The organism is Evansella sp. AB-rgal1 (assembly GCF_041820985.1).
Lineage (GTDB): Bacteria > Bacillota > Bacilli > Bacillales > Salisediminibacteriaceae > Evansella.
Window position 1 is genome coordinate 1 of record NZ_JBGUAU010000039.1, and the last position, 48,253, is coordinate 48,253.

The following is a 48,253-nucleotide window of genomic DNA, read 5'->3' on the forward strand; positions in this document are numbered from 1 at the left end:
GAACTTTTGTTCAGGGACCAGGCCTGTGAACATTTCTTGAACATTTATGCTTTTTGGCAAACACCCTCTGAATTCTCTGTATATTTTCTATCTTGCATGAAATGTGGTCGGAAATGGCATGATAAGAAGAAATTACGTAGAGAAGTTACACTTCTATTGGGAGAAAGGGTGATTGGCCATATGTCCAAGACAAGATGGAAAGGTTTCGTTCTTGTCTTACTTATTATTAGTTCTGTTATGAATCCAATGCAGAACATAACAGCTCAGGAGATACAATCAAATCAATCTACGGAAGTGTTTTATCCAGCTAGACCATCCCTTCCTAATGAAGAGGATGAGCCAGCAATATTTATCATTGAAGCGAGAGAAGATAAAGACATAAAGGAAGTACTGGCTGATGTTCAAGGTGCAATTCCGACCATAAAAGTAAGAAAAGTTTTTAAATCACTATATAATGGTTTTTCAGCAGAAGTAAGCAGAAAAGACGCTGGAATGCTAAATAACCTTGAAAGTATTAACAGAGTTGATGAGATTGCCTATTACCAACCATCACTAGATGAAAGTGTTCCATTTATTGGTGGTGAAGAAATTCGCCAATTGTTAGATGAAGATGGAGAACACCTTACAGGAAAAGGTGTAAAAGTAGCCGTAATTGATACAGGTATTGATTACAATCATCCTGATTTAAAAGGAAGTTATCAAGGGGGCTATGATGTCATCGACGAGGACGATGACCCGATGGAAACACAACAAGAACAGGGGATGCCGACACTACACGGAACTCATGTTGCGGGCATAATTGCTGCTAACGGAAGACTCCAAGGAGTTGCTCCTGAGGCAGAAATCTATGCATATCGAACACTAGGTCCTGCTGGAATGGGTACGACAGAGCAAGTTATCTCGGCCATTGAAAAAGCAGTTGAGGATGGAGTAGACATTCTTAACTTGTCTTTAGGTAATACAGTAAATGGACCTGACTGGCCTACAAGTGTAGCTTTGGATAAGGCTGTGGAAAAAGGTGTTATTGCTGTAACCTCAAATGGTAACAGTGGACCTAACCTGTGGACAGTAGGTTCACCAGGTACATCTTCTAAAGCTATTTCTGTAGGGGCATCCACACCACCAATGAGAGTTCCTTATTTAACAACAGGGCCTAACGATGAGAATGAAATTCCGATTCAACCTATGCAACGGGCAAAAGATTGGATATTAAAAAGAGCATATCCACTAGAGTTCGTAGGTTTAGGTAAAGAAGAAGACTATTATCAAAAAAATGTTCAAGGAAAAATCATATTAGCAGAACGAGGACAGATAAGTTTTACATTAAAAGCGAAAGCCGCGCAAAAAGCAGGGGCAGAGGCACTAATTGTATATAATCATACAGATGGCGACTTTGCTGGTATGCTAGAAGAGCAAACCGATTTTCCAGTAGTGAGTGTTTCGAAGGAAGTAGGAGAATCGTTAAAGAAAGACCTTAAAAAAAGGGACATATTCATAAGAACCATTTATAGGGAAGAAGAAGACTTTATGGCACCGTTTAGTTCACGAGGTCCCGTGACACATACATGGGATATAAAGCCTGACATTGTCGCGCCAGGTGTTGCTATTGACAGTACGGTACCAAAAGGATATTTAGATCTAAATGGAACAAGCATGGCTGCCCCACACGTAGCGGGAGCAGCAGCCCTTCTTAAGCAGAAGCATCCAGATTGGGGTCCGGATCAAATAAAAGCAGCATTAATGAATACAGCTAAACCAATCAAGGACAAAGAAGGGGTACTTTATCCACCTCATGTACAAGGGACAGGTAGAATTCAATTAATAGATGCACTAAATTCAAAAACTCTCGTATACCCCGGGTCTCTTACTTTTGGGAAATGGTTAAAGTCAGATAGCCGTTTGGAGAAAACAGTAGAAATTACCATTGAAAATCATTCGGATGTAAGAAAACGATATACAGTAGAACCACCATTTCAGGTTCCTGATGGAATACAATGGAAGGTACCATTTTCTTTATATGTATCTCCTGGAGATAAGAAAACGGTTCCTGTAACGATGGATGTGTTTCCTTCCTTATTCACAGAAGGGATTTATCATGACAATATAAAGGTGAAAAGTTTTGATGAGACGATTGAGATCCCTTATATGTTTTTTGTAGAAGAACCAGACTATCCAAGGATGATGGCGTTTATGTTTGAACAAACCGCAGAGCCTGACACATTCCATTATGAAGTGTATCTTCCAGGTGGAGCAGATGCATTTGGCATCGCATTATATGACCCTGACACCTTTCAATTTATTGACTTTATTGATGTTCAAAAAGACATTGAAAGAGGGATGTTTGAGCAGGACATAAAAGTGGAAGGAATACAACCAGGAATATATAAAGCACTAATTTTTGCAGAAAAAGAAGGACATGAAGATACAGAAGAAAGAGACATTTACATCGGTTCATGGGAAGACTTTGATTAACTAGATCCTCGAAGATATTCTCTCTATAAAGAATGGAGGCTGGGACATAACGAAAGTGTAACATTGAAAATACGAACGATAGGTAACCTTAGCGGAGTATATTTCTGCAGCGAATAGGATACCAAGAATCATTTCGTTCGGATTTCTCTTTGCTGAAAACACTTTTGACCCAGTCTCTGTTTTCATACAGAATAGGTGTATAGCCAGAATGTAAATAGTGTTGATAGGTAGGAAAGAGCCGTAGTGTACAAATTTTTCACTAAAACTACGTTAAAAATGCTGCTTATAATATTTGTAATATTCGAACTTTATTTTTTCTTTAAAAAGTATAGGACACTGCCTATTTTTTATGTATAATAGGAAATGTGTCTGTTATGTGAAAAATGTAGCAAAACTCTGTGAACAAGAAAGCGCTTAACCCTGGTGAATGGCATAAATTTCATGTTGATCAATTCCTAGTAGTAATTGACAGGAACTAAGCTGTATTGGTACGATTACATAGGATATTACGCATGTAAACATAATTCGCTTATAAACCCTAGTAAGGGTGGGAAACCAATGTCTCAGCCACCTAAAATACCCCAAATAGCAAAAATGGTCGGTTTAATGTCTACTATTAGCTCCTATTTTGTTGGCTCCATTCTTCTAGGAGTGTTTGGAGGTAGTTGGTTAGACAATAAATGTAACACAAATGGATTATTTCTTGTCCTAGGTGCAATAGTAGGGATGGGGGCAGCGATTACTGGGATATACTTTGCTGTGCGTAAATTTATGGGAGAAGAATCTTAATGATGGAATTTCATGCAATAGCTAAAAGGTATACCTTTGTAACGATAGGGATTATTCTAGTATTTCTTATATTAGCATTAGTCTTACCAAATAGAACATTCTATATGGGGGTTACATTTGGTGCTAGTTTTAGTTTGTTAAACTTAGTAAATACATATATTCAAGTGAAGAAAATAGGAGAAGTTCTAGAAGGAGAAAAAAAACCTAGTCTTCTTATATTTGGTACGTTAACAAGGATTATTGCTGCTGTAGCTGCTGTAGCCATTGCTTTGCAATTTCCTGAATATTTACAAGTCGAAGGTGTCATTATAGGTTTAGCAATAACCTATTTCATTATATTAATTGAACCTATGTTTCACATTAAAAAATTGAATCAATGACGTACATGAAGAATTGTGTACAACCCTAGAGATGCAAAGAAAAGAGGTGAAAATGGTTGGATAATAAAAAACCAGTAATAGAGCTTTTTGATAACCCGTATTTGAAGGTAGATCTCACAGGAATATTTATGACCACTGTTGTCATGTTAATAGTATTCTTGATTCTCTTCTTCTTGTCGAGGAAAATAAGAATGTATCCGACAGGTGCACAGAATGTAGTAGAATGGTTAGTTCAATTTGTGAAGAACGTTATTAGTTCCTCTATGGATTGGAAGCAAGGGAAGCACTTTGTTGTTCTAGGTGTTACATTAATCTGCTATGTATTCGTAGCAAATATGATAGGTGTTCCGTTTGAACTTGCGACAAAAACCGAGCACTACGTATACTGGCACTCACCAACAGCTGACCCGCTTCTCACAATCTCTTTAGCTGCCTTTATTATCATATTAACGCATTATTATGGTTTAAAACTGAAAGGGCCAAAAGAATATGGGAAGGATTATTTCCGCCCAGTACCATTCTTGTTCCCATTTAAAATTATTGAGGATTTCTCCAATACCCTCACATTAGGAATGCGTCTATATGCTAACGTTTTTGCTAAAGAATTAATTATGGTAATGTTAGTTAAACTTGGAGTAAGTAGTCTTGCATGGGGTATATTCGCATTTATACCACTCGTTCTGTTCCAAGCATTTGGATCATTTATCGGTACACTTCAAGCCTTCATTTTCTGTATGCTGACAATGGTTTACATGTCACATAAAGTTAACGAAGAACATTAAAGTCATACGATTAATAAAAAATCGTATCACTTAACAAAGCTTTTATCACTCTTGGTAATTTTGCTCTTATTTTTTTTAGAGCGTTACAAATAAAACAAATAATGAATGGGACTTAAAGGAGGATATTTATCATGGAATTTCTTTCAGTAGCAATAGTTGCAAGTATCGCTGCAGTAGCAGGTGCATTTGGTGTAGCAATCGTAGTACGTAGTGTAGTTCAAGGTGTAACTCGTCAACCAGAAATGAGAGGGCCACTTCAAACACTTTTATTCATTGGTGCTCCATTAGTAGAGGCGATTCCTATCTTTGCAATCGTTATTGCCTTCATGTTATTAGGTAATCTATAAGTAACACATGAAATGATATTATGGCGGAGAACGTTACATACTTAATCTTCGCCATTCCTTTTATGTAAAAAATCGATACATGTCCTTCTAGGAAAATATATTTTTTGAATAGCATGTACTCGTTCTTACCACATTTTAATGTGTTTTTCTTATTATTACTGTTATGAAGGGGGCGAAATCGTTGTTTGAGTTACATGATATTGCATGGATAAATGCAGGTTATCAGCTATTAGCATTTTTGGTTCTCATGTTGATACTTAAAAAGTTTGCGCTTGGACCTATCATTAATATGATGGAAAAGCGTGAAGTTCATATCGCTGATCAAATTAAATCTGCAGAAAGTAACCGTAAAGAAGCAGAAAAATATTTAGCGGAGCAACGGGAAGCCATTCAAGATGCCCGTCGTGAAGCAAAAGAAATAGTTGAAAATACGAAGAAATTTAGTGAGCAACAAGCAGAAGAAATCCTTGCAACTGCGAGAAAAGAAGCGGAACGCTTAAAAGAAACTGCCGTTGCGGAAATAAATCAAGAAAAAGAACAAGCTATCTCCGCTCTTCGTGAGCAAGTTTCTACCTTGTCTATCCTTGTGGCATCCAAAGTGATTGAAAGAGAGTTGGATGAAAAGGAACAAGAAAAGCTCATCCAAGAAACTCTTAGAGAAGTGGGCGAAGAGCTATGAGAAGACATCCAGTAGGTTTTCGATATGCGAGCGCACTATTTGAACATGCACAGGAAAACTACCTATTAGATTCAATAGAACAAGAACTAAGTGATGTTTCACAAGTATTTCAAGCTACGAACCTTCTTGACGAAGTGTTTAATCATCCTAAGATGACATCTGAGGAGAAGAAGAAAATTGTTAGAGAAAGCTTTTCGTCGAAAGTAAGTGATGTTGTAGTTAATCTTCTACTACTCTTAATTGATAATAGAAGAGAATCCGTATTCTTCTCCATTGTGGAGGATTATAAAAAGTTAGCGAACGAAGCAAAAGGAATTGCAGAAGCTACAGTTTACACTGCAAAGGCCTTATCAGATGATGAAAAGGAAGCTGTTGCCCAAGTCTTTTCGATAAAGACTGGTAAACAAAAACTTCTCATCAATAATATCGTAGACAAAGAAATCATTGGCGGATTAAAAGTGAGAGTCGGAGATAGTGTCTATGATGGAACTGTTGCAAGTCAATTAGAACGCATACAAAAGCGTATGATATATGGGAACGTTAGCAGATAGGGGTGAACGTAATGAGCATCAGAGCCGATGAGATCAGCTCTTTAATAAAAAAACAGATTGAAGGATATCAATCTGAAATTGAAGTGAACGATGTTGGAACCGTCATCCGCGTAGGGGATGGAATTGCCGTTGCTCACGGTCTCGAAAACGTTATGGCTGGTGAGCTTTTAGAATTTTCTAACGGTGTTATGGGTATGGCACAAAACCTTGAAGAAAACACTGTTGGTATTATTATTCTTGGTCCTTACACAGACATTCGTGAAGGAGACGAAGTTCGTCGAACTGGCCGTATCATGGAGGTTCCAGTAGGTGAACAATTACTAGGACGTGTAGTTAACTCATTAGGTCAGCCATTAGATGGTCAAGGTCCAATTGAGACAACAAAAACTCGTCCTATTGAAGCGCCAGCACCAGGAGTAATGGATCGTAAATCAGTACACGAGCCATTACAAACAGGGATTAAATCTATTGATGCTTTAATTCCAATTGGTCGTGGTCAACGTGAGTTAATTATCGGTGACCGTCAAACTGGTAAAACAGCGATCGCTATTGATACAATTATTAATCAAAAAGATCAAGATATGGTTTGTATTTATGTAGCAATCGGACAAAAAGAATCAACTGTGGCAGGCGTAGTAGAAACATTACGTCAACACGGTGCATTAGATTATACAATTGTTGTTACAGCAAGCGCATCTCAACCAGCACCGTTATTATTCCTAGCGCCATATGCTGGGGTAACTATGGGTGAGGAGTTCATGTATAACGGAAAGCACGTTCTTGTTATTTATGATGACTTAACAAAACAGGCATCTGCATACCGTGAGCTTTCGTTATTACTTCGTCGTCCTCCAGGTCGTGAAGCATATCCAGGGGATGTATTCTACTTACACTCCCGTTTATTAGAGCGTGCTGCAAAGCTTAGTGATGCGAAAGGTGCTGGTTCCTTAACAGCATTACCATTCATTGAGACACAAGCAGGGGATATTTCAGCATATATTCCAACAAACGTTATTTCCATCACAGATGGACAAATTTTCTTACAATCTAACTTATTCTTCTCGGGTATTCGCCCTGCCATTGATGCAGGTCTTTCAGTATCCCGTGTAGGTGGTTCTGCACAAATCAAAGCAATGAAAAAAGTAGCAGGTACGTTACGTCTAGATTTAGCTTCGTATCGTGAACTAGAAGCATTCGCTCAATTTGGTTCGGATTTAGATAAAGCGACACAAGCGAAACTAAACCGTGGTGCCCGTACTGTAGAAGTATTAAAACAAGGTTTACACCAACCACTTGCTGTAGAAAAACAAGTTATTATTCTTTTTGCTTTAACGAAAGGTTTATTAGATGACATTAAAGTAGATGAAATTCAACGCTTTGAAGCAGAATTATTTAGCTTCCTAGAACATAATAACCGTGAACTTCTTGATGAAATCAAGAACACTGGTAACCTTCCTGATGAAGGTGAAATGAGAAAAGCGATTGAAACTTTCAAACAAACATTTACGGAAGCATAAAAGATAGAAATGACGAATGAAAATATAAAAGGTTGGGGAAAAGGTAGTATGAATTAATTCTCCTCCCTTTTAGAAGTTCGTTAATAAAGGTGGTGAACAACGGTGGCATCATTAAGAGATATAAAATCAAGAATCGGATCGACGAAGAAAACAAAACAAATTACGAAGGCGATGCAAATGGTTTCTGCAGCGAAACTAAATCGCGCACAATCAAAAGCAACTTCCTTCGTACCATATACTGAAAAAATTCGTGAGGTTGTAGCAAGTATTGCGTCTGGTACTGAAACGAATGTCACTCACCCAATGCTCGAAGCTCGGAGTGAGGTAAAAAAGACGGCATATATTATTATCACCTCGGATCGTGGATTATGTGGTGCTTATAACGCAGGGCTACTTCGTAAAACGATGCAAATTATTAATGAACGACACGAATCTCCGAATGAGTACGGAATCATTGTAATGGGTCGTATAGGTCGTGATTTTTTCAAAAAACGCGGTATGCCTATATATCAAGAAATCATCGGATTACAAGATCAGCCTGAATATGCAGAAATCAAAAACATAGCTTCTACAACGATTGATATGTTTACCGACGGCATATTCGATGAGATTTATGTTCACTATAACCACTTCGTGAGTGCCATTAGTCAACAAGTTCAAGAAACAAAGCTTTTGCCACTAAATGAGTTTTCATCCGATAATGAAGAAGACACTGGGAACAACTTAGAGTATATTTATGAGCCAAATGCAGAAGTGATTTTAGAACAATTGCTACCACACTACGCAGAGAGTCTTATTTACGGAGCATTACTCGACGCAAAAGCAAGTGAATTCGGAGCTCGTATGACAGCGATGAGTGCTGCAACGGATAACGCATCATCGAGAATTGATGAATTAACGTTAGTATATAACCGTGCAAGACAAGCGGCCATCACACAAGAGATTAATGAAATTGTTGGTGGAGCTTCCGCACTTAATTAGAATAAGGCTTGTAAAAATAAGGCAAGAATTTTTACAACCTAACAAGAATTGTGTCATTTAGGAAGTAAGGAGGAAAGAAGATGAATAAAGGAAGCGTCACTCAAGTAATGGGTCCGGTTGTAGACATTCGTTTTAACCGTGGTGAATTACCTGAGATCTATAACGCATTAACTGTACAAAAACAAGCCCAATCTTCAGGTGAAGTTGACGTGAACCTTACGTTGGAAGTAGCTCTCCACTTAGGAGATGATACTGTTCGAACGATCGCTATGTCCTCTACTGACGGCCTTGTAAGAGGAATGGAAGTAGTAGATACAGGAAGCCCGATTTCTGTACCTGTAGGAGACGATACACTTGGTCGTGTTTTCAACGTATTAGGTGAGAATATTGACTTAGACGCGCCACTTTCAGCAGGAGTTAAGCGTGATCCTATACACCGTCAAGCTCCAGTGTATGAAGAATTATCTACTGAAACGGAAATTCTTGAAACTGGAATAAAAGTAGTAGACTTATTAGCACCATATATTAAAGGTGGAAAAATCGGTCTATTTGGTGGTGCGGGTGTAGGTAAAACCGTATTAATTCAGGAATTAATCAACAACATCGCGCAAGAGCACGGTGGTATCTCTGTATTCGCTGGTGTTGGTGAGCGTACTCGTGAAGGAAACGACCTTTACTTTGAGATGAAAGATTCAGGCGTTATCAATAAAACAGCAATGGTTTTCGGTCAAATGAATGAGCCTCCTGGAGCACGTATGCGTGTTGCCTTAACTGGTTTAACAATGGCTGAACACTTCCGTGATGAAAAAGGTGCAGACGTACTTCTTTTCATCGATAATATTTTCCGTTTCACACAAGCAGGTGGCGAGGTATCTGCCCTTTTAGGACGTATGCCTTCAGCCGTAGGTTACCAACCTACATTAGCTACGGAAATGGGTCAACTTCAAGAGCGTATTACATCGACGAAAAAAGGTTCGGTTACGTCAATCCAAGCGATTTACGTACCAGCCGATGACTATACTGACCCAGCACCAGCAACAACGTTTGCTCACTTAGATGCAACTACAAACTTAGAGCGTAAACTTTCTGAGATGGGTATTTACCCTGCGGTGGATCCATTAGCTTCAACTTCACGCGCATTATCTCCAGAAATCGTAGGAGAAGAGCACTATTCCATTGCTCGTCAAGTACAGCAAACACTTCAAAAATATAAAGAACTTCAAGATATCATCGCCATCTTAGGGATGGATGAGTTATCAGAAGAAGATAAACTTACTGTACACCGTGCCCGTCGTATTCAGTTCTTCCTTTCTCAAAACTTCCACGTGGCGGAGCAATTTACGGGTCAACCAGGTTCTTATGTACCGGTAAAAGAAACAATTCAAGGATTTAAAGAAATCATCGAAGGTAAGTACGATGATCTTCCTGAAGATGCTTTCCGTCTCGTTGGTAGGATTGAAGAAGTTGTAGAGAAAGCGAAGCAAATGCAATAAGAAGCGTCTAGTGGTTAGTGAATAGTGGTTAGGAATATATTGAGGATATAGCTTTACAGCTTGTAAATACCTTCAAACCCCTAACCAACTAACACCTAACCAACTATGTTAAGCTTCGTTTAAGGAGGGTGAACCGTGAAGACGATGCAAGCAAATGTCGTCACTCCTGATGGCAGCGTATTCGAAGCACAAGTAGAAATGGTTAGCGTGAAAACTACGGAGGGTGAATTGGGGATATTACCTATGCACTTACCTTTAGTTACGCCCCTTACTATCGGTGCAGTACGAATTAAAAAGGATTCTAAGGTTCAGCTCATTGCTGTCAGTGGCGGTTTTATGGAAGTTCGCCCTGACGAAGTTAACATTCTAGCTGAATCAGCTGAGTTACCGTCAGACATTGATATATCCAGAGCACGTGCTGCAAAAGAACGTGCTGAGCGTCGCCTAGAGCAAGCGAAAAAAGATCACGTTGATTTCCGCCGTGCTGAGCTTGCCCTAAAACGTGCTATTAACCGTATCGATGTAGCAGGTGGAGGCGGAAGATAATATAACTACGGCCAGCTAAAATGTTGCCGCAGGAATCTAATTAGATATATAAACTATTGATTACCACCGTTCGGAGAAGCATCTCTGGACGGTTTTTTTATGTTTTGGTGGGGGAAGGACCAAGGTTTAATGCTAGGGGATGTTGGGGGGATATCACATAAAAAAAGTGACTAGGTCATCTGGTAGTGCCTACGAAAAGACCAGGTTAAACCCATGAGCATGCGAGAGAATGAGAGAGGTTTTGACTAGGTCATCTGGTAGGCACTACCATGGTAGCGCCTACGAAAAGCCCAGGTTAAATCCGTGAGCATGCGAGAGCAAGAGTGAGATTTCGACTAGGTCATCTGGTAGGCACTACCGTGGTAGCGCGTACGAAAAGCCCAGGTTAAATCCGAGAGCAAACGAGAGAATGAAAGAGATTTTGACTAGGTCATCTGGTAGGCACTACCATGGTAGCGCCTACGAAGAGACCAGGTTAAATCCGTGAGTAAACGTGAGAAAGAGAGAGGTTTTGACTAGGTCATCTGGTAGGCACTACCGAGGTAGCGCCTACAAAAAGACCAGGTTAAATCCGTGAGTAAACGAGAGAAAGAGAGAGATTTTGACTAGGTCATCTGGTAGGCACTACCGAGGTAGCGCCTACAAAAAGACCAGGTTAAATCCGTGAGCATGCGAGAGCATGAGGGAGATTTTGACTAGGTCATCTGGTAGGTACTACCGTGGTAGCGCCTACGAAAAGACCAGGTTAAATCCGTGAGTAAACGAGAGAAAGAGAGAGATTTTGACTAGGTCATCTGGTAGGCACTACCGTGGTAGCGCCTACGAAAAGACCAGGTTAAATCCGTGAGTAAACGTGAGAAAGAGAGAGATTTTGACTAGGTCATCTGGTAGGCACTACCGTGGTAGCGCCTACCAAAAGACCAGGTTAAATCCGTGAGTAAACGAGAGAAAGAGAGAGATTTTGACTAGGTCATTTGGTAGGCACTACCGATGTAGCGCCTACGAAAAGACCAGGTTAAATCCGTGAGTAAACGTGAGAAAGAGAGAGATTTTGACTAGGTCATCTGGTAGGCACTACCGAGGTAGCGCCTATACCTCCTCAACTAACAATATATAGGGTAGATTACTTATTACACCAATCAATAAATTGCTGCTTTTGATTAATTTCTGTACCATGGAATTTGTTAAGAATAGTAGAAATGTTTAAATATTGTGGAAGTTGGTCAAGATTTTTTGGTGAGTAAAACTTGGCACTACTCCAATGATACAAAGATGCATTTTTGACAAGTTTTGCTTCAATAGGATTAAAGTGTATATACCTTGTTAAATTAAGTTTACCTCGTTCATTTGTTACTGGTAAAGCAGTATATCTGTTTTCAAACACTCTGCCTTTATAATTATATTGGTGATTGAAATACCTAGCATAATACTTATTAATGTATTCCATTATTCTAGGGATCGAATTATCTTCAGAGAAAATATGAAGGTGATAGTGGTTTTTCATGAGGCAATATGAACAAAGGTAAAATGAATACTTACTATGTGCTTTCTGGAGCAGGGATAAGAAATATTCGTAGTCTTCATTACGTTTGAATAAAGGTTCTTTTCGTATTCCGCGATTTAATACGTGATAATGTGTATCAGGCATCCATATTCTTTTCTTGTAGCCCATAATTTTGATCACTTCCTTTTGAGGATTAGGTTTGTGAAATAAAGGGGATTGTTGAGGTATCATTATGAAATTAGTATACAAGATAATAACACAAGACTCTATTAATCTTTGTCTTCATTTTAGATTACGAAATATGAATCAACTTCACCTTCCTAGTATTTAAAGAAACTACAAATAGAAATCAAAACAACTTCTCCTAATTATAATAAAGAATATTCTATTTTGATCACTTCCTTTTGAGGATTAGGTTTGAGAGTAAAGGGGATTGTTGAGGTGTCATTATGAAAATAGTATACAAGATTTTAACACAAGATTCTATTAATTTTTGTCTACATTTTAAATTACGAAATAGGAATCATCTACATCTTCCTAGTGTTTAATGAAACTACAATTTGAAACCTAAACAACTTTTCCTAATTATAAAAAAGAATATGCTATTTTTTTCACAAAAAATAAAAGAAATATTTGTGAAATTGGAAACATTTTATTAAAATTAGTATATGGATGCATAATTCTAGGTTTTTGCGAATGAAATGTACTATATGGACTTGTTTTTTTCACTCGCGCAATAAAAAGTCCTTATTCCTATTTATGCATGAACCATATAAGACTTTGAAACATACCTACATAAAAAAGGGAGGAATGTTTATTGCCCCAAACTTAATAAGGATAAAGTGAAACACCTCAGCACGTTATTATTGAAAAATATCTTTTATTTCAAAACTCAGTTAAATGTCTGACAGCATTTGAAAAACTATCTCCATCAAAAACAATCAAATCTTATTAAGATTACTGATCCTGCCATCTTGTATTATTTAAGTTATCGTTAAAAAAGCGACTCAAATAAACACATTCACCAAAAAATATTTCAAAATCTATCATCATAAACAATAAATTAATTCCGAACTATCTAGGTAACAATTAAAAGAAATATTTTATAAAAAATCAATTCATCATCTTTATATGGTAACTTTAATTTACATTTTGAACAAAAATGTTTGTCAACTGAACTGTTATATCGAAAATGAAGAATCTGTTATAGTCCAGTTGATGGAATATCCTTCTAGGTGAGCAAAAACAAAGCTCTGTTTTTCCAATAAAATATAAGGATTATTACCACGTATATTTACTGGTTATTTAGGATAAAATCTACCAAAAATTAAACAGTCCTAATTTTTAACAGAAACACATGTAGAAGATTATAAAGTTTAACAATTCTGAATTTGTAATAACTCTAATTAAGCGGAGCTTTATAGAAAGCAGCAAAGCCTATCGTACCAACGTTCTTGAGAAAAGAATTTTAGTAAACAATATTATTAACTTAGTAAACGTATCAAATTGAGAATTCAGAATAATATAGACATTAATTTCAACGCTTTGTTATAATTTTAGTGGGTACAGTATTAAAACAGATTTACTAAATGGAGGGGAGTGAATATATGGGGCTGGGAGTCTATTTTGACAACTATATTTATGTGTTATTGTTTATGCTTTTAGGTGTTGCACTTCCAGTGGCGGCGCTTACATTCGGTCGTTTTGTTCGACCAAGTAACCCGTACGCCAAAAAACTAACAACGTATGAAAGTGGAATTGAACCAACCGGAGATGCTCAAGTAAGATATCACGTTGCTTACTATATCGTAGCACTCGAGTTCGTCATCTTTGACGTTGAAACCGTTTTCTTATACCCTTGGGCTGTTGCACTAGGAGAGCTCGGTTGGGTAGGTCTTAACACAGGATTGATCTTTATAGGGATACTGGGATTAGGACTTGCATATTCTTGGAAAAAGAAGGTGCTAGAATGGAACTAAAAGGATTTCGAGATACGGAACAATATGATCCTCGTGTCCTCGAGGACGTAAAGCGTAGTGTATTTTTTACAAAGGTCGAACAACTAAAGGCATGGTCACGTACTACGTCACTTTGGCCATTAAGTTTCGGTCTCGCTTGCTGTGCAATTGAAATGATGGGTACAGGTGCAGCAAGATATGACTTTGACCGTTTCGGTGTAATCTTCCGTGCTTCCCCACGTCACTCTGACGTAATGATTGTAGCAGGAACAGTTACATCAAAAATGGCACCAGTTCTTCGTACTCTATACGATCAAATGCCAGAACCAAGGTACGTTATTTCAATGGGATCCTGTGCTACATGTGGTGGACCTTATAAAGAGGCCTACAGTGTGGTGAATGGAGTTGACAAAGTTGTGCCTGTGGATGTTTATGTACCAGGCTGTCCTCCAACGCCTCCAGCCTTATTGGACGGTGTTGAACTGCTTCGTGAAAAGATTCGTCGTGAAGCAAAAGGAGAGAAGGTGGGTCAAGAATGAGTCAAGAGCTCTTAAATACGATAGTTGAAAAAGTAAATAAAACTGTTGGAAAAGAAGTTCTATTTTTCAAACCTGCTGAGGATGAGGAACAAACAGAGGAAAAAGAAGAAGTAGAAGAAACAGCAAAGCTTAATTTTGGCAAGCCTATGATTATCTTAGATTCCGGAGATTGGAATCTTACGCTTGCAAAAATGCTGCGAGATGACTCTGATTTAGGCTTTGATTTCCTCTCTTGTGTAACAGGTGTTGACTATGATGAACATATGGAAGTTATTTATAACCTCTACAATTCAGAAAAAATTTATTATCTATATGTAAAAGTAAAAACACCAAGGGAGAAAGCTTCTGTAGTATCTGTGGAATCTGTTTGGAAGTCTGCAGATTATATGGAACGAGAAATTTATGATCTACTCGGAATTGATTTCCCTGGTCATTGGAACTTAAAGCGTATCTTGCTACAAGACGAGTGGGAAGGTCATCCTCTCAGAAAAGACTATGTAACAGATAAAAAAGCGCTAGGATTGGATTAGGGGGGTGCTGAACGGATGTCAATAAAAACGGAAACGATGACATTAAACATGGGTCCACAACACCCTAGTACACACGGCGTTTTTCGTTTGCTCGTGGAAGTAGATGGGGAGACGATTACAAAAGCGGAGCCAATCATGGGGTATTTACATCGTGGATCGGAGAAACTTGCAGAACGCTTTCTTTATACACAGTTTATTCCGTATACAGATAGACTCGATTATATGAATGCGATGACGAACAACTACGTATACTGTTCCGCAATTGAGAGATTACTCGAATGGGAAGTTCCGGAGCGAGCAGAATACTTACGAGTTATCGTGATGGAGCTAAACAGAATCGCTAGTCACCTTGTTTGGTGGGGAACGTATTTGTTAGATATTGGAGCATTAAGTCCTTTCTTATATGCATTCCGTGATCGTGACCACTGTCTTGACTTATTAAATGAAATCAGTGGTGCTCGAATGACCTTTAACTATGTCCGTATTGGCGGAGTGAAGTGGGATGCTCCAGAGGGATGGGTTGATCGAGTGAAAGAAAAGGTGAAAGTGCTTCGTGAAAATATTAACGAGTACGATACCCTTGTAACTGGAAATGAAATCTTCCAATCTCGAACGATCGGTGTTGGAAAACTATCAAAAGAACAAATATTAGATTGGGGAATATCTGGCCCTCTTGCACGTGCGAGCGGTTTGAAGATGGATGTAAGAAAAGATGAGCCTTACTCTGTTTACGATCGATTTGATTTCGATATACCTACTCGTGAAGAAGGGGATGTGTATGCCCGCTATAAAGTAAGAATTGATGAGCTTTATGAATCATTAAAAATCATTGAGCAAGCTTGTGAGCAAATTCCAGATGGAGATATCATCACGAAAAAAGGACAACGAATCATGATGATTAAACCACCTGCAGGGGAAGCATACACAAGAGCGGAAGCATCCAAAGGAGAAATTGGTGTTTATGCGATTAGTAACGGAAAAAATAAGCCGTACCGTATAAAGTTACGACGACCTTCCTTTGTAAACGTAGCAATACTTCAAGATTTATTAGTAGGACAAAATATTCAAAACCTCGTTGCGATATTCGGAAGTCTTGACATCGTATTAGGGGAGGTGGATGCATAATGGACACACTTATGATGTTTCTTTATGCAGTTGCCGTTTTAGGAGCACTCTTAGGTGCCGTTACATACGCTATTCTCTTTGAGCGTAAAGTTATCGGATATATGCAAATTCGTAATGGTCCAAACCGTCACGGTCCATGGGGGTTGTTCCAAACAATCGCAGACGTTACGAAGCTTTTAATGAAGGAAGACATCATTCCTACAGCAGCAGATAAAAAAATATTTGTGCTTGCTCCAGTTATTGCATTCGCACCAGCTTTTACTGTTTTTGCTGTTATTTCTTGGAGTGATACTATCTATGCAGCTGACCTAAACATTGGAGTTCTTTATTTCTTAGGGGTTTCTTCCATGACAATGTTAGGTGTGTTAATGGGTGGTTGGAGTTCCAACAATAAGTATTCCCTATTAGGTGCGATTCGTGGGGTTGCACAAATGATAAGTTATGAACTTCCACTTGTTTTATCTGTATTGGGGATTGTTATTTTAGTAGGTTCTTTGAATTTAAGGGATATAGTTTACTTCCAAGCTGAGATCGGATTATGGTTTATTATTCCGCAGTTCCTAGCATTTGTCATCTATATCATCTCTGCAATTGCGGAGTTGAACCGTTCACCATTTGACTTGCCAGAGGCAGAATCAGAGCTTGTTTCAGGTTACCATACGGAATATACTGGTTTTCGCTATGCCTTCTTCATGCTAGCGGAGTACACATACGCAATTGCAATTTCGGCATTTGCTACAACCTTATTCTTAGGTGGTTGGTTAGGACCAGCCTTTTTACCAGGAGTTGCATGGTTCCTATTGAAAATGTGTTTGTTCATGTTCTTATGGTTCTGGCTGCGGGCTACGTTGCCACGTGCAAGAGTAGATCATTTGATGCAGTTTGGTTGGAAGGTGCTCATCCCGTTAGCGTTACTGAACATTGTAATAACAGCGATAATTAAAGTGTGGATGGGGTGGTAGAATGTTTCGATTATTAAAAGGCTTCGGCGTAACATTTAATTATTTTAGGAAGAAAAAAATCACCATCCAATACCCTGATGAAAAAGTAGTAATGCCAGAACGCTTCCGGGGTATTCATCGTTTTTTTCCTGACAAATGTATTGTTTGTAATTTATGTGTTACCGCTTGCCCGACCGATGTTATTACGTTGACGGGGAAAAAATCAGAAGAAAATCCAAAAAAGAAAATCATCGATACGTATAATATTGATTTCCAAGGCTGTATTTTGTGTGATTTCTGTACGGAGGTATGTCCAACAGATGCCATCGTTATGACAGCTCGTTATAACAACTTAAGTTCTTTTAACCGTTCCGAACAATTTAAAGACATTAAGTGGCTCACGGACAATCATGTCTATGGACATTACGAAGAATCAGATCCTGTACCAGAAATGGGAGAAAGAGGTGAACGTAAGTGAATACGCAAATGATCTTCTTTCTCGTCTTTGCAATCATTGCCATTGCATGTGCAGTCCTCGTTATGAAGCTTAGCCGTATTTCACACCGAGTAGTTGCTATGGCGTTCAGTTTCTTTGCAGTAGCAGGTCTCTATTTTCTTTTAGGTGCAGAGTTCATTGGGATCATTCAAATCATCGTCTATGCTGGGGCAGTTACCATATTATTTATATTCGGTATGATGATGACAGAGCATCGTAATGTTACGTTTGGTAGTCATCCTAGAAAAGCCCATAGGGTTCTAAGCTTTTTGGGAGTTGGTACGTTGTTAGGTGTCTTGCTTTATGGAATTCTAAATATGGACCTAGCAACAAAGGAACCAACCATTTACGAAAAAGGCACAGCACATGAAATAGGTCTAGAACTATATGGAAACTACGTTGTTCCATTAATAGGAATGGGCTTCTTGCTTACAGCTGCCCTTATCGGAGCTATCGTTATAGCACGAAAGGAGGCGAAATAATATGGTTTCCATTAATCTATATTTAGCTCTTGCTGCCATATTGTTTTGTATCGGACTATACGGGGTGTTAACGAGACGACATTTAGTTATCGTACTTGCCTCTGTTGAGCTAATGCTAAACGCAGTAAATATCAATCTAGTAGCTTTTTCAAGTATTGGCCCAGTTGTAAATATAACAGGTCAGGTGTTTACACTGTTTGTCATCTCTGTTGCAGCCGCAGAAGTAGCGGTGGGATTGGCAATACTTATTGCTCTCTATCGTAACAAAGGGTCTATTGATGTGATAAAACATGACTTGTTACGTTGGTAGAAAAAGAGAAGCTAACAGACATGATATGTTATCGTAATATCTCAAAGCAAAACAGCAAAGGAAGAGAGAATCGATCTTCTTGCTGCACAAGATTAATAGAGGAAAAGGTGATGGTATGATACAAAATGCCTGGTTAATCCCGGTTTTTCCGCTAATCGCCTTCATCATCCTGTTATTCGTAGGAAGATTTCTTAAAGAAAAGGCGTCCTACGTTGGAATAACAGCCTTGGCCCTATCGTTCATTCTATCGGTATTGGTGTTATTTGAACGAATTGGTGGAGAAACTAGCACATACGTAATAGACTGGATTACGTTCGGTAGCAGCACAATCACAATGGGGTATGAAGTAACTCCATTGAATGCAATGATGCTGATCGTGGTAACCGTTGTAAGTTTATTAGTACACGTATTTTCAAAAGAGTATATGCATGAAGATGATAGAATCCATGTTTTCTATTCTTACTTAGGACTTTTCTCATTTTCTATGCTTGGATTGGTGTTATCACCAAATATTTTACAATTATTTATTTTCTGGGAGTTAGTTGGACTTTGTTCGTTCCTACTCGTAGGTTTCTGGTACTTTAAGCCTGAGGCTGCAGCAGCGGCGAAAAAAGCATTTTTAACTACTCGTATCGGTGACGTTGGTTTACTTATTGGTCTTGTACTTCTATTTAATGCAACTGGAAGCTTTGAATACGGAGCCATTTTCTCTGCAGTAGAAGCTGGACTTGTTAATGACACAATGATCACAGTTATCGCAATCTGTATTTTCCTTGGAGCTGTTGGTAAATCCGCTCAGTTCCCGCTTCATGTGTGGTTGCCTGATGCGATGGAAGGTCCAACGCCAGTATCTGCGTTAATCCATGCTGCTACAATGGTAGCTGCTGGGGTGTACTTAGTTGGTGTAATGTATCCATTATTCCTAGCATCAAGTACTGCGATGACAGTGGTAGCATACACAGGTGCCATAACTGCCATTTTTGCAGCAACAATTGCGCTAGTAAATACAGATATAAAACGTATTTTAGCATATTCAACCATAAGTCAGCTCGGATTTATGATGCTAGCATTAGGAACAGGTGGTTATGTGGCAGGTTTGTTCCACCTCATGACACACGCGTTCTTTAAAGCTCTTCTATTCTTAGGAGCAGGTAGTGTTATCTATGCAGTACATCACCGTCAAGATATAAGAGAAATGGGTGGCCTTTGGAGCAGAATGAAAGTCACTTCCATTACCTTTTTGATCGGTGCATTAGCGATTGCAGGGATTCCGCCATTAGCTGGTTTCTGGAGTAAAGAGGGAGTATTAGCAGCTGCTTGGGAAGGCGGAGATATCTTCCTGTTTACCATTGCAGTGATCACGGCATTTATGACAGCCTTCTATATGTTCCGATTATTCTTTACAGCCTTCACTGGGAAATTCCGTGGAGATCACGAACCACATGAGAATAAGAAGCTTATGACTGTACCTTTATCTGTGTTAGCGTTCTTAGCTATTGTAGCAGGTCTTATTAATACACCATTTGGTCTTGGTCTGGAAAACTTCTTATTACAAGATGTAAATGTTGGCTACCAAGCACACGGAGAGCTTTGGTTAGCAGTTTTATCTATTGCTATAGCAGTAGGGGGTATTGCATTAGCTTGGGCGATGTACTACAAAGGAGCCATCGCGAAGGATACTTTCACTAGCAAGTTTCCTGGAGTACACAAGCTTCTTCTTAATAAATATTATATGGATGAACTTTACGCTAAGGTATTTGTTCAGCCTACGGTCGCTATCGGACGATTCTTTTGGGAATTGGATCGGAATATTGTCGATGGTATCGTAAATTTTGTTGGAGCAACCACTCGTATAACTGGTCGTAGCTTTGCAAAGCGACATGATGGTCAGCTTCAAACATATGGCTTAGTTTCGATCATCGGAGGACTTGTTGTAGTTGCAATTGCCTTCGTCATAAGGGGGTATTTCGGATGATCCCAAACTTATTAACTCTACTTATTTTCTTACCTTTAGTCGGAGCGTTGTTCATCTTGGTTACTCCAAAGGAATATACGAATGCGATTCGGTCTTTAGCAATTGGAACATCGAGTGTTGCGCTTATTCTTTCACTTGTTATCTGGGGGCAATTTGATCGTTCTATATCAGAAATGCAGTTCTTGCATTCTGTACCTTGGTTTGACTTTAATATCGTTCAAATTAACTATTCTGTTGGAATTGACGGATTATCAATGCCGCTTCTTGTTTTAACAACAATCGTAACAACATTGGCGTTATTTGCATCATTGACTATTACGAGCAGGGTAAAAGAATTTTACATTTGGTCGCTTCTCTTGCTCACAGGAATGTTAGGGGTATTCGTATCCTTAGATATGTTCCTTTTCTTCCTATTCTTTGAGTTAACGCTCATTCCAATGTTCTTCATCATTGGGATATGGGGTGGAAAAGAGAAATATTATGCAGCATTTAAATTCTTAGTTTACACAGGGTTAGGTAGTGCGATCATGTTCATCACCTTTATCGTGATCTTCTACTTAGGAGCACAGGCATCGAACTTCTATTACTTAACATTTAACATGTTGGATCTAGCGTACATTTTCGCAAACCCTGATAATCCAGAGGTATTAACTTCCGGTGTAAGGGCAGCGGTATTCTTGTCACTATTTGTTGCTTTCGCGATAAAACTACCAGTTTTCCCATTCCATACGTGGCTTCCAAATGCACACGTAGAGGCACCAACTGCAGCGAGTATGATTTTAGCAGGGGTGTTACTAAAAATGGGTGGTTACGGTTTAATTCGTATTGGTGTAGGGATCTTACCGGATCAGGCAGCACGCTTTGCAATGCTGATCGCTATTTTAGGGGTAATCAACATCGTTTACGGTGCATTACTCGCTCTTGTACAAACGGACTTAAAACGACTAGTTGCATTCTCAAGTATTAGTCACATGGGGATTGTATTACTAGGTATTGCATCCTTTACTGCATCAGGTATGCAAGGGGCAATCTTCCAACTTGTATCACATGGTTTCATTTCTGCATTACTGTTCTTTATGGTCGGAGCTATTTATGAGCGTACGAAAACAAGAACGATTTCGGAGCTTGGTGGATTATCTAAATCCGTACCTATTCTTGCAGGTTTCATGCTTGCCGCAGCAATGGCGTCGGTAGGATTACCAGGACTTTCTGGATTTGTGAGTGAGTTGCTTGCATTTATCGGAATCTTTGGAGCTGATGCGTCGATTCTTCCAGGCGCAAAAGTACTAGGTGTTATCGCAGGTTTAGGTATTATTTTAACAGCTGCATATTTATTATGGGCAATGCAGCGTACTACGTTCGGTCAGTTAGATGAAAAGTACAAAGGGTTATCGGATGCTCGTCCATTGGAGTACATCCCTATGATTGGGCTGTTAGCATTTAGTATTCTCATCGGGGTATATCCGAATATCTTAAGCGACGTTATTAACATTACAGTGATCGACATCTTGTCGAAGATAGGGGGTTAAAGACAATGTATTCAGCTTTTAATGCGGACTGGTCTTTAATGACTCCGGAAATCGTTTTAGCAGCCCTAGCTTTAGTAATTTTCACGCTTGACTTTATGACTGGGATTAAAGGGAAAAAACCGTTCCTTGGACGTCTAAGTATCATCACGTTAATAATAACAGCCGTTCTTGTATTCTTAACAAACAGAACAGGTGGTTCAATAGCAGATGTTTTTGTTGTAGATCCGTTTTCCATGGTATTTAAGCTAATCATTCTCTTTTCTGTCATCATCGTCATTGCCATTAGCTTATATTATCTAGATAAACATGAAGATATTTATCAAGGAGAGTTCTACTCCTTATTGCTCTTTGCTACATTGGGGGCAATGCTCATGGTTTCGTCTGCTGACTTAATTACGTTATTCATCGGACTTGAGTTATTGAGTATTTCCTCCTACTGTTTAGCAGGTTTTAAAAAGCACAATCGAAAATCTACAGAATCAGCTATTAAGTATATCGTCCTAGGTGGAACAGCATCTGCGTTTATTTTATATGGGATGTCCTTCCTTTACGGTTTAACTGGTTCTACTAGCTTAGTTGTAATAGGTCAAAACATTAATACACTATTTGTAGATTTCCCAGTAATAATCAGCGTTAGCTTTCTCTTTATGCTCGTTGGTTTTGGTTTTAAGATTTCCATTGTTCCTTTCCACATGTGGGCACCAGATGTGTACGAAGGTTCACCAACACCAGTTACGGCATTTTTAACAGCTGTTTCAAAAATCGCTGGTTTTGCCTTAGTTCTTCGATTGTTCTATGTAGGAATATTCGGATTTGGTGAAAGAGGTTCTTTACTACCAGATAGTTTATATCATGAATTTTTCATTGTATTAGCGATCATTGCAGCATTGACGATGATCATAGGTAACTTAATCGCCCTTACTCAGCAAAATGTAAAGCGATTAATGGCATACTCAGGTATTGCTCAAGCAGGTTACTTATTCGTTCCAATCGCTGCAACACTTGCACCGTATTTTTCCATGACAATCATAGCATTCTATAGTATTGCCTATGTTGTAATGGTACTAGGTGCTTTTGCGATCATTACATTAGTTACGGAAGATACAGGAAGGGAAGACTTTTCTAGCTTCTCTGGGCTATATAAACGCTCCCCATTTATGGCTATTGCCATGACTGTTTTCCTAGTATCGTTAGCAGGTTTGCCACTTACTGCAGGCTTTGTAGGAAAAGCTTGGATCTTCTTTGGAGCAGTAACTGCTGACATGACTTGGTTGGCTGTCATTATGATTGTTACAAGTGTTATTTCCTTCTATTACTATTTTGGAATAATGAAGCAAATGTTTATGCGAGATCCAAATCCAAATGATGCAGATCTTAAAGTACCAGTTGGAATAACAGTTGCTGTTAGCATTACTTTAGGGATCACAATTATCTTAGGAGTAATGCCAAACTTAATTGTAGATAACTTCTCCCACTTTAATTGGATGTATATGCTTACTAGGTAAAAACTGTTAATTTAAATGACGTACAAAAACATTACTCTCCTATCGAATAGATAGGAGAGTATTTTTTTAAAAAAAGTTAAAGAAGAACATTTTTGGACTTAGATTGTTTTCCAGCTCCAGGCGTCATCGGCTCGTGTCAAATTACCTGCCCGATTTACAAACCAACAAAGTTAGTATAACTAGATAGTCTTAAACGCTTATTTTCAGGATAGAATTCCATGCATAAGGAATTTGTAACCTGGAGGATGAATACATTATTAGAGATTTAGGAACATCAACTATCTAAATTGAGCGCGCGTCCACGAACTCCTGTGGGAAGGAGTGCAAAGGCAAAGCTCGATGCCGGAGAGCTCCTGACGGAAAGGAGCAGACAGAAGCGAATAGGATACGAAAAAAGTTACTTATCAACACAAGTATTTTCAGGGAATAGACTTTAAAGTAATTACTCCAAAAATGAAAAAACAAGTTTATATTCACTTTTAATGGGATAAAGGATATTTAATCACTAGAAAAGTGTAAAAAGCGCTTTCTTCCCTACATTCGTGAAATTATTACAAATACTTTATGCAAAAGTATGGAAAAAGCAAAAAATAAATAGCATTTTGTAAAAAAATTCGCTATTATTAACATTGTCTTCGTGTATTATTCGTGAAGTCAATACTTAACATTGGAAAGTACAAGCAAGAAAAAAAAGCAACAAATGGAATAATTTATATTATTGCGCGGAGGGGAAAACATGCTTGAGTCGTTGGGCCAACAAGGCTTACTAAACATAATTGTTAATTTAATGGTTTTAGTCATTGTCTGGTGGTCCATTCAATCATTTAAGCTTGATTTGTTTGTGAAAAATCCAGATGGTGTAAAAGCAAAAGCATTACTTATACTTATTACACTCGCAGTAACCCAGTTAGTGAGTAGCTTTCTGTTAAATTATTTAAATTGGTCCATGACGTTGCGTCACTTGTTTTAATTAATGGGTAAAATCGAACTATTAAGAGATCATTATTTGAATCTAAATAGTTAGAAAAAACGTCTAAATAACAAATGTAATCATAGCGAATAATATTCCAAAAACATTACTATGTATTCCTATTCATTAATGGTATTACTTATAGGTGAAAAATATCGACTATTGTCGGCTTTTAGTGGATAATTCCATGTATGTCTCTCCTGTCAAAAGGCAACAATTTTAATAAGAGATGGTTGTATTTTGAGAGAGAAAAAGGGAGAGGGAAGTATGGGGAAAAAATGGAATTTACTCGCTGTCATAGCAGCATTTTTACTATGCTTTACATTTATTTTTGAGGAAAATAGAACTCGTTCAGAAAACTATTTACAACTGCCGCAAGAAACATTACAGCTCATTGAGGATGAGATAAGTAGCTTGGAAATCGAGTCAAATAAATTTCATATTTATGCTCGTAATCACCAACAACAATTTCAATCATATGATGAAGTAGTGAAGTATTTAAAACAATGGAAGATAGACGAACGAGTGGATTGGATAGTGGAAGAAACAGAGGAACAAATAAAATGGTTGGGAAAAAATACGGAATCCAATTCTTATAAGGAAAAAATCAGCATTATAGTTACACCTTATAACAATGGTCAGTTTGACGCTTATACCATTTATGAAGCATCCTTTTCACCTAGTCCTCAATGGCAAGAAACGTATTCTGAACTGTTTACCTCGAAGTTAACTCCGTTTGATGCAGAAGATATATTTTTACGAGTCGAAGGAAGTATATTGGGTGAGAATGCGGATGTGAAACAATGGGGTACAACAATTTTAGAATCGTTGTCGGCTGAAGTTGTAGAAGATATTCAAGAAGAATCGTTTGTATCATATTCTGCATACACTCCACTTTGGGGTCAAGAAATCATGACAAACGGTGGAAAAATGAACGTACAAATAGCACTAAGAGAAGTAAACGATGGAATGGGCGGTGAAACAACCGTCACAATTGGAACGCCACTAATAACGACTGAATATTAATAATATAGAATCTAGGACGCGGAGGGGAATACGTGTGGAAAAAATTATCGTCCGCGGTGGCAGGAGCTTAAACGGCACTGTCCGAGTTGAAGGAGCTAAAAATGCCGTTTTGCCGGTCATCGCCGCATCCATTTTGGCCAGCAAAGGTAAGAGTAACATTTATGATGTACCAGCACTTGCTGATGTTTACACTATAAATGAAGTTCTTCGAAATTTAAATGCAGATGTAACGTATGAAAATGGGCAAATTTCAGTAAATGCTGAAGGAATGTTGAATACAGAAGCACCTTTTGAATATGTCCGAAAAATGCGAGCTTCGTTTCTTGTAATGGGCCCGTTATTGGCTCGTGTGGGACACGCGAGAATTGCATTACCAGGAGGATGTGCAATCGGTTCAAGACCAATAGACCAACATCTTAAAGGTTTTGAAGCGATGGGTGCTGAAGTAGAAATTGGAAATGGTTTTATTGAAGCAAAAGTAAATGGTCAACTAACTGGAACAAAAATTTATTTAGATTTCCCAAGTGTTGGTGCCACTGAAAACATCATGATGGCAGCGACGATGGCAAAAGGTAGTACTATCATTGAAAATGCTGCAGAAGAACCTGAAATCGTATGTCTTGCTACGTATTTGAACTCTATGGGCGCAAAAGTTCGTGGAGCTGGTACAGGAACTATCCGTATTGAAGGTGTAGAAGAATTACACGGTGCGGAGCATACAATTATCCCGGATCGAATTGAAGCCGGTACGTTCATGGTAGCAGCTGCTATTTCAGGAGGAAATGTTCTTGTAGAAAATGTTCTTCCAGAGCATCTACGTCCACTTATTGCAAAGATGACAGAAATGGGCGTATCCATTGAGGAAGAAGGCACAGGAGTTCGAGTAATCGGGCCTGAAAAGTTAAAGTCTGTAGACATTAAAACGATGCCACACCCTGGTTTTCCAACAGATATGCAAGCACAAATGATGGCTCTCTTACTTTGTTCTGAAGGCACAGGAGTTATCACAGAAACGGTGTTTGAGAATCGTTTCATGCACGTGGAAGAATTCCGCCGCATGAATGGAAATATTAAAATTGAAGGTCGTGCAGCCATTATATCTGGTCCTTGTGAACTTCAAGGAGCAGAAGTAGCAGCTACTGACTTACGTGCAGGAGCAGCACTGATTTTAGCCGGACTCGTAGCAGATGGGTATACTCGTGTAACTGAGTTGAAACACATCGACCGTGGCTATGTTGATTTTGCGAAAAAATTAGAATCACTAGGAGCTGAAATCGAGCGAGTGTTTGAAATTGATGAAAGCGAACTTGAAAACCTAGAAGCTCCAGCACCACTAACAATGAATCCAAGTTTAGCACAAGTGAAATAAAGGAACAGATCTTCTGCACCAAAATGGAAAACGCCATTGAGAAGACCTTTTCGATAAGGCGAGTAGGACTTATTGACCCAGGATGACAAACAACATTTCACTAATTAAATAAATTCAAAAGTCACCATCCCCTTATACTGTACAGAACAGGAAAGGGGATTTTTTATGTTTGATTCGTGGAAGAGGCGTCTTCGCGACATTTGAAGGAGTACGACGTTGTGAAATGTCGGGGAAGAAGCGTCAACGGAAAATTTAATCATCGTGAAATATTGCAGATCGAGCCGGCAATGTGAGGAGGTTGGTACAGGATCTATCACAAAATTTGAAAGATACACTTTCTTTTTCACTAAGTTCGAGGCATGAAATGATAGTTTTCCCATATAGAAATAATAGGGGGGAATAGAGGGCGTTAATCCGCTTCCCTTAAAGGTCCACACACCTGAAGAGAAAAAAATAGTAGATATAATCTAGTATATTCTTTCTGTTTTTTGTTCTAACTAGTAGTAGGTTGTCATAGATATGTGGTGTATGGGCGCAGTGCTCGAAGATTGTGGAGAGGTGGGCAAATTGATGAAGCAAATGATGGCGGCATTTTTAGTTTTAGTAGTGATGATATTGGTGATTCCTTCCATTTTGGTTGTTGGGTTTTCCAACGAGGGGGTGGAATCTTCGAGTGTAAATGTTGGTTCTGATTTTACGAGTGAAAAGCCTGTATCTTCCGTTATGAGGGAAGGGATTGAGGATGAAACGGTTATTTCCGTGTTTCGATCTGAAAAGGAAGTAATCGAGGAAGTTCTGTTTGAGGATTATATTGTTGGTGTGGTTGCGATGGAGATGCCGGCAAGATATGACTTGGATGCGTTGAAGGCGCAGGCGTTGGCGGCAAGAACATATATTATTCAGCATTTGACTTCTGAAAATGTGCTAGGGCTACCTGACGGGGCAGATGTGACGGATACGGAGCTTCATCAGGTGTATGCGAGCGAGGATGAGCTTCGTGAGCGTTGGGGTGCCGAGTATGAGAAAAATATAGCTAGGGTGAAGCAGGCAGTGTTTGAGACACAAGGAAAGGTAATTACATTTAACGGGCAGCCTATAACTGCATCGTATTTTTCCACAAGTAACGGTTACACAGAGAACTCAGAGGATTACTGGACACATGAGTTTCCTTATCTGCGGAGTGTGGAAAGTCCGTGGGATTTAGATTCTCCAAGATATTTAGGGGAGAAAACGATACCAGTATCTGATTTTCAGTCTCGTCTGTCTGTAACGTTATCAGGTCAAACTGCTGGAACGGTGCTCGACCGAACAGCCGGAGGAAATGTTGCGCGCGTAGAAATCGGAGGCAAAGAATTCACAGGCCGAGAAATTCGCAATCTACTCGATTTGGATTCCACCGATTTTACCCTGACACGCCGCGGGAATAATATCATTATCGAAACGCGCGGCTGGGGTCACGGCGTCGGCATGAGTCAATTTGGCGCAGACGGAATGGCGAAAGAAGGCTACACCTATCAGGAAATAATCGAGCACTATTATGCTGGAGTGACCATTTCAAATGTTGCAGACGTCATAGGCAACATGACGGCAGATGAGACGGATGCATCTTCGGGAAAACAAGTGTCGGCAGCTCCTTAAAATGAATCTATGCTAACAATGACGAAAGCGACTGAATCGCGTGGGGATGGTCTTGAACGTAGTTCAATCAAATCTCCCACTGCGACGGTCGTTTTTAACTTAATGGAGTTCTGAACATTAAATCGGGTGATATGCACATATATTTCGCCATTCGCACATAAAAGTGTGAAATTGCACATATATTCCTGGAATTCGCACATATAATCGCTCAACCCGCACATATATTCCGTAAATTCGCACATATATTCTCGAGATCTAAATAGAATTGTGTGATTTTTCATCACTTTTTAAAAAACATTAATATTCTAGATAAATCAATCAATGAAATGATGTAACAACCTCAAATTGTAGGATACATTATAAAATTACCTCCAACTTAACGTTGTTTTTACAATAAAATAGCTTGTTTTTGAAAAAAAATTGTAGATTCGATAAATAATTTTCTAAATAATGTATAAAGTTTAATCAATTTGCTCAGAATGATTGCTGAGGTGGTGATCTAATGAGTAATCATGAGGAGAAACAAGAAACAATGCAGGTTAAATTGAAGCGTCTAATGAAAAATCGTTGGGCAGTACCTGCAATCTATTTAGGACTAGCAGCTGTAGTATTGACGACATTTATGTGGATTTCTAGTACAGGAACGGATGTTGCAGACGATGAGAGAGAATCAGAGTTTGATATTAACAATCCGAATTTGGACACACCGTTAGATGATGGTGATGAAGATGCGATTCCTGTAACAGCAACAAACGAAGTTTTTCAATACCCAGTGTTAGATGAAAATGAAGTTGCAGTTGTTGGTACTTTTTTTGACAGAGAGACTCCTTCGGAGGATCAAGAACAAGCGTTTATCGAATACAACAACTATTTTTACACAAACAAAGGTATTGACTTATCTTCGGAGGAAGGTGAGAGCTTTGATGTAACAGCTGCGATGAGTGGTACAGTTGTGAAAGCAGAAGATGACGCTTTATTTGGTCAAGTAGTACACATTGAGCACGATGAAGATATCGTAACAATCTATCAAAGTCTTGAAGGTACTCTAGTAGAAGTTGGCCAAACTGTAAGACAAGGTGATGTAATTGGTAGAGCTGGTAGAAATCTCTATAATAGTGATGCTGGAGTTCATCTTCACTTTGAGATTCGCAAAGATGGTGTTCCTGTAAATCCAATTGCCTACATGGAACAACCAATGAGCGCATTACCAAGCATGGATCCTGAAACTATTGCAGAAACTCCGGAAGCAGAAGCTAATCCGGAAGAAGCACAACTGATGCAATAAGAATAGTGAAGTCTTAGCCTTATTTACAAGAAGATGGTAGAACACTCTACTAAAGATAGTTGAATTGGTAAGAATGATTACAAGGTCAACAATTAAATCTGATTAAACCTATAAACTTAATAAAAAATAAATTATAGGATTAATGAAGAGGGTTCTACCAAAGATTCAATCAGTAATGATGTAATCAGATGTTGGACGAAACTTGTATTTTGAAGAATTAATATAATGTAGGTAATTGCACACCCGCCTGGTATAAAACTCAAGTCACAAAAATTCAAAAATTCTTCACAGGCCAGACCTGTGAACAAAATGTCGGAGACTCAAGTCTCCGACATTTTTGTAAACCTCAAAAGATAATGCAAATTTTTTCTATGATGTTGTTTTACTTTTTAGTTGATCCTATATAATCTCTTAGTCTGTAACCTAAATCTAGCAGAATCAGACTATCTTGAACAAAACAACAAAAATTACCCAAGCCTTTAGCATGTTCCCCACACAATCTACATATAAATGAAACATCGACCTACATATTGGCTTTTAGGCCAAAATACATGGTGCAAACTGTGTGCAGTTATCCGAGTAATCAAATGTGATAGCAACAAAAGAAAACATCAAAGTAAGTTCTATTTGCACCAAAATCTCAATTAAAAATTCCTAGTTGTAAACTCAATTCACAAAAATCTCATCATCTAATCCTGAAATTAATGATACTAACAATCTATCCTATAAAAGAAATAATCCAAGAAAAATGACTTTAGCCTACATTTAATCGGGATTAGAAAATACGAACTATTACTGTGTCAATTGATACCATTTGTCACAATTTTTGAAATATTTTTCGTCGGATAAGCACTGTTCTTTGTTTTTATGCATATATGTTTGCTTACGTTAATAGAATTTAACAAACCTTACCATAATGATAGGTCGTTCAAGAAGAGCGAGGAGGTGGCAGACAACCTGCAAGCACCTGGGATCGCAGCTTAGACATCATGAGTATACAAGTAAGGGTGCTGTCTTTTCTTTGTCTTTTTGAACTCCAGAAACACTCTAGGGAGGCGAGAGGTGTGCACGATTACATCAAGGAGAGAACAATCAAGATTGGAAGGTACATCGTAGAGACGAAGAAGACAGTTAGAACGATTGCGAAAGAGTTTGGTGTGTCCAAAAGTACAGTTCATAAGGACTTAACAGAAAGACTGCCGGAGATCAATGCAGAGTTGGCGAACGAAGTAAAAGAAATATTGGATTATCACAAATCTATAAGACATTTGCGGGGTGGTGAAGCAACAAAAGTTAAATATCGTAAATCAGATAAAAAAAAGGAAGTTGTGGTAGAAACAAAAGTATAAATTTTGAAAATCCTTTCCCCTCATTCTGGCAGATTATGATAAAATAAGACAATGGATATGTATGTAGTAAATTCGGATCATTTATACCAAGTCGTTTGCACTATGATGTCAGGGAGGAAGAGACATGTTTGGAAGGGATATAGGGATTGATTTAGGTACAGCAAACGTACTAATTCACGTAAGAGGAAAAGGAATTGTTTTAGATGAACCATCGGTCGTAGCGATCGATACAAACACAAATCGTGTTTTGGCAGTCGGAGACGAAGCATTTCGTATGGTTGGCCGAACACCTGGAAATATTGTTGCAATTCGTCCATTAAGAGATGGGGTTATCGCTGATTTCGATACAACAGAATCAATGCTAAAGCATTTCTTAAACAAGATTAAAGTAAGTAGTATGTTCATGAAGCCACGCATACTAATATGCTGCCCAACAAATATTACCTCGGTTGAACAAAAAGCAATTCGAGAGGCTGCGGAAAAAAGTGGTGGGAAAAATATTTATTTGGAAGAAGAACCGAAAGTGGCTGCTGTTGGCGCAGGAATGGACATCTATCAGCCAAGTGGAAACATGGTCGTTGATATAGGCGGTGGGACAACTGATGTTGCCGTGCTTTCAATGGGGGACATCGTCACCGCCTCATCGATCAAAGTTGCAGGAGACCGCTTCGATAGCGATATCCTCAACTATATTAAGAAAAAGTACAAGCTCTTAATAGGCGAACGAACATCAGAAGAAATTAAAAAGAATGTAGGAACAGTTTTTCCAGGTGGACGGAATGAAGAGATGGATATTCGAGGTCGTGACATGGTTTCTGGATTGCCAAGAACGATTACTGTTCGATCTAATGAGATATGCGAGGCATTAGAGGAAGCAATCTCTCATATTGTACAAGCATCCAAAAATGTATTAGAGCAAACTCCTCCAGAGTTATCTGCGGATATAATTGATCGTGGAATTATCCTTACGGGCGGTGGAGCATATCTGCATGGAATTGAACAGCTTTTATCGGACGAGCTTAAAGTGCCAGTTTTAGCTGCAGAAAACCCAATGGAATGTGTAGCAATTGGAACAGGAATTTTATTAGAGAACTTAGACCGTGTGAAAAAACAAGCGATAAGATTATAATAAAAAATTTTTATGAAGTATAAGACCAATAAAATGTGTTAGTAATTTTTGCACCATGGCGGATGAAAATACGTTATGAAGCATATTAGTACTCTTCACTTTATATGGAATGAGCGTAAGCAAGCGAGACTGCAGTGGGAAGTAGAGTAGAGTCGAGACACCGTAACGACGTAGTCGTGAGGGGGCTTGGCAACTCCTCACAGGAAAGCGAGCAGGCTGAAGCGAATGGAATACAAACCTACAGAGTTAGTAATACTGGATAAGTTTGACTACCACTAACTAGTGTATTTTTCGAGGGTAGACTAATCAATAGAAATATAATGAGGTGAAATCATTGCTACGAGGATTATATGCAGCTGGAGCAGGAATGATCGCGCAACAGCGTAGACAAGAAATGTTATCTAACAATATAGCTAACGCAAATACACCAGGTTACAAAGCAGATCAGGCATCCTTACGCGCCTTCCCGAATCAGCTAATCCAAGCAATGGGAACAGGGCAATCAAGAGTGACTGGTTCCTACCGAGTTGGCGAGCTTACAACTGGCGTATATATGCAAGAAAAGATACCAAATTTTCGCCAAGGTGATATACAAGAAACATACAACACAACGGATATCGCTATATTACAAGGTGTAATGCCACAAAACGAAGCAGGTCAATCTGCGGTATTAGTATACAATATTGAGAACAACGAAGGAGAGCTTCGTTTTACTCGAAATGGTAATTTCACAATTGACGGAAACGGATTTCTTACTACCTCCCAAGGAAACTACATACTCGATACGGACGGAAACCGAATCGATGTAGGAAACGAGAATTTCCAAGTACGTGCAAACGGCGAAATAATAGACGGAAACGAGCAATTCATTGCTCAATTAAATGTCTCAATGGTACAAGATCCAACACAACTTGTAAAAGAAGGTAGCGGCCTACTTCGTTATGATGGCGAAAACGAAGTAGTCTCTGCAATTAACAATCCCAATGTCACCTTTCAACTTCAACAAGGATTTTTAGAACGATCCAATGTAGACGCAGCCCAAACGATGACAGAAATGATGAGCGCCCTACGATCCTTTGAAGCAAACCAACGAGTACTCCAAGCATATGATCGAAGCATGGAACGAGCAGTAAACGACGTTGGACGAATAGGGTAGACCTCCATGTAAGTGAAATTTGCCGCATGCCGTATGAAATACGTTATGGAGTAGATTCGTACTATAACTTAAGATGGAATGAGCGTAGATCCACGAACTCCATTGGGAAACAGAGCAACGGCAGCCACCTTAGCGGGCGAAGTCGCCAAGGTGACTCGGCAGTTCCCACGGTAATGAGTGGGCTGTAGCGAATCGAAGAATAACTAACAACAAAGTTAGTAGTACTCAATAGTATAGTTCACGTAATTTCAAGGTAGAACCCAACCCAACAAGAAAAATTCACAAACATAATGAAAGAACCGAGGTGCAAACGATGATCCAGTCTATGATAAATTCCTCAGTAACCATGGGGCAACTACAACGCAAACTAGACACGATTGGACATAACCTATCCAACAGTAACACAACAGGGTTCAAACGTAGAGATGTAACATTTTCGGATCTTCTTTCTCAGCAAGTAAACAATCAAAACGTAGTTCATCATGAGATTGGACGTCAAACGCCAAACGGACTACGCGTAGGTACAGGAGCTGCCGTAGCACAAACAGCCCTCCGTTTACAACAAGGTTCCATCCAAACAACGGAACGCCCGCTGGACTTAGCCATCACGGAAAACAGTTATTTCTTTGAGTTGGAAGAAGCTGATGGGAACAGACGATTTACGAGAGATGGGGCATTTTACTTAAGCCCGAACCCTAACAATCCAGAAGAAAACCTACTAGTGAATCAAAACGGGGAATTTGTTTTATCAGCAGAAGGGAACCGAATTACCTTTCCATCACAATATGAGGACATACTAATCAGTAATAATGGTATGATAGAAGTAAGAACAACCAACGAGGGTAATGTTGTGGTAGGACAGCTTCAACTCGTTCAGATAACGAAGCCCCAGCTAATAACAATGTTAGGAAACAACACCTTTGTTTTTCAAAATCTAGAACAACAACAGCTCAACTATGGTGATGTACTGAACGAAGCAGCGGGAACTGACGTAATCATGCAACGAGCATTGGAGCACTCCAACGTGGACATGGGGAAAGAAATGACCGAACTCATGTTAACGCAGCGGAACTATGAGTTTAACGCCCGCGCGATCTCGATTACCGACCAAATGATGGGACTTGTCAACACCATTCGGTAACGATAAAATGAACGCGTAGGTAGAAACGACACGAGGGATAACTATGGACAAGAAGGACCTAACAACCCAACAACCGAATAAGGATCATGCAGAAGATAAGACCAATACTTCTTCCTCTTCGGAAAACAGTCGTTCAGGTGAACGGAACGATGAGAACTCTTCTAAGCAGGACGAACTGTCTTTGTCTCTTGTTAAGTATGATTTGGAAACAGGTGATGCTGATGCTCCCGTAAGAGCGGTGTATCGTTCTAACGGTGGACAAGCTTCTGGTGTAACTTCTGACAAGGGGGAGGCTTCGTTTCGTCGTCCAGACGCGGATGAGAAGGAGAGTGATGTCTTTGATTCTTCTAAGGATGTTAAGGGTGAAGTCTCGGATGACGAGGGAATTCCTGTAACAAAATTTAGTGCTGTCTTACCTTCGCGCAAAGATCGTTTTTTAAAGGAGTCAGTTGAAGAAGGGAAACATGGTAATTCTGATGAGTTGAAATCTTCAACGCAAAAGCCTTTTTATAACGATGCTGTAGATACTTCTGAGGGTAAGCCAAAGTATAATGATGGGATCAATTCTTCTATTGGAAAGTCTCTAGATGATGAGGAAGAATCATCAAAAGAAGAGCCTATATATAATGCTAAGGTGCAATCTCGTGTAGAGCACCGTAGGGGAACGGAGATTGGTGACGTGGAGCAAAAGGATTATAGTCTAGCCGAAGTGGAGGAGCAGGATGAGTCACAGATGACTCGTCGGCAAATCCGAAAGCAAAAGAAGAAAGAACAAGAACGAGAAAAAGGATTGAAGAAGGCTGCGCGTGGACGAATTCGTGCATTTCCTATTTGGTTCCGTCTTGTCATAGTATTGCTTCTTTTTGCAGGAAGCTTAGTAGCTGGTGCTATGTTTGGTTTTGGTATTATGGGTGAAGGATCACCACGTGACATTTTGGAACCTGAAAGCTGGTATAAAATTTACGATTTAATTTTTGATGGAACAGAGATGGAACGAGCTCGATAAAAAATAGCGTGTTTTTTCTTAGGAACCCTAGTGGGCATTTGGTTATGCTAAACAAGGGTTTTTTATTTTTATTAGGTACCATTTGGACGATTCATGTAAAGCAATTTAGAAGAGAATTATTCATCAGTTAGTGTTGCAGTTGCATGTAGTCGTGAACATAAGATTAATGTAGATAGCAATGCATCCATGTAAGTTTGAAGATAAGACTTGTTTCATAGCAGGAAAAAAAGTAAACTAGAATGAGGATTACTTTGGAACCTACATATAGGAGGAGGTCATAATAGTATGCTAACTGTCGAAGAAATAAAGGAGATTATTCCGCATCGATATCCATTTTTGTTGATCGATCGTATTTTAGAGGTAGAAGAAGGGCAACGCGCTGTAGGACTGAAAAATGTGACTGCAAATGAAGAGTTTTTTAATGGGCATTTTCCTGATTACCCTGTAATGCCAGGAGTTTTAATTATTGAAGCACTTGCTCAAGTAGGTGCTGTTGCTATTTTGAAAAAGGAAGAAAACCGAGGAAAACTTGCTTTTTTTGCAGGGATTGATAACTGCAGATTTAAAGGACAAGTGAAACCTGGAGATCAATTACGATTAGAAGTTGAAATGACAAGGCTACGTGCAAAGATTGGAAAAGGAAAAGCAGTAGCTTCTGTGGACGGAAAAGTAGTCGCAGAATGTGAAATAATGTTTGCCTTAGATGATCCAAAATAGTACACAAATTCTTCAAGGGCCAGACCTGTGAATAAAAAATCACAGGTCTGGCCCTTGAACGTTTAGTGAACACTTGATGTTCTGGAGGATGTTTTTGTTGAATGCTCTCACTAAATAAACGTTTGTTTAATGATAAAACGACACATCCAATCTGTATAGCAGATTTTTCAACATTTATTTCCAAGGAAATAAGAACAGGATAAACGTTTCTGTGACAAATATAAAAATATCTCTAAAATGTTGGTGGGAATATGGGAAAATCTAAAAGATCCGATAAATGCGTTTGGATAGATTGTTTAGGTGAAATATGGTTGTTAGAATCACCTATAGGTTAGCAAAAGAAAAGGGATAGATGTTTCTTTTCAAAACCTAGCCATATAAATGAGAAACCTTCATGAGACTTTCTTATTTATTAAAACCATTAACCACTACAAAGGAGATGTTTGTTTATGAAGAAGAAACTACTTTTAACAATTATGTCTAGTGTGTTTGCGATCGGAATGTTAGCAGCTTGTGGTGATATTGAAAATGACCCAATGAATGATGACATCCAAGGAGACATGGAATTTAACGATGACATGTAGGTATATCCACTTATAGTTATATGTACCAATAGTTGAGTAGTGAATTCTAACATAACTTCCTCCTGTTTAGGTGATCATAAATATGAGATAAAATTTAATTCAGGAACTTTCTGAATGACTAAACAGGAGGAAACTAAACATGAAGAAAAAGCTAACATTGTCTTTCTTATCGGGAGTTCTTTCTTTAGGTGTCCTTTCAGGCTGTGGAACAGCCGATGATGATATAATTGATGACCCAATGATGGATAATGATCCTATTGTTGACGAGGACCCACTGGAGGATGACGGGTTTCATGACAACAATAACAATGTAGATTTAAATGAAGGATTGGATGAAGAATATGATCCTGATGAACCGGGGTTAGAAAATGAAGATATGGATGACAACTTCAATGATGAACAATATGAGGAAAATGGTGAAGAAGATTTTGGAGAAGACTTAGAAAATAATACGTACAATGAAGACGACGCTTAAATAAATAAGATATCGTTAAGTGAAAAATAGAAGTTTAAAATTATAAAAAACGAGGTATAAAAATAGTAAAGAAAAGAACATGATCCCTTAGCCAAGGATTATGATCTCATAAATGGAGGAAAGTATTTGCCACCACTTTCCTCCTTCACAAAATGTAAATTTTGTGTTTTTACTCCCCTTTTACAATATATAAGAAAAAGCTAATGAGGATTGCCGCCCTCATTAGTTTTTTCGTTTTTGAAATTACTTAAGAATCAATACTATACCTACTATCCTCCATTAAATGAAGTTTAATTAAATGCCAATACAACAGGTGCCGTTGAATTTTACTACAGGTTGCTCGCTTTCCTTTGTGAACATGTTCCTTAACATAGCAAATGAAATGAAAAATTAAAATACAGAAATAAGAAAGACCTGAAATAAAGAGGAGATGAATTAGAAACCTCTGATAAGGCTAACAACCTCTCATTTACTCACGATAGAGTTCCCACAATATTCCACTAAATGTATTTGGTAATTCATGATAAGATTATATAAAGTTTCCACTAGAGGTATATTGCAGGAGGAAGAAAAATGGGTAGGATTATTTTATATAGCGTGTTTGCCCTTATACTTTTTACACTAATGATCAAACCTATAATCCGTAACGAACAAGAATTAATTTCTGAATTGGGTGGGAGTTTATTAATAATACATAATGAAAAGAATCCCTTGCTAGAAGCTCGCCACTTTGTTTTTCCAAAACGATTAGAAGTTGTGACATTGATGAGAGAAGAACAAGTGGTGGATGAGGATAAAGATGAAGAAGAAAACTCAATGGGTGAAATGGAAGAAGTTTTGACTGAGCCAAAGGAAATTGTCGAAGAAAAAGAAGTTATAGCTTCATCTACGGTTCAACCTATAGAGAAGGAAGTATCTTTGGAAAAACAAGTGGAAGAGAACAGCGATAAAACGACGGAACAATCAAATGCCAAAGAACATGATTCAACAGAAAAAGAAAAACCGAGTCAGGAAGTGAATGCGATACAATTGCTATCGCAGTTAGAAGCTGAATTCATTAGCGGGATTTTTGCAACGAAAGTTTTTCAATATGAAATGCTCTTTTCCCAGAATGAGTATAAAGGGGACATTCTTTCCGCAAATGAAACGAAATTTCTGAAAGGGAACCACAAATCGAACATCTTAATCACAGCACCACACACAACGAGCCATATCCGTGATATAGGGATGAAAGTGGCTGATGTATATACAGGTTCTATGAGCTTATTATTACATGAATATACTGGAGTACATGTCTTGTATAGCACCAAGGAAGCACGAGATGGGAATTTCTACAATGATGTAGAATTTAAACGAGAATTGGCAAGGATTGTTCAAGAACACAATATCGTTCTAGTGATAGACCTTCATGGTGCAGCAAGGAGTCGACCTTTTCAAGTGGACATAGGAACAGCGAATGGAACGACTATTGGGAAAACGAAAGTGGAGAAGCTTACATCTGTTTTTCAGCAAAATGGAATTAATCCTGTCTATGAAAACCATACATTCTCTGCTGGAAGCTCAGCAAATATTGCAAATTACTCCCGCAATCAGTTAGGTGTGGAAGGTGTTCAATTAGAGTTTAATCGGAACCTACGCGATCCGAGAGTAGATATGAAAAGTTTCTATACCGCAGTTTACTCCTTAGCCGAATACTTAGAATCTCAATAAAAAACCCCGATATGAAAATACTCATATCGGGGTTTTTAGGTGCACAGAATTCTGCCACTTTTTATGAGTGTGCAAGTTTAGGAAAGGTAAATTCAGAAGGAAATGAATCAGAGGAAGGGCGTACAAATAACACACTATTTTCCATTATATTAGCGATTTTCTTCATTTCAATCTCTGAAAAAGACGGGGTAAAATGAAAAACGACTTCCTCTGAGTTCGGAAGGTATTTTCTTATATCCCGAAAGGATAATTCATTGGAAGACATCACGTCTATCAGATGGCAGACGTTGTTTTCCATAAAGTAAATAAGAATCAGTTGTTTATTTTCTATATAATAAATATTGCTGTGATACACATTCAAGCTGTAAAACGTGAGTAAGTGTTCTGCGTTATTAACAGAAAAGGTGCGTGACTTGATTTTGTTTTTACGATATATATCTAACAGCAGTGTCATGTCACAGAGTTCAGATGGTTGCAGTTGTCGTATTTGATGTGATGCCTTATCTGATGAATCTGGGAGTATTGTTGAATACTGTGTCTCTGTATGACTGTGGTAACCAAATTTCGGGTAAAAATCAAGCACTGTTTCATTTGCAAAGAGAAAGGAAAAGTCTACTTGGTGGTCATAATCCTGGAACACTTTTTGAATTAGATTCGCAGCAAGTCCTTTTTTTCTGTAGTCAGGGTGTGTCATTACCGTACCTAACTGAATGGATTTTGTGGAGGTGCCGTTAATTAAAAGGTCCATTATGTTAACTGACACGTTTGCGACAACATTGTTGTTATGTAAATAGGAGTAGCAGATATAATTGTCGCTCCAATAACCTTTCTTATACCAAGGTTCAAAATTTATGCCAAACACATGTTGGGCGAGGTCAAGAAAGCTTTGGCGATGGACATCATGATGCTTATAGTCCTTGATAAATGTAAACTCGTTCATGGCAGGTTCCCTTCTTTTCTGTTCTAGATATGTAAAGAATATCATACTAACAGGAGGTGAATGAGGTATTTGTGAGTAGTTTATGACTTTAGTTTGATATAAGTAAAAAAAAGTAGATTCAAAACTGTATTTTGGGTCGTATAGTAGAGCGAAGGTGAACGAATGTAAGATTCCTTTTAATAAAGAACAGAAACATGTTACTATGGATTCATTCTAGTAAAAAAATGTTGAAGCATCGGAAATGAATTTCTTTCAATTACTTAAAATCAAGGGAATGCACCAGGCAATGCTTGTGAGTATGCTAACTCTAGCGGTGAGAGAAGCTATGACAACCTATTTTCCCCTTTATGGAATAGAAAAGGGTTTTTCCCTCACTCAGATTGGATTAATAATTGGTATACAAGGGTTTGCTGCAATGATTATTCGGCTTCTACAGGGGAAGTTATTGCAAGCTTTTTCTGTGAAAAACATCCTCTTTATTTGCTTATTCAGTAGCGGATGTTGTTTACTCAGTTTATATTTTTTTAGTGATATTTTGATTTTTAGCATAGCAGCACTGCTATTGGGATTAGGGTTAGGGTTAACACAGCCATTATCAACCGTAAGTGTAGTGAACATTGCCCCCGTGGCATTTTCAGCTCAGGCCCTTGGGATACGATTAGGCGGAAATCGTTTATCACAGTTGGTTTCTCCTCTTTCGTTTGGAATGGTAGCTCAGTGGGCTACAGTGGGTTTTGTTTTTGGGATTGCCGCAATACTCTTAATGGGAGGATCCGTCTACTATAAATACAGCAGTTCAGATTCACGATCGAACCACAATAAGCCATGAAGTTGGTGATCATCTATGCATTATAAAAAAGTAAGATATACGTACATTACAGTGGAGGATACGTTACCTTTATTTGTAGAGAGTGTTGGATTCAACCCGCAGGAACAGGATTTTACTAGACCAGAGGGGTATCCGTATTATCACTATCTTCAAACGGTGGAAGGAGAAGGGAACTTTACTTTTAATGGAAAAGAGTACAGTCTCCCAAAAGGTCGCGGTGTATTATTAAAACCTTATGAACCTCATTCCTATTATACAACTGGGAAAAAATGGTCTACCATTTATGTAACATTTGGTGGTGCTTCTGTCGTTTCCATATTAGATACGTTAAAACTCAATTTCTCCAGCATGTACTCCGATATGGAGGATTTTCAATTTGCACAAATAATAGTAGAAATGATGAAAAAAATAGAGGCGGATGCGGAGTTCTCCAAACATGATTTGTCTAGTTATTTATATGGATTTCTGATCAATCTCCGTAAGCACGGAAAGATTAACAATCAACCTTCTTTGTCTCACTTTTATGAGAAGGTTCGCCCCATTGTAGAATGGCTTGAAACGGTGTATGCGGAGGAAGTGGGTCTGGAAGATATGGCAAATCATATGAACGTGAGTGCCCAATATTTAAATCGCCTCTTCCAAGACACATTTGGTTTAAGTCCTTATTCCTTCTTGATACAATTGCGTATTAACAAAGCAAAGGAAATCCTAATTCGTAACCCTGATATTCCTTTGAAAAATGTAGCCTTTCTCGTTGGATTTAATGATGCGAGTAATTTTGTTGCAACCTTTAAAAAGAAGGAAGGAATTACACCAAAACGTTTTCGGGATCTACATGTAAAAAAGAAGAGAGAATAGCTTGAAACTGCTAGTGATGCAGGAGGACACTGAAAAAAGTTTATTTTTTCCTTTTCGGGGTTTCTGTTACGCTAGCAGTTTTTTTAGCTTGCGTATGCATGGAGGAAAATTAAGTTTGCTACACATAATAGAGTTAGTTGCGCCGAATTTTAGTTAGATCGCACAGAAACATGGTTTTAGATCGCACAGAAAGTTGAAAATTCAACCCAAAAAAGGTAAACAAGCATGTTGATCTTGAAAAAAGCTCTGAAGATGAGAGTAATCTTGCCCCAAAGTTTCAACCCTCACATAAATTCCGACATTTACGCATAACTAAACTTAAAAATCCAAGCAAATATATTATTATGATTTTTTATACATTTTTTACCATTAAACAAAAAAGAATCATAGAGAGCATGTCGAATTTTGCAATTGTAATTAAAATTTTAATAGAAAATAAATGAAATAAACGGCACTATTACCTTGGATTGCAAGCATAATATACCTCAACCTTTTTTACCAAATTATGTAATGTAATATAGAGAGATAATTGTGTTAGTTTCATATTTTTATATAAATAAAGAATTTATTCATACATAACCTTCTTGGCATCGGTTACAATAATATCATATTCTTACATCAAGAAAGGAAGAAAAATAATGAAGAAATCACTGTTAACGATGTTATTGTTAATTTTTGCTTTAGCGGTAGTAGTTGTTGGTTGTGGACCAGCTGACGACAATAACCAAGATGATACGACAAATGTCGTAGACGATGGAGATACGAATGAAGGTGCTGCAGATGGAGATGTTCCAGCAAAACCTGAATCATTGGAAATTTGGGCAAATGATGATGAATATCAATTTGCTGCAATTGAAGAATTAGTTCGTCAGTTCGAAGAGGAAACTGGAATTGAAGTAACAGTAACTCCTCGTTTAATGGCAGACCAAGATGAAGCATTCCAATTGGATGCTCCAAGTGGTATTGGTCCAGATGTTATTTTCCAACCACATGACAGACTTGGAAACTTTACAGCACAAAACTTAATTGCTCCTCTTGAAGTAGATGAAGCAACTTTAGCTCAATACACAGGGGATGCAGTTGGTGCATTGACTATGGATGGAATTGTTTACGGTGCTCCATTAGTAATGGAAAACACAGCTCTATACTACAACAAAGAATTAGTACCAGAATTACCTGAAACAATGGAAGATCTTTATGCACTTGCAGAGGAGTTAACTAATACTGCAAATGATGAGTATGGTTTCTTATTTGAAGCATTAAACTTCTATCATGTATTCCCATGGATCGGTGGATACGGGGGATATGTTTTCACTCAAGATGAAGAAGGAAATTACAATCCAGATGATATTGGTTTAAATAACGAAGGTGCAGTACAAGGTTTATCAGAAGTACAATCTTTATTTGATCGTGGAATCATTCCTCGTAGTGTAAATGAAGATGTATTAAACGGTTTATTCACAGATGGAAAAGTAGGTATGGTTGTTTCTGGACCATGGGCGCTTGCAAACTTCTCTAATGCATTAGGAGATAATTTAGGAGTGGCTCCACTTCCTCCATTAGCAAACGGTGAAAGTCCAACTCCATTTGCTGGGGTAAAAGGTTGGTTAATCTCTGCTTACTCAGAGAGCACATATTGGGCTTCCCAGTTAGCGTTACACTTAACAACTGCTGATTCTCAAGCATACTACTATGCAGAAACTGGAGAAATTCCAGCTCGTCCAGATGCGGACATCGATAATCCATATGCGGAAGGATTCTTAGAGCAGTCTCAAACTGCTATTCCAATGCCTAACATTCCTGAGATGAACCAAGTATGGGGTCCAATGGAAGATGCACTACAATTTAATGCAAGTGGTGATGATCCACAAGAGATTCTTGATGAAGCTGTAGAAGAAATTATCGGCTACATCGAAATGATGCAATAAAGAAACGATAAGGATAAATTAGATACAATAGAAAATAGTAATATTAGGTGTAAATAGGAAGGCGCAATGCCTTCCTATCCCTTTATAAGGGTGCTTATCGAGGGTACTGAAAAGATAATCTGTGTTTTCAGTGGTCTACGTAAATTCCCTTTTTTGATTATTCAATTGTGTTAGGAGGTTCATGGATGGATTCAAAACAGAAAAATAATTCTGTAAGAAAAGAAAATAATAATAACCATGCATTTTCCAACCATAACCCGAAGTTAGCTCTTGCTTTGTCGATTATCCCTGGCTTAGGTCAGTTTTATAATCGTCGGTTTATGAAAGGAACAATATTTCTTGTGTTAGCTGCTGCATTTATTATTGTATTTGCAGACTTTATTGATATAGGGTTATGGGGGATTTTTACACTGGGAACAGTACCTGGTAGAGATCATTCTTTGCAGCTAATCATTCAAGGACTCGTAGCTTTTGTATTACTTGCCTTTGCTTTAGTGTTTTATTTTGTTAATCTTCGTGATGCCTACAAGGATGCTGAAAAATTAAGACAAGGATATAGTGTACCAACGTTAGCTGAGTCTTTTCATAACACATATGATAAAACATTTCCTTATTTCTTAGTAGGACCGGGTTTAATACTCGTTATTTTTGCTGTAATTTTACCGTTAGGATTTATGCTATCTTTAGCATTCGTGAATTATCATTTAAGAAATTCTCCACCCGCAAACTTGCTTGATTGGGTTGGTTTCGATAACTTCGTGTCCCTTGCTACTACTCCAATGTGGCAAAACACATTTATCAGTGTATTTAGCTGGACAATCATTTGGACATTAGTAGCAACAACACTCCAAATTGTGTTAGGATTATTCCTTGCTATTTTAGTTAATGACAAGCGAATTAAACCTAAACGAACAATCCGTACGATTCTGATCTTGCCTTGGGCTGTACCAGGTTTCGTATCAATATTAATTTTTGCTGCGATGTTTAACGATGGTTTTGGTGCAATCAACCGTCAGATTATGGAGCCACTATTCAATGTAAGTATTCCGTGGTTAACGGATGTATTGTGGACGAGGGTTGCTCTTATTACGATTCAAGTTTGGCTTGGATTCCCGTTCGTTTTTGCACTTTTCTCTGGGGTACTTACAAGTATTTCTGATGATTGGTATGAGGCCGCGACAGTGGACGGAGCGAACCGTTGGCAGAAATTTAAGGCTATTACGTTCCCACACGTTATGTTCGCTACTGCGCCATTAATGATCATGCAATACACGCATAACTTTAATAACTTTAACATTATCTATCTTTTCAACGAAGGTGGACCAGCTGTTCGTGGTCAGAATGCAGGGGGAACCGACATCCTCATTTCCTGGGTGTACAGTTTAACTTTCTCTCAGCAAAACTACAGTATTGCTGCTGCCATTTCGATGATTATCGGTCTTATTGTTGCGGTATTTGCGTTCTTCCAATTCCGCAAAACAAGATCGTTTAAAGAGGAGGGGAAAGTATACTAATGAATCTGAAAACGAAAAACAGACTCGAAGTGATTGGTATTTACCTCATTTTCGCTATTATGTTTGTCATCATTGCTTATCCCCTTCTTTGGGCAGTGGGGATGTCACTAAATCCAGGTCGGAGTATGTTCTCAGCGAGCATGATTCCGGAAAACTGGAGTTTGGAGCATTACCGTTGGTTATTCTTTGATGACCCACGTGGTCGTTATGTTGTTTGGTATAAAAATAGCTTAATTGTAGCTGGATTTACATCTATATTCTCTGTTCTTGTGGCAACGTTAACTGCGTATGCGTTCGCACGTTACAAGTTCGTTGGTAGGAAAAATGGGATCTTTATATTATTAGTTCTTCAGATGTTCCCAATCCTAATGGCAATGGTTGCCATTTACTTATTACTAAGCTTAGTAGGTCTATTAAATAGCCTAGCTGGATTAGTTATTATTTACGTCGGTGCAAGTGTGCCGATGATGACATTCTTAGTAAAAGGGTTCTTTGATACAATTCCAAGAGAGTTAGATGAAGCAGCAAAAATCGATGGTGCAGGTCACTTACGAATATTTGCACAGATTATGCTGCCATTAGCAAAACCGATATTAGCGGTAGTTGCATTGTTCCAGTTTATGACGCCGTTTATGGACTTCTTACTTCCTCGTATCGTTCTTCGTAGTGAAGATAAGTTTACGTTGGCACTTGGTTTATTTAACTTTGTTAGTAATGAATTCGATAATAACTTTACACGTTTCGCAGCGGGAGCGATTTTAGTTGCGATTCCGATTGCGTTAGTATTTTTATTCTTACAGCGATATTTAATTGCAGGATTAACTGCAGGAGGAACGAAAGGATAAGGGGGAACCCTTTCCTTTTTTTCCATGTGATTGGAAGAGGTAAACAAATACTTTTCAAAAAAGAATAGAAAAAAGGTGATTTGAATGAGTAAAAAGTTTCCGCCGATTAGTAGTAAGGCGCCGATGATGCTGCATGGTGCTGATTATAATCCGGAGCAGTGGTTGAAGTATCCTGGTGTGTTTGAAGAGGATATTCGGTTGATGAAGCTATCGAAGTGTAATGTGATGAGCGTTGGGATCTTTTCGTGGGTATCGTTGGAGCCGGAGGAAGGTAAGTTTACGTTTGAGTGGATGGATCATGTGCTTGATACGTTTGCGGAGAATGGGATTTATGCTTTTTTGGCGACGCCGAGTGGAGCGCGTCCTGCGTGGTTGTCGCAGAAGTACCCGGAGGTTTTGCGTACGAATGAGTTCCGTGTGAGAAATCTTCATGGGGAGCGTCATAATCATTGCTATTCGTCTCCTGCATATCGTGAGAAGGTTAAGATTATTAATACGAAGCTTGCAGAACGTTATGCGAATCATCCTGCGGTAATCGGGTGGCATATTTCCAATGAGTTGAATGGTGGTCATTGTCACTGTGATTATTGTCAGGAGAATTTCCGTGAGTGGTTGAAGAAGAAATATGGCACGTTAGAGGAATTGAACCATGCTTGGTGGACGACGTTCTGGAGTCATACGTTTACGGACTGGTCGCAGGTAGAGTCTCCCTCACCTCGTGGGGAAAAGTCTACGCATGGGATGAATGTAGATTGGAAGAGATTTATTACGGATTTGACGTTGGATTATGTACGTGCGGAGGTAGAGCCGTTGCGTAAGGTGAATCCCGATGTACCGGTTACGACGAACTTTATGGAAGGGTTCGAAGGGCTTGATTACTTTAAGTTCAAGGATATTTTGGACTTTACTTGTTGGGATTCGTATCCGACGTGGCATGATGGTGAGATGGACAAGAATGGTGATGTAGCTGCTTGGATTGCGTTAAATCATGATATTATGCGTTCCATTAAAGGCGGCCAGCCGTTTGCGTTGATGGAAAGCACGCCGAGTTTAACGAACTGGCAGAATGTATCGAAGTTGAAGAAGCCTGGCATGCATGTATTGTCTTCGTTGCAGGCGGTGGCGCACGGATCGGATACGGTGCAATACTTCCAGTGGCGTAAAAGCCGTGGTTCTAGTGAAAAATTCCATGGTGCCGTTGTGGATCATGTTGGTCATGAAAACACACGAGTTTTCCGCGACGTAACAGATGTTGGTGAGGCACTTGAGAATTTGAAAGAGATCGTTGGTACATCGGTAGAGCCTGAAGTTGCCGTGATGTTCGATTGGGATAATCGTTGGGCTGTAAAGGATGCTCAAGGTCCTCGAAATGTTGGTATTAAGTATGAAGCGACCGTTCGCGCTCATTATCGTCCGTTCTGGGAAATGGGTGTACCTGTTGATATTATTGACAGTGACTTCGATCTTTCTAAATATAAAGTTGTTGTAGCACCGATGTTATATATGGTGAAACCTGGTTTTGGTGAAAAAGTAGAAAAGTTTGTGGAAGCGGGCGGAACGTTTGTTACGACATATTGGTCTGGAATTGTAAACGATACGGATCTAACTTTCTTAGGTGGTTTCCCTGGTCCATTGAAGAAGACGCTAGGCATTTGGTCTGAAGAGATTGACGGACTTCATGATGGGCAAAAAAATAGTGTGGTGCTTTCGGACGGTAATGCACTAGGGTTGAAAGGTTCATATGATGCTGTTGAACTTTGTGATTTGATTCATACCGAGGGTGCTGAGGTACTTGCAACGTATGGGGATGACTTCTATGAAGGTCGCCCAGCTTTGACTGTTAATTCTTTTGGTTCTGGTAAAGCATATTATGTTGCGTCTCGTAACAGCGCTGATTTCCAGTATGATTTCTTTAAGCAGATCGTGGAGGAAGCGGGAGTTACTCCGGTACTTGGTTCAGCTGACCTTCCTGAGGGTGTTAATGCTACGTTACGTACGGATGGTGAGTCTGATTATGTCTTTGTAATGAACTTTAGTGATAAGGAACAAGTTGTTGAGCTTGGATCCGATGGGGAGTCTTATGAAGATATGTTAGACAGTGGAGCTGTGGTGAGTGGTTCCTTGAAGCTAGGATTGCATGGGATAGCGGTGTTGAAGAGGAAGAGTAAGTAAGGATTGATTGTTTTGGGAGCGCTTGACGGACGCTAAGAGACGATTTGTGTAGGAGCAGCGAGGAATTGTCTCGAAAGCGGTGGATGACAGAACTCCATGACTGACAAAATGAGGATGAAACGCGGGGAATTGTCAAATAAGAGGTGCTTGATTGACAAAACGAGGATGAACCCGAGTGGAA

General features: G+C 38.8%; 43 protein-coding genes and 1 pseudogene. 42 read left to right on the top strand and 2 right to left on the bottom strand.

The annotated features are described in order from the left end of the window. The first annotated feature begins 180 nt into the window (after nt 1–180). From ACERII_RS22930 to ACERII_RS22980, 11 genes are all read left to right on the top strand, one after another. On the top strand, nt 181–2,472 hold the full coding sequence (locus ACERII_RS22930; RefSeq protein WP_373645309.1) for a S8 family serine peptidase: 2,292 nt from the start codon (nt 181–183) through the stop codon (nt 2,470–2,472). A 558-nt stretch (nt 2,473–3,030) separates the two neighbouring features. After that, entirely contained in the window at nt 3,031–3,261 is a 231-nt protein-coding gene (locus tag ACERII_RS22935) for an AtpZ/AtpI family protein (protein ID WP_373645310.1), read from the top strand. Continuing rightward, a complete protein-coding gene (locus ACERII_RS22940; protein ID WP_373645311.1) occupies nt 3,261–3,641 on the top strand; it encodes an ATP synthase subunit I in 381 nt (126 codons plus the stop codon). The genes ACERII_RS22935 and ACERII_RS22940 overlap by 1 nt, the downstream gene beginning before the upstream one ends. A 56-nt stretch (nt 3,642–3,697) precedes the next feature. Then, complete coding sequence (atpB, locus tag ACERII_RS22945) at nt 3,698–4,423, top strand: F0F1 ATP synthase subunit A (RefSeq protein ID WP_373645312.1); 726 nt, start codon at nt 3,698–3,700, stop codon at nt 4,421–4,423. A gap of 131 nt (nt 4,424–4,554) precedes the next feature. After that, nucleotides 4,555–4,770 (top strand): F0F1 ATP synthase subunit C, encoded by a 216-nt coding sequence (gene atpE / locus ACERII_RS22950; RefSeq protein WP_373645313.1) that lies wholly within the window; start codon nt 4,555–4,557, stop codon nt 4,768–4,770. Between the two features lie 247 nt (nt 4,771–5,017). Further along, the gene (gene atpF / locus ACERII_RS22955) at nt 5,018–5,449 is read left to right on the top strand and encodes a F0F1 ATP synthase subunit B (RefSeq protein WP_373645350.1); all 432 of its coding nucleotides are present in this window, start codon (nt 5,018–5,020) and stop codon (nt 5,447–5,449) included. Next, nucleotides 5,446–6,000, top strand: a complete 555-nt coding sequence (locus tag ACERII_RS22960; protein WP_373645314.1) for a F0F1 ATP synthase subunit delta — start codon at nt 5,446–5,448, stop codon at nt 5,998–6,000. Before atpF ends, ACERII_RS22960 begins: the two co-directional genes overlap by 4 nt. Nucleotides 6,001–6,011: 11 nt before the next feature. Then, complete coding sequence (gene atpA / locus ACERII_RS22965) at nt 6,012–7,517, top strand: F0F1 ATP synthase subunit alpha (protein ID WP_373645315.1); 1,506 nt, start codon at nt 6,012–6,014, stop codon at nt 7,515–7,517. Nucleotides 7,518–7,619: 102 nt separating this feature from the next. Next, complete coding sequence (atpG, locus tag ACERII_RS22970; RefSeq protein WP_373645316.1) at nt 7,620–8,498, top strand: ATP synthase F1 subunit gamma; 879 nt, start codon at nt 7,620–7,622, stop codon at nt 8,496–8,498. An 80-nt stretch (nt 8,499–8,578) separates the two neighbouring features. Next, nucleotides 8,579–9,991, top strand: a complete 1,413-nt coding sequence (gene atpD, locus ACERII_RS22975; RefSeq protein WP_373645317.1) for a F0F1 ATP synthase subunit beta — start codon at nt 8,579–8,581, stop codon at nt 9,989–9,991. 144 nt (nt 9,992–10,135) lie between these two features. Beyond that, complete coding sequence (locus ACERII_RS22980; protein ID WP_373645351.1) at nt 10,136–10,537, top strand: F0F1 ATP synthase subunit epsilon; 402 nt, start codon at nt 10,136–10,138, stop codon at nt 10,535–10,537. A 1,123-nt stretch (nt 10,538–11,660) separates the two neighbouring features. Here ACERII_RS22980 and ACERII_RS22985 read toward each other — a convergent pair. Then, nucleotides 11,661–12,209: a transposase gene (locus ACERII_RS22985; RefSeq protein WP_373645318.1), complete on the bottom strand. Its 549-nt coding sequence runs from the start codon at nt 12,207–12,209 to the stop codon at nt 11,661–11,663. Nucleotides 12,210–13,648: 1,439 nt separating this feature from the next. Here ACERII_RS22985 and ACERII_RS22990 point away from each other — a divergent pair. The 25 genes from ACERII_RS22990 to ACERII_RS23110 all read left to right on the top strand — a co-directional run bounded on the left by ACERII_RS22990 (nt 13,649) and on the right by ACERII_RS23110 (nt 38,986). Beyond that, complete coding sequence (locus ACERII_RS22990; RefSeq protein ID WP_373645319.1) at nt 13,649–14,020, top strand: NADH-quinone oxidoreductase subunit A; 372 nt, start codon at nt 13,649–13,651, stop codon at nt 14,018–14,020. Continuing rightward, complete coding sequence (locus ACERII_RS22995; RefSeq protein WP_373645320.1) at nt 14,011–14,538, top strand: NuoB/complex I 20 kDa subunit family protein; 528 nt, start codon at nt 14,011–14,013, stop codon at nt 14,536–14,538. Before ACERII_RS22990 ends, ACERII_RS22995 begins: the two co-directional genes overlap by 10 nt. Further along, nucleotides 14,535–15,068, top strand: coding sequence for an NADH-quinone oxidoreductase subunit C (locus ACERII_RS23000; protein WP_373645321.1), 534 nt, complete (start codon nt 14,535–14,537; stop codon nt 15,066–15,068). The genes ACERII_RS22995 and ACERII_RS23000 overlap by 4 nt, the downstream gene beginning before the upstream one ends. 15 nt (nt 15,069–15,083) lie before the next feature. Beyond that, entirely contained in the window at nt 15,084–16,193 is a 1,110-nt protein-coding gene (locus ACERII_RS23005; protein ID WP_373645322.1) for an NADH-quinone oxidoreductase subunit D, read from the top strand. Then, nucleotides 16,193–17,155: an NADH-quinone oxidoreductase subunit NuoH gene (nuoH, locus tag ACERII_RS23010; protein ID WP_373645323.1), complete on the top strand. Its 963-nt coding sequence runs from the start codon at nt 16,193–16,195 to the stop codon at nt 17,153–17,155. The genes ACERII_RS23005 and nuoH overlap by 1 nt, the downstream gene beginning before the upstream one ends. A gap of 1 nt (nt 17,156) precedes the next feature. After that, entirely contained in the window at nt 17,157–17,612 is a 456-nt protein-coding gene (locus tag ACERII_RS23015) for a NuoI/complex I 23 kDa subunit family protein (RefSeq protein ID WP_373645324.1), read from the top strand. Then, a complete protein-coding gene (locus ACERII_RS23020; RefSeq protein ID WP_373645325.1) occupies nt 17,609–18,112 on the top strand; it encodes an NADH-quinone oxidoreductase subunit J family protein in 504 nt (167 codons plus the stop codon). The genes ACERII_RS23015 and ACERII_RS23020 overlap by 4 nt, the downstream gene beginning before the upstream one ends. 1 nt (nt 18,113) lies before the next feature. Further along, complete coding sequence (gene nuoK, locus ACERII_RS23025) at nt 18,114–18,422, top strand: NADH-quinone oxidoreductase subunit NuoK (protein WP_373645326.1); 309 nt, start codon at nt 18,114–18,116, stop codon at nt 18,420–18,422. 115 nt (nt 18,423–18,537) lie between these two features. Continuing rightward, on the top strand, nt 18,538–20,397 hold the full coding sequence (nuoL, locus tag ACERII_RS23030) for an NADH-quinone oxidoreductase subunit L (protein WP_373645327.1): 1,860 nt from the start codon (nt 18,538–18,540) through the stop codon (nt 20,395–20,397). Continuing rightward, nucleotides 20,394–21,926 (top strand): complex I subunit 4 family protein, encoded by a 1,533-nt coding sequence (locus tag ACERII_RS23035; RefSeq protein ID WP_373645328.1) that lies wholly within the window; start codon nt 20,394–20,396, stop codon nt 21,924–21,926. The genes nuoL and ACERII_RS23035 overlap by 4 nt, the downstream gene beginning before the upstream one ends. A 5-nt stretch (nt 21,927–21,931) precedes the next feature. Continuing rightward, nucleotides 21,932–23,431, top strand: a complete 1,500-nt coding sequence (locus tag ACERII_RS23040) for an NADH-quinone oxidoreductase subunit N (protein WP_373645329.1) — start codon at nt 21,932–21,934, stop codon at nt 23,429–23,431. 736 nt (nt 23,432–24,167) lie between these two features. Further along, complete coding sequence (locus tag ACERII_RS23045) at nt 24,168–24,401, top strand: DUF1146 family protein (RefSeq protein WP_373645330.1); 234 nt, start codon at nt 24,168–24,170, stop codon at nt 24,399–24,401. Between the two features lie 267 nt (nt 24,402–24,668). Next, nucleotides 24,669–25,427 (top strand): YwmB family TATA-box binding protein, encoded by a 759-nt coding sequence (locus ACERII_RS23050; RefSeq protein ID WP_373645331.1) that lies wholly within the window; start codon nt 24,669–24,671, stop codon nt 25,425–25,427. Nucleotides 25,428–25,461: 34 nt separating this feature from the next. Beyond that, on the top strand, nt 25,462–26,796 hold the full coding sequence (gene murA, locus ACERII_RS23055) for a UDP-N-acetylglucosamine 1-carboxyvinyltransferase (protein WP_373645332.1): 1,335 nt from the start codon (nt 25,462–25,464) through the stop codon (nt 26,794–26,796). A gap of 582 nt (nt 26,797–27,378) precedes the next feature. Then, complete coding sequence (gene spoIID, locus ACERII_RS23060; protein ID WP_373645352.1) at nt 27,379–28,434, top strand: stage II sporulation protein D; 1,056 nt, start codon at nt 27,379–27,381, stop codon at nt 28,432–28,434. A gap of 502 nt (nt 28,435–28,936) precedes the next feature. Beyond that, nucleotides 28,937–29,719: a stage II sporulation protein SpoIIQ gene (gene spoIIQ, locus ACERII_RS23065; protein ID WP_373645333.1), complete on the top strand. Its 783-nt coding sequence runs from the start codon at nt 28,937–28,939 to the stop codon at nt 29,717–29,719. 1,064 nt (nt 29,720–30,783) lie between these two features. Beyond that, entirely contained in the window at nt 30,784–31,068 is a 285-nt protein-coding gene (gene spoIIID, locus ACERII_RS23070; RefSeq protein WP_373645334.1) for a sporulation transcriptional regulator SpoIIID, read from the top strand. A gap of 124 nt (nt 31,069–31,192) precedes the next feature. Next, nucleotides 31,193–32,197, top strand: a complete 1,005-nt coding sequence (gene mreB, locus ACERII_RS23075) for a rod shape-determining protein (protein ID WP_373645335.1) — start codon at nt 31,193–31,195, stop codon at nt 32,195–32,197. A 334-nt stretch (nt 32,198–32,531) separates the two neighbouring features. Beyond that, nucleotides 32,532–33,353, top strand: a complete 822-nt coding sequence (locus tag ACERII_RS23080; protein WP_373645336.1) for a flagellar hook-basal body protein — start codon at nt 32,532–32,534, stop codon at nt 33,351–33,353. 313 nt (nt 33,354–33,666) lie between these two features. Continuing rightward, on the top strand, nt 33,667–34,494 hold the full coding sequence (locus ACERII_RS23085) for a flagellar hook-basal body protein (RefSeq protein WP_373645337.1): 828 nt from the start codon (nt 33,667–33,669) through the stop codon (nt 34,492–34,494). A gap of 43 nt (nt 34,495–34,537) precedes the next feature. Beyond that, a complete protein-coding gene (locus tag ACERII_RS23090; RefSeq protein ID WP_373645338.1) occupies nt 34,538–35,500 on the top strand; it encodes a DNA-directed RNA polymerase subunit beta in 963 nt (320 codons plus the stop codon). A gap of 285 nt (nt 35,501–35,785) precedes the next feature. Continuing rightward, nucleotides 35,786–36,217 carry a 3-hydroxyacyl-ACP dehydratase FabZ gene (gene fabZ, locus ACERII_RS23095; protein ID WP_373645339.1) on the top strand — a complete coding sequence of 144 codons (432 nt, stop codon included), beginning with the start codon at nt 35,786–35,788 and terminating at the stop codon, nt 36,215–36,217. A 449-nt stretch (nt 36,218–36,666) separates the two neighbouring features. After that, entirely contained in the window at nt 36,667–36,801 is a 135-nt protein-coding gene (locus tag ACERII_RS23100) for a hypothetical protein (protein ID WP_373645340.1), read from the top strand. Nucleotides 36,802–36,940: 139 nt separating this feature from the next. Then, nucleotides 36,941–37,276 carry a hypothetical protein gene (locus ACERII_RS23105; RefSeq protein WP_373645341.1) on the top strand — a complete coding sequence of 112 codons (336 nt, stop codon included), beginning with the start codon at nt 36,941–36,943 and terminating at the stop codon, nt 37,274–37,276. A 573-nt stretch (nt 37,277–37,849) separates the two neighbouring features. Then, nucleotides 37,850–38,986, top strand: coding sequence for a hypothetical protein (locus tag ACERII_RS23110; RefSeq protein WP_373645342.1), 1,137 nt, complete (start codon nt 37,850–37,852; stop codon nt 38,984–38,986). Between the two features lie 61 nt (nt 38,987–39,047). Here ACERII_RS23110 and ACERII_RS23115 read toward each other — a convergent pair whose 3' ends face one another. Next, complete coding sequence (locus ACERII_RS23115) at nt 39,048–39,926, bottom strand: GNAT family N-acetyltransferase (RefSeq protein WP_373645343.1); 879 nt, start codon at nt 39,924–39,926, stop codon at nt 39,048–39,050. Between the two features lie 238 nt (nt 39,927–40,164). Here ACERII_RS23115 and ACERII_RS23120 point away from each other — a divergent pair. The 6 genes and pseudogenes from ACERII_RS23120 to ACERII_RS23145 form a co-directional block, all read left to right on the top strand. Further along, nucleotides 40,165–40,755: pseudogene (locus ACERII_RS23120) on the top strand (MFS transporter); the annotation flags it as partial. A gap of 15 nt (nt 40,756–40,770) precedes the next feature. Next, nucleotides 40,771–41,613: an AraC family transcriptional regulator gene (locus ACERII_RS23125; protein ID WP_373645345.1), complete on the top strand. Its 843-nt coding sequence runs from the start codon at nt 40,771–40,773 to the stop codon at nt 41,611–41,613. Between the two features lie 638 nt (nt 41,614–42,251). Beyond that, a complete protein-coding gene (locus tag ACERII_RS23130) occupies nt 42,252–43,541 on the top strand; it encodes a sugar ABC transporter substrate-binding protein (RefSeq protein ID WP_373645346.1) in 1,290 nt (429 codons plus the stop codon). A 185-nt stretch (nt 43,542–43,726) separates the two neighbouring features. Next, nucleotides 43,727–45,055, top strand: a complete 1,329-nt coding sequence (locus ACERII_RS23135) for a carbohydrate ABC transporter permease (RefSeq protein WP_373645347.1) — start codon at nt 43,727–43,729, stop codon at nt 45,053–45,055. Continuing rightward, entirely contained in the window at nt 45,055–45,900 is an 846-nt protein-coding gene (locus ACERII_RS23140; protein ID WP_373645348.1) for a sugar ABC transporter permease, read from the top strand. The genes ACERII_RS23135 and ACERII_RS23140 overlap by 1 nt, the downstream gene beginning before the upstream one ends. Nucleotides 45,901–45,984: 84 nt before the next feature. Continuing rightward, nucleotides 45,985–48,072 (top strand): beta-galactosidase, encoded by a 2,088-nt coding sequence (locus tag ACERII_RS23145; RefSeq protein ID WP_373645349.1) that lies wholly within the window; start codon nt 45,985–45,987, stop codon nt 48,070–48,072. The last annotated feature ends 181 nt before the right edge of the window (nt 48,073–48,253 follow it).

Bases quoted from the DNA above. Each gene is read 5' to 3' on its own strand.
- ACERII_RS23090 (WP_373645338.1), top strand. From the start codon at position 34,538: ATGGACAAGAAGGACCTAACAACCCAACAACCGAATAAGGATCATGCA.
- ACERII_RS22995 (WP_373645320.1), top strand. From the start codon at position 14,011: ATGGAACTAAAAGGATTTCGAGATACGGAACAATATGATCCTCGTGTC.
- atpD (WP_373645317.1), top strand. From the start codon at position 8,579: ATGAATAAAGGAAGCGTCACTCAAGTAATGGGTCCGGTTGTAGACATT.
- nuoL (WP_373645327.1), top strand. From the start codon at position 18,538: ATGATACAAAATGCCTGGTTAATCCCGGTTTTTCCGCTAATCGCCTTC.
- spoIID (WP_373645352.1), top strand. From the start codon at position 27,379: ATGGCGGCATTTTTAGTTTTAGTAGTGATGATATTGGTGATTCCTTCC.
- ACERII_RS22985 (WP_373645318.1), bottom strand. From the start codon at position 12,209: ATGGGCTACAAGAAAAGAATATGGATGCCTGATACACATTATCACGTA.
- atpA (WP_373645315.1), top strand. From the start codon at position 6,012: ATGAGCATCAGAGCCGATGAGATCAGCTCTTTAATAAAAAAACAGATT.
- ACERII_RS23105 (WP_373645341.1), top strand. From the start codon at position 36,941: ATGAAGAAAAAGCTAACATTGTCTTTCTTATCGGGAGTTCTTTCTTTA.
- ACERII_RS23130 (WP_373645346.1), top strand. From the start codon at position 42,252: ATGAAGAAATCACTGTTAACGATGTTATTGTTAATTTTTGCTTTAGCG.
- ACERII_RS23085 (WP_373645337.1), top strand. From the start codon at position 33,667: ATGATCCAGTCTATGATAAATTCCTCAGTAACCATGGGGCAACTACAA.
- ACERII_RS23135 (WP_373645347.1), top strand. From the start codon at position 43,727: ATGGATTCAAAACAGAAAAATAATTCTGTAAGAAAAGAAAATAATAAT.
- ACERII_RS23005 (WP_373645322.1), top strand. From the start codon at position 15,084: ATGTCAATAAAAACGGAAACGATGACATTAAACATGGGTCCACAACAC.
- mreB (WP_373645335.1), top strand. From the start codon at position 31,193: ATGTTTGGAAGGGATATAGGGATTGATTTAGGTACAGCAAACGTACTA.
- ACERII_RS23050 (WP_373645331.1), top strand. From the start codon at position 24,669: ATGGGGAAAAAATGGAATTTACTCGCTGTCATAGCAGCATTTTTACTA.
- atpE (WP_373645313.1), top strand. From the start codon at position 4,555: ATGGAATTTCTTTCAGTAGCAATAGTTGCAAGTATCGCTGCAGTAGCA.
- ACERII_RS22990 (WP_373645319.1), top strand. From the start codon at position 13,649: ATGGGGCTGGGAGTCTATTTTGACAACTATATTTATGTGTTATTGTTT.
- ACERII_RS23045 (WP_373645330.1), top strand. From the start codon at position 24,168: ATGCTTGAGTCGTTGGGCCAACAAGGCTTACTAAACATAATTGTTAAT.
- ACERII_RS22935 (WP_373645310.1), top strand. From the start codon at position 3,031: ATGTCTCAGCCACCTAAAATACCCCAAATAGCAAAAATGGTCGGTTTA.
- ACERII_RS23145 (WP_373645349.1), top strand. From the start codon at position 45,985: ATGAGTAAAAAGTTTCCGCCGATTAGTAGTAAGGCGCCGATGATGCTG.
- ACERII_RS22980 (WP_373645351.1), top strand. From the start codon at position 10,136: ATGCAAGCAAATGTCGTCACTCCTGATGGCAGCGTATTCGAAGCACAA.
- fabZ (WP_373645339.1), top strand. From the start codon at position 35,786: ATGCTAACTGTCGAAGAAATAAAGGAGATTATTCCGCATCGATATCCA.
- ACERII_RS23125 (WP_373645345.1), top strand. From the start codon at position 40,771: ATGCATTATAAAAAAGTAAGATATACGTACATTACAGTGGAGGATACG.
- ACERII_RS22960 (WP_373645314.1), top strand. From the start codon at position 5,446: ATGAGAAGACATCCAGTAGGTTTTCGATATGCGAGCGCACTATTTGAA.
- ACERII_RS23015 (WP_373645324.1), top strand. From the start codon at position 17,157: ATGTTTCGATTATTAAAAGGCTTCGGCGTAACATTTAATTATTTTAGG.
- ACERII_RS23115 (WP_373645343.1), bottom strand. From the start codon at position 39,926: ATGAACGAGTTTACATTTATCAAGGACTATAAGCATCATGATGTCCAT.
- ACERII_RS22930 (WP_373645309.1), top strand. From the start codon at position 181: ATGTCCAAGACAAGATGGAAAGGTTTCGTTCTTGTCTTACTTATTATT.
- ACERII_RS23000 (WP_373645321.1), top strand. From the start codon at position 14,535: ATGAGTCAAGAGCTCTTAAATACGATAGTTGAAAAAGTAAATAAAACT.
- nuoH (WP_373645323.1), top strand. From the start codon at position 16,193: ATGGACACACTTATGATGTTTCTTTATGCAGTTGCCGTTTTAGGAGCA.
- spoIIQ (WP_373645333.1), top strand. From the start codon at position 28,937: ATGAGTAATCATGAGGAGAAACAAGAAACAATGCAGGTTAAATTGAAG.
- ACERII_RS23100 (WP_373645340.1), top strand. From the start codon at position 36,667: ATGAAGAAGAAACTACTTTTAACAATTATGTCTAGTGTGTTTGCGATC.
- ACERII_RS22940 (WP_373645311.1), top strand. From the start codon at position 3,261: ATGATGGAATTTCATGCAATAGCTAAAAGGTATACCTTTGTAACGATA.
- nuoK (WP_373645326.1), top strand. From the start codon at position 18,114: ATGGTTTCCATTAATCTATATTTAGCTCTTGCTGCCATATTGTTTTGT.
- ACERII_RS23035 (WP_373645328.1), top strand. From the start codon at position 20,394: ATGATCCCAAACTTATTAACTCTACTTATTTTCTTACCTTTAGTCGGA.
- ACERII_RS23110 (WP_373645342.1), top strand. From the start codon at position 37,850: ATGGGTAGGATTATTTTATATAGCGTGTTTGCCCTTATACTTTTTACA.
- ACERII_RS23040 (WP_373645329.1), top strand. From the start codon at position 21,932: ATGTATTCAGCTTTTAATGCGGACTGGTCTTTAATGACTCCGGAAATC.
- ACERII_RS23140 (WP_373645348.1), top strand. From the start codon at position 45,055: ATGAATCTGAAAACGAAAAACAGACTCGAAGTGATTGGTATTTACCTC.
- atpF (WP_373645350.1), top strand. From the start codon at position 5,018: ATGTTGATACTTAAAAAGTTTGCGCTTGGACCTATCATTAATATGATG.